This is a genomic window from Streptomyces lanatus (genome assembly GCF_014655715.1).
GTDB lineage: Bacteria > Actinomycetota > Actinomycetes > Streptomycetales > Streptomycetaceae > Streptomyces > Streptomyces lanatus.
Genome location: NZ_BNBM01000015.1, coordinates 111649 through 169149, shown reverse-complemented (window position 1 = coordinate 169149; position 57501 = coordinate 111649). Strand labels below are relative to the sequence as shown.

The window sequence follows — 57501 nt, the reverse complement described above, 5'->3', positions numbered from 1 at the left end:
CGGACCAGGCGCCGGTCCACGGCGACGGCGACCGGCCCGGCGGGTCCCGCCGCGAACCGGCGCGCGATCCACAGCGGCACGCCCTCGGCCCGCGCCCGGGCCGCCAGCGCCGCCACCTGCTCGGGCCCACCGCACTGCCGTACCGCCAACTCCCCGAGCCGGCGCGCGAACTCGGCGGCCTGCCGCACCTTCACCGGCGTGGCGGTGCCGGTGACGCGGGTCACCGGGACGACCCCGGCCCCCTCCGGCAGCCGCTGGAGCGGGCGCTCCGCGCCGCCGGCCCCGAGCCAGCACCCGCGCTGGAACGCCTCGGCCATGGCGGCGAGGTTCAGCTCGCCGAGCGGCGTGACCCTGCCGCCGCGCCGCAGCCGGTCCTCGGTCAACTCGACGGTCCGCGCCAGCGGATTCCGCGAACGCTCGCCATAGAGCACCTGGTTCACAACGTCCCCCCATGTGTACGTGGCTCAGCAGAGCACACCCTCACAGACCCGCGGACGAGCCGTACGGTTTCAGGCGGCGGGCCGTGGGTCCGGATTCCGGCGCCGTAGCACCCTGCCCACGATCCCCAGCAAGCCCGCCACCACCCCGAAGACCAGCCCGGACACCAGGACGCCCGGGAACAGGGCCGACCAGAAGTCGGGGCCGAAGAGCGGGACCAGTTCGTCCTCGCGGACAGGGTCCGTCACCGGGTACGGGGCGTCGGCCGTGGTCGGCTCGTCCGAGCGCTCGGTCTTGTCGAGGACGGTGATCAGAGCGGCGAGGCGGCTGCCCATGAGGTGGTCGTCGGCCTGCTCGGCACTCGCGTCACCGACCGTGATGGCATCCGGGATGTCGTAGGCGAGGCTGGAACTGTCCAGCCGCAGGCCGTGGTTGAAGACCTCGATCGAGCCGTGCAGGGGGTCAGCCACGACATAGACCCCGGCCTGGCCCAGCTTGTCGTGGACCGCCGCGGCGAACGCCTCTTCATCGCCCCCGGACTCGTCGTCCGTCAGCTGCGGGACGAGCGAGACGAAGACCGGGCCGCCGCCCTGAGAGCGGGCGAACGCGCCGATGCGGTCATGGAGCCGGTCCAGCTGGGCCGCGTCCAGCACTCGCGGGCTCTCCGGGTCCGCGTACACCGGGTCCTTCGCGAGGCCTTCCGCCACCCGGTCGAGGCGGGCGTTGAGGTCGATCGCCCTGGGCCGGGGCGACCAGCTCGACCGGGTCTGGTCGTAGACGAGGGGGGCGATGACGGCGATCGCGACGGCGGAGGCGAGGGCCAGCACCGCGACGGTCCAGCGGAAGACGGGGCCCGACTTCGGCACCTGGATCTCCTTGGCCTTCTTGCCCTTCTTGCCTTTCTTGGTCCCCTTGCCCTTGCCCCCCTTGGGCTGCGAGGAGAGGCGGTGCCACCAGCGCCGTACATACGGAACCAGCATCAGGATCAGCAGCGGTACGCCCGCCAGCAGGAAGCCCGTGAAGGACGACTGTTCGCTGCGGCCGGTCTCGTCGATGTACATGTCCGATGGCTCGGCGCCGTCGTCGTACTTCGCGCGTGCCGCATCCGCCCGCGCCGCCGCCTTCTTCCCGCCCTGCGCGATGACCTCGGTGAAACGCTCGAAGCGGCGCAGCGGGCCCGCGTCGTAGGGGACTTCGTAGAGGGCGACCGTCGAGGCGTCGTCTGCCGGGACGTCGACCCCGTACGCCACGGCGTCCGTCACCATCGACTCGTCGAGGAGCACATACAGCCCGTCCCGGCCGAGCCGCTCATGGACCGCGTCGAGCAGACCCGGCTCCGCGCCGCTCAGGGTCGGCAGGACGAGGACGTATGTCGGTACGCCGGTGCGCTCGGCCGCCTCGGCGAAGGCGGGGGCCGTGGACCGCGGTATCTCGCGGGGGAGTTGGTCGGTGATGTGGACCGGGTTCGCGCGGAGGCGGTCGGCGAGATGGGCGGCCTGGAGGGTGACGGGGTCGGTGGCCGCCTGCGCGGGGGTGACGCCGATGACGGTCGTGAACAGGGCGGCCAGGGCAAAGAGGGCGAGGAACGCGCGTGTGCGGAGTGTGCGCACGGCGCCCGGTATGTGCTGGATTCCGCCTGTGTCGCCGTATGCGCTGACCGTGGTCACTGACGCCCTTCCCCCGTTTCCCGCCTGCGGTTATCCGCGGCACTCTACTGGGCGCCGCGGAGACGCCACGGATCATAGGATCCCTGTGGGTTCAACAGATCCTCATATCCCTTCCGCTCCCTCCACACCCGACCTCAGGACGCCCGCCATGGCGCGACACCGCACTTCAGGACCGATGGGTGGTACCGCGTGAGTACCGCTTGGCTGGTGCTGGTCGCCGTGTGCTGGGGCGCGGTGGCGGGGGCGCTGCTGCCTCGGGCGGCCTACCGGTTCTCCGTCCCGCCGGGGGAGGCGTGGCGGGAGCGGTGTCCCGGCGGGCACCCGGTGCGGGGGTGGATCGGGCGGGCCCGGTGCCGGGAGTGTGCGGACACGAGGGCGTACGGGCCCGGCGCGGCCCGCCTGGCCACCGCCACCGCCGCCGTCTGCGCCACCCTCGCCGCCGCCACCGACACCCGGCCCGAACTGGGGGTCTGGCTGCTCCTTGCGCCCGCCGGGGTGCTGCTCACGGTCGTCGACCTCCGGGTGCGGCGACTGCCTGACGCCCTGACGCTGCCGTTCGCTCTGGTCTCCCTCGTGCTGCTCGGCCTGGTCGCGCTGGTGCCCGAGCACGCCGGTGACTGGCCGACCGCCCTGTGGGCCGCCCTCGCGCTCGGCGCCCTGTACTTCGTGCTGTGGCTCATCAACCCCGGCGGCATGGGCTTCGGCGATGTGAAGCTGGCGCTCGGCATCGGTGCCGTGCTCGGCTGGTACGGCTGGGCCACCGTCATGCTGGGCACCTTCGCCGGGTTCCTGCTCGGCGGGCTCTACGGCGGTGCCCTCGTCGTGGCGGGGAAGGCGGGGCGCGGGACGGCGATCGCGTTCGGGCCGTTCATGATCGCGGGGGCCTGGGCCGGGCTGCTGATCGGCGCGGGCGCGGCCTGACCTCGGGCGCCCCGGACCCCTGGCGTAGGCTGGTCGAGTCCGTCCGATGCCTGTACGAAAGGGACGCCCCGGTGACCGAGAAGGCCGACCTGCAGTCTGTGCTAGACCGTGCCGCAGCGGGCGGGCGGATCACCCCGGAGGAAGCGCTCGACCTGTACCGCGACGCCCCGCTGCACGCGCTGGGCGCCGCCGCCGACGCCGTACGCCGCCGCAGGTACGCGGGTACCGAGCACATCGCGACGTACATCATCGAGCGCAACATCAACTACACGAACGTCTGTGTGACGGCGTGCAAGTTCTGCGCCTTCTACGCGCCGCCGAAGGACACGAAGAACGGCTGGACCCGCGACCTCGACGACATCCTGCGGCGCTGCGCCGAGACCATCGAGCTCGGCGGTACGCAGATCATGTTCCAGGGCGGGCACCACCCGGACTACGGCGTGGAGTACTACGAGAAGCACTTCAAGGCCATCAAGGACGCGTACCCGCAGCTCGTCATCCACTCCCTCGGTGCCTCCGAGGTCGAGCACATGGCGCGGATCTCCAAGGTCTCGGTCGAGGAGGCCATCACCCGGATCCACGCGGCCGGTCTCGACTCCTTCGCCGGTGCCGGTGCCGAGCTGCTGCCCGAGCGGCCGCGCAAGGCCATCGCCCCGCTGAAGGAGAGCGGCGAGCGCTGGCTGGAGATCATGGAGACCGCGCACGGGCTGGGCGTGGAGTCCACCTCCACCATGCTGATGGGCACCGGTGAGACCAACGCCGAGCGCATCGAGCATCTGCGGATGATCCGTGAGGTGCAGGACCGGACGGGCGGCTTCCGGGCCTTCATCCCGTACCTGTACCAGCCGATGAACAACCACCTCAAGGGCCGTACACAGGCCACGATCTTCGAGTATCTGCGGATGATCGCGATCTCCCGGCTCTTCATGGACAACATCGCCCACATCCAGGGCTCCTGGCTGACCACCGGCCAGGACGCCGGCCAGCTGACGCTGCACTACGGCGCCGACGACCTCGGCTCGGTCATGCTGGAGGAGAACGTCGTCTCGGCGGCCGGTGCCAGGCACCGCTCCAACCTCCAGGAAATGATCGACATGATCCGTACGGCGGGGCGGGTCCCGGCGCAGCGTGCCACGACGTACGAGCACCTGGTCGTGCACGACGACCCGGCGAACGACCCCGTCGACGCGCGGGTCATGTCGCACATCTCGTCCACGGCGATCGAGGGCGGCACCGCCCACCCCGAGCTGAAGATCCTCGCCTCCAACTGACCCGCCCGTGCTGACGATTCACGCCGATTCCAGGGACCACGCGCTCCTCGTCGAGGGCGACTGGATCGCCGACTCCGGGCAGTTGGCGGATCTGGTCGCCGCGCATCCGCGGGCGCGGGTGCGTCAGTGGCCGGGCATCCTGACGCCGGGGCTGATCAATATCCACGGCACCGAGCTGCTGGAGGAGGCCTACCACCCCGATCCGCGCGAGGCCGCCGAACTGGGCACCGAGCCGCTGATGGGGGACGCCCTCGCCGCGCTCCACATGGACGACGCCCGCTGGGGCGCGAGCGCCCGGCGCGGGGTGCAGCGCATGCTGGCGTACGGCACGGTCCGGGCGGCCTGCGAGGAACTGCGCAACCGCGCGGTGCGGGACGCCGTGCGACGCACCGGTCTGGCGGTCATGGGCCGCATCGGGCGCCCCGACGGCGTGCCCTCCCTCGACCCCTGTGCCTCCGGCCGGCCCGTGGTGTTCCCGCCGCCGCGCGAGCGCGGGTGCGCCGCCCGCTTCGCCGTGTTCGACGTGCGGGACGAGGCGGAACTGGCGGAGCGCGGCGCGGGGACGTGTGTGGCGACGGTGGTGGACGGGCGGCTGGTCTACCGGCGACGGTGACGACGGCCGCCGGCGACCGGGCTCAGGGGATGTCGACGTCGGTGCGCAGCGAGTGGTGGTCCGAGTACGGGGTCGGATGGACAGTGTGGCGGAGCGGGGTGATTCCGCGCAGGAAGACGTAGTCGAACTTGCTCTGCCAGTCCGTGGTCACCTCGCAGCTGCCGGTGGAGTCGGGACGGCACTCGGGGTCCGTGTCCGTGGCCAGCGTCCACATGCGGGTCAGTTCGGAGGCGTACGGCACCGCGTTGAAGTCGCCGAGGACGATCGCGCGGTCCTCGCGGGCGACGACCTTGGAGAGCACGTCGATCTGGGCCGCCCGCACCGACTCCTGGCGGCGGTGGGCGAGGTGGGTGTTGAAGACCCGCACAGACCGGCCGTCCACCTCGGTGGTGACCGCCATATAGCCACGGTCCTCCGAGCCGCCGTCGGGATATTCCACGGCGACATGGTCGGTCATCGGTGCCGCCGAGAGGATCGCCTGACCGTACTCACCGGGGTTCCACGGCAGGCCTCCGCAGCGGCCCCAATTGCGCAGTACCGTCCCGTACTCGACGTGGTAGACGAGCCCGTGGAGGTTCTCCAGGTGGTCCCGGATCGCCTCGACGTCCCGGACGCACGCTTCCTGCATGCCGATGACCTGGGGCGCGTATGCGGCGATCTCCGCCGCCCGGTCGGTGTTGGCCGTGTCGCACGGGTTGCAGATGTTCCACGTCATGACCCGGTTCGGCACGATGTCACGGGCGGCCTCGACGGGCGGTGACCCGCCGAAGAGGCCGCCGTTCGGCGCGCTGGGACCGACGAGCACCATGCAGGCCACGACCACGGCGGCCCCGAGCAACCGCGTGCCTCTTCCGAGCACCATCGCCTCCTCACAGTGGATGCACAGGGCATCCGACGTCTTCTCGCACGAGGTTAGGAGACGGACCCGAAATTACGCCGAAAAAGCCTCCGCGAACGCACCGGCCTCCTGATCCACCCCGCTGCAATTGGTCAGCGCGTCATCCGAGGACGAATCGTCCCCGCACGGCTGGTCCCGGAAGGACGCCCACATGGACACCCATCCGATTCCCTTCTCCTCGGCGAACTCCCGCACCTGCGCCGCGTCATCGAGCGAGAACGTCTCGCCGTCGATGTCGTTCACCCCGAGCATCGACGTCAGCGCCATCGCTTTCCACGCGGTCGCGTCGGAAGTGCCGAAGATCTCCTTCAGCTGACTGTGGGCGGCTTTCGCCGATGTCAGCGCGTAATCCCCCATGTCGCCGGTGTACGACTCGCCGTAATTCATCGTCATGATGTTCACGGTGGAGACCTGGACGTCGTGCTGGTTGGCGGACTCCAGCAGCGCCACACCGGCGTCGTCCAGGCCGGACGGCATCACCGGCAGCGTGAAGGACACCTCCAGGTCGCCGCGCTCCTGCTGCAGCAGGGCTATCGCCTGCGAACGCAGGTCCACCGAGTCGGAGTCGGTCAGCTCGTCGCCCTCGATGTCGAAGTCGGCCTGTGCGGAACCGGCCGCGTCCAGGGCCTTTCCGTAGGCCTCCGCCAGCTCGGACGCGCTGTCGCAACTCGCCGCCAGCTCCTTGCCGGAGGCGCCGCCGAAGGAGACGCGGACCGTGGCGCCGCCCTGAGTCAGCTCGGCGATACGGGACTTCACGGCCGAGTCGGACAGGGTGTTGGTGCCGTTCCACTTCGGTGTGCAGTCGCTGCCGTCCGCGATCACGAAGGCCAGGTTGTACGTCGCCGGGGAGCCGGCGGAGTCGAGGTCGGAGGCCTCGGTGACGCTGACGTAGGGGGCGTACGCCGTGCCGGCGGAGGACGTGCCCGACGCGGAGGGCGTGCCCGTCTCCTTCGGCGCGGGGGCGGGGTCGGCCGTACCGCCGGACCCCGCCGAGCATCCCGTGGCCAGCACGAGCAGGCAGACGAGTCCGGTCGCCGATTTCCCTGAGTACGTATGCATGCCGGCAAACCTCTCATCCTTTCCCGGCCCCCGCGGAAAACTCTCAGGCGAAGGACAGACTCAGGCGTTTCTCATATGCGTCTCACATACAGCCCGAGTTCGGGGCACATAAAGGTTCCCTAACGTCCGGGGAATGCAATCCGAGACCACCATCGACAACCGGTCCGACGCGCGGGGCCGCCGCCGCAGGCGCGGCAGGGCCGCCGCCGACGGGCCGGTGTTCGTTGACAACTCCGGACGCCGCTCCAAGCTGCTCAGGCGCCTCGGCCTCCTCCTCGGCGTCGCCTGCCTCGGCTACGCGGTGGTGCTGGGCATGGCCTTCATGGGCTTCGGCACCTCGCTGACCCCGTCCCAGCTGCTGCCCTTCGCGAACGGTCAGGGCGGCCCCGGCCCCGGCAACCAGCCCCAGGGCGGCCGCGGCAACCCGGTCGCCCCGCCCAGCGGCAGCCCGTCGGCGCCGCCCTCGGGCGCCCCCGCCCCGTCCGCGTCCGCCGACACGTCCGCCAACTGACCGGAGCGCAGCCCCACTCATGACCACGACGACGCCCTCACGTCGCCGCCGCCGCGCCCCCACCCGCATCGAGCGGGTGGCCGGCAAGGCCGCGGCCCTGCAAAAACCCCGGGTGATCCTCGCCGGGCTGCTGCTGCTCGCGCTGACCAGCGTCATGCTGCTCGACGGCTATCTGCGCGCCGAGGTCGGCGGCGACCAGCGGGTGCGCACCGGGGCCAGCTCCGGCAAGGTGCCCGACAAGGTCCTCGACGGCGGGCCGATCCTCACCTTCCGGGGCGGTCAGGCCACCACCGTCTCCGTACCGGACAAGACGATCGCGCTCACCTTCGACGACGGCCCGAATCCCACCTGGACGCCGCAGGTCCTGGCGATCCTGAAGAAGTACGACATCCCCGCCACCTTCTTCGTGGTCGGCTCGATGGTCTCGCGCTATCCGTCGATCGTCGGGGACATGGTCGAGCAGGGCAACGAGGTGGGCATCCACACCTTCACCCACGTCGACCTCTCCTACCAGAGCGACGCCCGCGTCAACCGCGAGATGCAGCAGACCCAGCTCGCGCTGGCGGGCGCGGCCGGCATCACCACGACGCTGTTCCGGGCGCCGTACTCGTCGGAGACCGACGCCATCGACAACTACAGCTGGCCCGTCTACAAGAAGCTCGGCGAGGAGGGCTACACCAGCGTCTTCGTCGACACCGACAGCGACGACTGGAAGCGGCCGGGCGTCTCGAAGATCATCAGGTGGGCCACTCCGGAGGATGGGGAGGGCGCGTCCGTCCTCTTCCATGACGCGGGCGGCGAGCGGTCGCAGACGATCAAGGCGCTGCCTACGTACATCGAGAAGATGAAGGCGAAGGGGTACACCTTCACGACGATCAGCGGGGCGCTTCAGAAGGAGGAGGCGGCGAGCGGCCGTGTGCAGCAGGGCCAGGGGGGTGGGCCCGGCGGGCAGGCCGGTGTGGGTGGTGCGGGGGCCGGGGCCTCGAACCTCCAGGCCGCTCACCGTGAGGCCACCGGTGCGACCCTCTACGAGGGCAAGGCCCTGATCGGGGCGGTGGCCGTCGCCGAATGGGCGGTTCCGGTGCTGTCGGTCGGCCTCATGGTCGTCGGCGTCGCCGTCATGGGCCGCTTCGGCATGATGCTGATCCTCGCCCGGCGCCACTACCGGCAGCGCAACAGACGCCGCTTCAGCTGGGGAGCGCCGGTGTACCGACCGGTGAGCGTGATCGTCCCGGCGTACAACGAGAAGGAGTGCATCGCCAACACCCTCGAATCGCTGGCGAAGAGCACGCACCCCATCGAGATCATCGTGGTCGACGACGGCTCCACGGACGGCACCTCCGAGATCGCCCGGAACGCGGCCATGGAACTCGGCATGACCAACGTCCGCGTCATCCGCCAGGAGAACGCCGGCAAACCCGCCGCGCTTAACAACGGTGTGCGCAGCGCCAGTTACGACATCGTCGTGATGATGGACGGCGACACCGTCTTCGAGCCGGACACCGTACGGCAGCTCGTGCAGCCCTTCGCCGACCCCGGGGTCGGCGCGGTCGCCGGCAACGCCAAGGTCGGCAACCGCAACACGGTCATCGGCGCCTGGCAGCACATCGAGTACGTGATGGGCTTCAACCTCGACCGGCGCATGTACGACCTGCTGCGCTGCATGCCGACGATCCCCGGCGCGATCGGCGCGTTCCGGCGGGAAGCGGTGTTGCAGGTCGGGGGCATGAGCGAGGACACCCTCGCTGAGGACACCGACATCACCATCGCGATGCACCGCGCGGGCTGGCGGGTCGTCTACCAGGAGCACGCGCGCGCGTGGACCGAGGCCCCCGGCTCGCTCAAACAGCTGTGGTCACAGCGCTACCGGTGGTCGTACGGCACCATGCAGGCGCTGTGGAAGCACCGCAAGTCGCTCACGGACAAGGGCCCTTCGGGGCGCTTCGGCCGGGTCGGCATGCCGCTGGTGGTGATCTTCCAGATCGTCACGCCGGTCTTCGCGCCGCTCATCGATGTCTTCACCGTCTACTCGATGATCTTCGTCGACTTCACGGCCGCCCTGCTGGCCTGGCTCGCGGTGCTGGCGGTGCAGCTGCTGTGCGCGGCGTACGCCTTCCGGCTGGACCGAGAGAAGTACCGCTATCTGCTGATGATGCCGCTCCAGCAGCTCGCCTACCGCCAGATGATGTACCTCGTCCTGATCCACTCCTGCATCACCGCGATGACGGGCGGCCGGCTGCGCTGGCAGAAGCTGAAGCGCACGGGCGAGGTCGGGACACCGGCGGGGGTGGGCTGATGAGCTGGGAGCAGCAGCCGTATGCGCAGCAGGGGTACGGTCAGGAGTACGGGTACTCGGACTACGCCCAGCAGCCGTATCCGCCGGAGTACGCCGGGTACGGCGAGTACGCGGCGTCCGGGCAGGTGACGGGGCAGGCGACCGCACCACCCCCCGCAGCCGCCGAGGCGGAGGAGGAGAAGCCTCCGCCTCGGCTCCCGGGGCCGAGGTCCAGAAGCTCGCGGGCCGGGAGCCGCGACCGCTACTTCGACACCCTCCGTGCCGTCGCCCTCATCCGCGTCGTCACCTACCACACCTTCGGCTGGGCCTGGGCGGGCATGGTGCTCCCCTCGATGGGGATCATGTTCGCCCTGGCCGGCACGCTCATGGCGAAGTCCCTGGAACGCCCCGCGCTGAAGGTGGTGCGCGGCAGGCTGCGCCGGCTGCTGCCGCCGTTCTGGTTCTGGGGCTTCTGCGTGGTCGTGGCGATGCTGATCCACGACTGGATGCCGGGCTGGCAGATCGTCTACTGGATCGTGCCGCTGGGCGACCCGCCGGGCAACGCGTGGGCCGAGCAGGCCTGGGAGATCCTCTGGTATCTGCGGACGTATCTGTGGTTCGTCCTGTTGTCACCGCTGCTGCTGCGGGTGTTCCGCCTGGCCCCGGTGGCGGTGCTGCTGCTCTCGCTGGTCCCGATCGTCGTCTTCCACTTCGTCTGGGAGCCCCCGGACGACCGGCTCGGCAGCGCGCTGACCGACCTGGCCACCTTCCTGTTCTGCTGGCTCCTCGGCTTCGCGCACCGCGACGGGGTGCTGGCCCGGCTGAAGCCGTTCGCCGTGGCCGTCCTGTCGCTCGCCGCGATCGGCTTCGGCGGCTGGTACGCCTTTACCCACCAGGCCGAGACGGGCTCGTACGACCTGGACGACATCCCGCTCGCGCAGGCCTTCTGGTCGGCGGGGTATGTGACGCTGCTGATGTGGGCGAAGTCGTACTTCGGGATCGACTTCGCCTGGCTGACCCGCTTCCGCCGCACCGACCGTCTCGTCACGATCTTCAACGCCCGCGCCGTGACGATCTACCTCTGGCACGAGATCGCCCTGATCCTCGCCGTCCCGCTGATCGACCGGTTCTGGAACGTGCCCGCGTTCGAGACGTATCTGCCGCTGGAGAGCCAGTGGTTCATGTTCGGCATCGGCTGGATCCTGATCGCCGCTTTCGTGCTGCTCTGCGGGTGGGTGGAGGACATGGCCGGGAAGAAGAAGCCCAAGCTCGTTCCATGAACGCGTGCTGCAAGAATGAGCACGTGACCCGCGCCTCCCTGAACAAGCAGCCGCACGAAGTCGCCTCGATGTTCGACGACGTGGCGGAACGGTACGACCTGACCAATGACGTGCTGTCGCTCGGCCAGGACCGTGTGTGGCGCAAGGAGGTGGCGAAGGCGGTCGACGCCCGCCCCGCGCAGAAGGTCCTCGACCTGGCGGCCGGCACGGCCACCTCGTCCCTGCCCTTCGCGCGGACCGGCGCGTACGTCGTCCCCTGCGACTTCTCCCTCGGCATGCTCCAGGTCGGCAAGAAGAAGCACCCTTGGCTGCCGCTCACGGCGGGCGACGCGACGAAGCTGCCGTTCCGGGACGACACCTTCGACGCGGTCACCATCTCCTTCGGGCTGCGCAATGTGCAGGACTTCGACGCCGCGCTGCGTGAGATGCACCGGGTGACGAAGCCCGGCGGCCGGGTCGTGATCTGCGAGTTCTCCCACCCGACCTGGGCGCCCTTCCGCACGGTCTACACCGAGTACCTGATGCGCGCCCTGCCGCCGGTCGCGCGCACGGTGTCCTCCAACCCCGACGCCTACGTCTATCTCGCCGAGTCCATCCGCGCCTGGCCCGACCAGCCGGCCCTGGCGGCGCGGCTGCGCGAGGCGGGCTGGTCGAAGGTGGCGTGGCGGAATCTGACGGGCGGCGTCGTGGCCCTGCACCGGGGCTTCAAGCAGAGCTGACCACGGGGTAGGTGTCTTCCCCGGGCTCGTCGAGCTCGCGTTGCAGTCCGCCCGAGGGTGGTCGCGGTATGCGTGGCTCGCGTATGCCTCCGCCGCCCTCTCCCTCGCCGAAGTCGAACCAGATGTAGACCATCGAGTCCCGCGGCACCTCGGCTCCGGGCTGGGGGTACTGGCGCACGACGTAGTCGACGACGGTGAGGTGGAAGTCCGGCCGGTCCGGCGCGTTGAGGTTCAGGCCGTGCGACTTCGCTGCCTCGCGCGCGTCCATGGCCATCAGTCCGACGAGTCTCGGAACCCGCACCTCGGGCTTTTTGGGTGTTATACGCACAGATGTCACCCCCAGCGGTACTGGAAGGGTAACCGCCCGGGGGTAGCGTCCGGAAGCGCCAAGTGCCTTTCTGTAACAGTCGATTACTCAGGGTAATGAATTCGGAATGGCGGACCTCCGGTTTCAGAGTTCGAGCCGGTAGCAGTGCCCCTGCTGCCGGGCATCCGGTGTCGTGAACACCTCGGCCAGCTCCATCCCCAGCCGCCGCGTCACCGCGATCGACCTCTCGTTGCGGGCGTCTACCATCGCCACCACGCTCGTCACCCCGGCCGCCCGCACCCGCTCCAGCGTCAGCAGCGCGGCGGCGGTGACATACCCCTGCCCCCAGAACTCCCGCCCGAGCCGCCAGCCGATCTCCATCTCTCCGGTGGGACCCCACTCCCGCTCCCACGGCTGCGCGCCCGTGAAGCCGATGACCTGGTCGCGTTCGTCGAGCATCGTCCACAGGCAGAAACCCCGCTCGGCGTCGTGTCGGCGCTGGCGAGCGGTGAGCTCCTCGTAGACGGACAGCTCCGCGGCCCTGCCGCCGTGGAACTCCATGACATCCGGGTGGGCGAAGACCCGGTGCCAGGCCACCGCGTCCTCGTCGGTGGGTACACGCAGTCGTACTACGGGGAGAGCTCGGTTCACAGGGCAGCCCTTCAGCCGGGTGATCAATGCCGCTGAATAGACTGCCCATGTCCCGTGCCGGTCGGCACACAGATTTCGAACTTGGGGAGATCCCGCCGTGACCGAGCCCCTCTCCGAAAACACCGCCGATGTCATCGTCGTCGGCGCGGGGCCGGCTGGCTCCACGACGGCCTACCACCTGGCCAAGTCCGGCCTCGATGTACTCCTGCTGGAGAAGACCGAGTTCCCGCGGGAGAAGGTCTGCGGCGACGGCCTCACCCCGCGAGCCACGAAACAGCTCGTGGCCATGGGCATCGACATCTCCGAGGAGGCCGGCTGGCTGCGCAACAAGGGCCTGCGCATCATCGGCGGCGGCGTCCGCCTCCAGCTGGACTGGCCGGATCTCGCCTCCTTCCCCGACTACGGCCTCGTCCGCAAGCGCGACGACTTCGACGAGCAACTCGCCCGCCAGGCCCAGAAGGCCGGCGCCCGGCTCTACGAGCGCTGCAACGTCGGCGCCCCGATCATCGACGACCGCACCGGCCGGATCACCGGCGTCCACGCCAAGCTCGGCGAGGAGAAGCGCGAGGTCACCTTCCACGCGCCCCTGGTGGTGGCCGCCGACGGCAACTCGACGCGGCTGTCGCTGGCGATGGGCCTGCACCGTCGTGAGGACCGCCCGATGGGCGTCGCCGTACGGACGTACTTCGAGTCGCCGCGCCACGACGACGACTACCTGGAGTCCTGGCTGGAACTCTGGGACCGCCGCGGCCCCGAGGACCGGCTGCTGCCCGGCTACGGCTGGATCTTCGGCATGGGCGACGGCACCTCGAACGTCGGCCTGGGCGTCCTCAACACCTCCGACTCCTTCAAGGAACTGGACTGGCGTGAGGTCCTGAAGGCCTGGTGCGCCTCCATGCCGGAGGACTGGGGCTACACGCCGGAGAACATGACCGGCCCGATCCGCGGCGCCGCCCTGCCCATGGCCTTCAACCGCCAGCCCCACTACACGCGCGGGCTGCTGCTCGTCGGTGACGCCGGCGGGCTGGTGAACCCCTTCAACGGCGAGGGCATCGCCTACGCCATGGAGTCCGGCCAGATCGCCGCCGACGTCATCGTCCAGGCCCACGCCCGCCCGACGCCCGCGAGCCGCGAACTCGCCCTCCAGCGCTACCCGCGCGTCCTGAAGGACACCTACGGCGGCTACTACACGCTGGGCCGCGCCTTCGTGAAGCTCATCGGCAACCCGAAGGTCATGAAGATCGCGACCCAGCGCGGTCTGACCCACCCGCTGCTGATGAAGTTCACCCTGAAGATGCTCGCGAACCTCACGGACCCGACCGGCGGCGACGCGATGGACCGCATCATCAACGGGCTGAGCAAGGTGGCGCCGAAGGCGTGAAGACCTGAGCACTCGGGGAGAGTTGGGCTCTTTGGGTGCTTTGAGGTGGTCGAGGCCGGTGGTGTTTGCGGGAATGTGACCCCGCTGTGATGAATCTGTGGACAACGCGGCGGCGTCGGCGCAGGTCGAAGGGGGTGTGCCCGCTCGGGCACCCTCCCATCGACGAGAGAGCACTCGATGACCCTCCAGTCAGTACGGCGGACCTGGCGGCTCAGATCCGTGGGGCTGCTGGCCGCCACGGGGCTGGCCGCCGTCGGTCTCGCGGGCACCGCCCATGCCGTGGACGCGCCGCTGCCCGTGACGATCACCGGTCAGAACCGGGTCGACCTGTCGCTCGACTCCGACAATGGAGACGCCACGGAGCCGCAGGTCCAGCTGCGACTGAACGTCCCGGGTGAGGAGTTCGAGGGCGACGGCGAGATCCCGACCGTGTTCAACGGCGACTACAAGATCCGTATCGACGCCTCCGCGCTCGCGGGCGTCGCCTCCGTGAAGCTGCCCTGCGACGCCGACGGCCTGGTCGCGGTCTGCGACGGCTCCGAGCTGTACGCCGGTCAGACGTACAACCGCGTCGGCGACATCCGGGTCGATGTGGGCGACGACAGCGCGGCCGGCGACTTCGGCACCATCAAGGTCACCGGCGAGGGTGAGGGGCTGGACTTCACGCCGCTCGACATCGACGTGCTGGTGGGCGGCGCCGAGTTCGTCAACCGCGAGCTGTCGCTGCCGAAGGGCCTCGAGGCCGGCGACACCTATGCGGCGCCCGTGGGCCTGCGCAACAAGGGCGCCATGGACTCCGAGGGCGCCGTGCTGCGCTTCCACGGCTCCCGCGGCCTGTCCTTCCCCGACTCGTACGGCAACTGCGCCTACGACGAGGTGACCACCGGACCCCTGCTGGACCAGGGCACGGAGGCGATCTGCACCTTCTCCGACACCATCAAGGCGGGGACGGCGTACGCGCTGACCGGGCCGCTGAAGGTGAAGACCGCCGACTTCGCGCTGTACGACATCTTCAACTACGGCTTCTCCGCGGTCAGCCCGACCGAGGCGAAGAGCCTGCTCGAGTCCGGAAACTACCGGCCCGGCACCGGCCCGGACCTGAAGCTGAAGGAGGTCCCCGGCGCGAACCCGGCGGACTACACCCGCTACGCCGAGCTGGACCTGCCCGCGACGAACAAGTACGACCTGGAGCTGGCCGGCGCCTCCCTCAAGGGCGCGGCGGGCGACACCGTCACGGCGAAGCTCGGCTTCCGCAACAACGGTCCGGCCTGGATCAGCGCCCTGCGCTCCGGCGGCGAGCCGATCGGCTTCACGGTGGAGATCCCCGAGGGGGCGAAGGTCACCAAGGCTCCCGAGTCCTGCATGGCGACGGAGATCGCCGAGGGCACCAAGGGCTACCTCTGCTTCGTGGACACCCCGCTCCTGGAGGACGCGAAGCTGAGCTTCCCGTTCGACCTGCGCATCGACCGGGTCGTGCAGAACGCCAAGGCGAAGGTGGCGCTGCCCGACTGGGACAACCCGTCCGAGTCCGACAAGTCCAACGACTCGGCCTGGATCGTGCTCAACGGCACCGGCGGGTCGGCGGACGGCGGTACCGGCTCGTCCGACGGGGGCACCTCGAACGGCGGCACGACGGGCGGCGGTTCCTCCGCCGGCACGGACGGCGGCTCCGGCTCCTCCACCGGCGGCGGCACGGGCGGTGACATCTCCGGCGGTGACACGGGAACCGACACCGACGGCGGCCTGGCCCTCACCGGTGCCGGCGGTGTGACGCTGATCGCCGGGGGCGCGGTCCTCGCGCTCGGCCTGGGGACGGTCCTGGTGCTGTACCTGCGCCGCCGGGCGGCGCAGGGTGGCGGCATCGCCGCCTGACGTAACCTCGCGCGCTGTCGGGTGCCGCTCCCTCTGGAGCGGCACCCGACATGTGTTTCAGCCCGGCGGCGGGATCAGCCGCTGAGGGCAGCGGCCCTGGCGGCCCGGCGCGCGAACACCTCCTCCCGCCGGTCCGCCACCTGCCGCAGCGCGTCCTTGCGTTCCCGCTTGGAGAGCCGGTCGATGTAGACCTGCCCGCCGCAGTGATCGGACTCGTGCGCCAGGCACCGGGCGAAGTACCCCGTGCCCTCGATCACGATCGGCTCGCCGTCCTTGTCGAACCCGCGCACCACGGCCCGGTCCGGACGCGGTACGTCCATGACGGCACCGGGCACCGACAGGCACCCCTCGCTGTCGTCCAGCAGTCTCCGGTGCGCCGCGTCGAGCGGCTCCAGCACCGGATTGGCGATATGCCCGACATGCCGGACCCCGTCGTCGTCCGGGCAGTCGTACACGAACAGCCGCAGATTCACCCCGACTTGGTTCGCCGCGAGCCCCGCCCCTTCGGCGACGTACATCGTCAGGAACATGTCGTCGATGAGCGCGGCGAGGTCGGGCCCGAACTCCGTCACGTCCCGGCACGGCTTGTGCAACACCTCCTCGCCGACCTCGGTGATCCTGCGCACCGACCCGCGCCGGGCCTCGGGCGCGAGCGGCGGATACGACTCGACGGGCCTGCCCTGAACGAACACGCTCGGCATGGCTGTGCCTCCTTGTATTTGTGAGGATGCTGAGGTGGCCGGGAATCGGACTTCCTACCTTCGAAGCCCCTCCCTACCCTCCGGGATCCATGACAACAGAACACATACGGGAGCCCCAGGAGAAGACAGGTCACACACCGTCCGGCCACTCCCGCAGACGCTTCCTCGCCGGTGCCGGGTCAGTGGCGGGCGCCGTCGCCTTATGGCCCGCCGGCAGCGCGAAGGCAGCCGGTGCCAGACGGGTCGCCGTCCTCGGCGGCGGAGTCTCCGGCCTGAGCGCCGCCCAGGAACTCGCCGAACGCGGCTACGTCGTCACCGTCTACGAGTACTACGACGCCCTCGGCGGCAAGGCCCGCTCGATGCCCGTCCCCGGAACAGCCGCCGGCGGCCGCGCCGACCTCCCCGCCGAGCACGGCTTCCGCTTCTTCCCCGGCTTCTACCGGAACCTGCCGGACACGATGCGCCGCATCCCGGTCCCCGGCAACGCGCACGGCGTCCACGACAACCTCGTCAGCGGCACCGAGGCCCTTTTCGCCCGCTCCGGCGGCCGGCCCGACCTGCACTTCCCGCTGCGCCGCGCGACCACGCCGCCCGGCCCCGGCGATCTCACCCTCGGCTGGATCCGCGACCAGCTCCTGTCGGTCCTCGACCTCGGCACCCGCCTGCCCGCCCACGAGGTCGCGTACTTCGCCGACCGCCTCCTCGTCCACCTCACCAGCTGCGACGCCCGCCGCGAGGAGCACTGGGAGAAGGTGGCCTGGTGGGACTTCATACGCGCCGAGGAGATGAGCGAGGAGTACCGGACGGTCCTAGGCATCGGCCAGACCCGCAACCTGGTCGCCACGCGCGCGGAGGTGGCGTCCACCCGGACCGTGGGGCGCGTCATCATCGAGGCCCTGCTCCTGTGGGGCCTGCTTGGCCGAGGCATGGACGGCGACGCCGACATCGACCGCGTCCTGAACGCCCCAACCAGTGAGGCGTGGATCGACCCCTGGGAGGCCCACCTGCGCTCCCTCGGTGTCCAGTTCGTCCTCGGCACCCAGGTCCACGAGGTCCGCTACGACGGCGGCCGGGTGACCGGCGTCCGCATCTCGGCCCGCGACGGCGGCGACGAACGCACCGTGACCGCCGACCACTACGTCTCCGCGCTCCCCGTCGAGCACGCCCGTCTGACGTGGGGCCCTGCGCTGCGCGCGGCCGACCCGCAGCTCGCACGCTGCGACGCGCTCCAGGCGGACTGGATGACCGGCGTGATGTTCTACCTGCGCACACCCACCCCGGTCGTGCACGGCCACATCAACTGCCTCGACTCACCCTGGTCGGTGACCGCCGTCGGCCAGGCCCAGTTCTGGGCCGGACGGGACTTCCCGCGCGACTACGGCGACGGCCGTGCCCACGACTGTCTCTCCGCCATCATCTCGGAGTGGGACAAGCCGGGCATCCTGTATGGCAAGACGGCCAAGGAGTGCACCAAGGAGGAGGTCGTCGCCGAACTCTGGGCCCAGCTGAAGGACGGCCTGAACGACGCCGGCAAGACCACGCTCCGGGACGAGGACCGCCTCGGCTGGTTCATGGACCCCGCGGTGACGGGTCTGGGCGGCCCCGAGCCGCGCAACCGCGAACAGCTCCTCATCCATCCCACAGGCACGCTCTACAACCGCCCCACGGCCCGCACAAAGGTCCCGAACTTCTTCCTCGCGGGTGACTACGTCCGCACCGACGTCGACCTCGCGACGATGGAGGGCGCCAACGAGTCGGCACGCCTGGCGGTCAACGCGCTCCTGGACGCGGACAATTCGGGCGCCGAGCGCTGTGAGATCTGGGAACTGTACCGGCCCCCGGAGCTGGAGCCGCTCAAGCGGGTCGACGAGGTGCGCTACAAGCTGGGCCTGCCCAACACCTTCGACCTGGGCTGAGCCGTAAGGGTCTTCGGGCGAGACGTCGTGCTCGAACGAGGCGTAAGGGCCGCTGCCCCCGAGCGGCTGCGGCCCTTACGACGATCCCTACCGGCTCAGAGGACGCGCACCGCGCCCGACGCCGGGTACCCGGACAGGTCCTGGATGACGACGCCCTTGGAGGGGTTGGCCGCGTCCAGGTACTGGCCGTTACCGATGTAGACACCCACATGGTAGGCGGAGCCCTTGCCGCCCCAGTAGAGGATGTCGCCGACCTGGATGTCGGAGAGCGGAATGTCGGTGCCGGCCATCGACTGGTCCTGCGAGACCCGCGGCAGGTCGACGCCGACCTGCTTGAACGCGGCCTGGACCAGGCTGGAGCAGTCCCACGCGTTGGGGCCGGTGGCACCCATGACGTAGGCGTCGCCCACCTGCGCCTGGAGGAAGGCGATGACCGTCCCGACGCTGCCGCTCGCGGGAGCGGCCACGTCCGTGCTCGTGGACGCGGAGGCGGACAGGGTGGTGCGCTCGGCGCTGCGGGAGGCGGCCTCCTCGGCGGCGGCCCTGCGGGCCTCCTCGGCCTTCTTCTTCGCCTCGGCCTTCTTCTTGGCCTCCGCGAGGTCCTTCTTGGCTTCCTTGGCGGCCGCGGCGGCGGCCGCGTCACGCTGGGCGTCGAGCTCGTAGTTCGCCGCCGCCAGCTGTGTGGCGTCGGCGGACTGGGCGAGCTGGTCCGCCAGGTCACCCGTGAGGGTGGGCAGTTCGAGGGTCTGCGTCACCGGCTCGGCGGCGTTCGCCGTGGCCGCCGCGCCAGCCGCTGCCATGCTGAGGACGCCACCGGCAACTCCGGCACGCATCGCGATGGTCGTCGTCGCGGTGCGGCGGGGCTTCCGGTGGCTGCGTATGTGAGCGGTGTGGGACATGAGAACAACGGGTATCAGGGGCTCCTCCATACCTTCAAGAAACGTGGGCTGCGCCACAGTTGTTCAATCGGCGGCCCGAAATTCGCCCGCGTCACCCTTTATTGACGCCGTAACGGACATTGCGGGCGCTCGTTTCCTGCCCGTGATCACGGGCTTTCATCATTAAGTCCGAATTGCTCTTCGCCTACCACCTGTTGGGACCGGTGGCCAAGCCCGGTTCTCAGAGGTCTCTCATCGATGTGGCGGAGGTCACGCAACGGTTACGAGTCCGTGCGCGTCCGGTGCGCGATTCGCGACCGCCACCGCTCGTGAACGCGTGCACGCGTCCACATCCGCCCCGACTCTCCCCCTGATGTGTGAACGAGGTCCTCTACCAAGACCCCCGGTCCAGCACCAATTTGCATGCAAGAGAACTCTCTTGATATGGAGACGCCCCCTCCGAGCTGCGCCGACGAGCGAAAATGTCACCTCTGGTGATCACTCGGACGCTTCTTGTACGAAGATCACCGCTCATCCGTGTTCATGATCCTTCGTCAGGTGGTGGAGATCACAAAGCTTGTGTAATACCCCGTGTCGCAGATCACAGAGCGGCGGGCATAAGATGCGAGGCAGTTGGGCTTGTGACCTGCTTCACATGTTCTCGATCTTCGCCGGGACGAGCGGGGCTCGTGGGACCGGTGGGGCGGCTGTGAGCCCAGTGCAACCGCCAGCAGTCAGTGCCGACTGAGAGGAGCGAGGAGCGGTGAACGCTTATGCGCCCATCCTCGTACTGGGAGCCCTCGGGGCAGGCTTTGCGATCTTCTCCGTGGTCATGGCCACGCTGATCGGTCCGAAGCGGTACAACCGGGCCAAGCTCGAGGCCTACGAGTGCGGCATCGAGCCGACCCCCACGCCGGCCGGCGGCGGGCGCTTCCCGATCAAGTACTACCTGACGGCGATGCTCTTCATCATCTTCGATATCGAGATCGTCTTCCTCTACCCCTGGGCCGTCACCTTCGACTCCCTGGGGATTTTCGGGCTCGTGGAGATGCTGCTCTTCGTGCTCACCGTCTTCGTCGCGTACGCGTACGTATGGCGGCGCGGCGGCCTGGAATGGGACTGAGGGGCTTTTAACGACATGGGACTCGAAGAAAAGCTGCCGAGCGGATTCCTGCTGACCACCGTCGAGCAGGCCGCGGGCTGGGTGCGCAAGGCGTCCGTCTTCCCGGCCACCTTCGGCCTCGCCTGCTGTGCCATCGAGATGATGACCACCGGCGCCGGCCGCTACGACCTGGCGCGCTTCGGCATGGAGGTCTTCCGCGGATCCCCGCGCCAGGCCGACCTGATGATCGTCGCCGGCCGGGTCAGCCAGAAGATGGCGCCGGTGCTCCGGCAGGTCTATGACCAGATGCCGAACCCCAAGTGGGTGATCTCCATGGGGGTCTGCGCCTCCTCGGGCGGCATGTTCAACAACTACGCGATCGTGCAGGGCGTCGACCACATCGTCCCGGTCGACATCTATCTGCCGGGCTGCCCGCCACGGCCCGAGATGCTGATGGACGCCATCCTCAAGCTCCACCAGAAGATCCAGTCCTCCAAGCTCGGTGTGAACGCCGAAGAGGCGGCCCGTGAGGCGGAGGAAGCGGCGCTCAAGGCCCTGCCCACGATCGAGATGAAGGGGCTGCTGCGGTGAGCGACGCGAACGGCACCAACGGGGCGAACGGGTCCAACGGGGTCAACCCCGAGAAGGACCTCTCCGCCTCCAACCTCCCGGGCCAGCGCGGCCAGGGCGGCGAGGAGATCCGCGTCCAGCGCGGGATGTTCGGCGCCAACAACGGCGGCGACACCTCCGGCTACGGCGGCCTCGTCCGCTCGGTCCGCCTCCCGGGCCCCGCGAGCCGCCCCTACGGAGGCTGGTTCGACGAAGTCGCCGACGAACTCGAAGGCGCCCTGGAGGAACAGGGACTCCTGCCCGACAACGCCATCGAGAAGACGGTCGTCGACCGGGACGAGATCACCTTCCACATCGAACGCGAGCACCTGCTCCGTGTCGCCCGCACCCTGCGCGACGACCCGGCCCTGCGCTTCGAGCTGTGCACCGGTGTCAGCGGCGTCCACTACCTGCAGGACAAGGGCCGCGAGCTGCACGCCGTCTACCACCTGCGCTCGATCACCCACAACCGGCTGATCCGCCTCGAGGTCAGCGCCCCCGACAGCGACCCGCACATCCCGTCGCTGGTCTCCGTCTATCCCACCAACGACTGGCACGAGCGCGAGACCTACGACTTCTTCGGCATCGTGTTCGACGGTCACCCGGCCCTGACGCGGATCATGATGCCAGACGACTGGCAGGGCCACCCGCAGCGCAAGGACTACCCCCTCGGCGGCATCCCCGTCGAGTACAAGGGCGCCCAGATCCCGGCTCCGGACCAGCGGAGGTCGTACTCGTGAGCACGCAGTCAGCATCCGCCCGTGAGACCACCGAGGGCACCGTATATACGGTCACCGGTGGCGACTGGGACGAGGTCGTCCAGGCCGCGGCCCGCGCCGACGACGAGCGCATCGTCCTCAACATGGGCCCCCAGCACCCCTCCACCCACGGAGTGCTCCGCCTGATCCTGGAGATCGACGGCGAGACGGTCACCGAGGCCCGCTGCGGCATCGGCTACCTCCACACCGGCATCGAGAAGAACCTCGAGTACCGGACCTGGACGCAGGGCACCACGTTCGTGACGCGCATGGACTACCTGACGTCCTTCTTCAACGAGACCGCCTACTGTCTCGCCGTCGAGAAGCTCCTCGGCATCGAGGACCAGATCACCGAGCGCGCCAAGATCATCCGGGTGCTCCTGATGGAGCTGAACCGGCTCTCCTCCCACCTGGTGTGCATCGCCACCGGCGGCATGGAGCTCGGCGCCACCACGATCATGATCTACGGATTCCGCGATCGTGAAATGATTCTCGACATCTACGAGCTGGTCACCGGCCTGCGCATGAACCACGCGTACATCCGGCCCGGCGGACTCGCCCAGGACCTGCCGCCCGGCGCGGTGGACCACATCCGCGAGTTCGTGAAGAAGATGAAGAAGAACCTCCCGGAGTACGACAAGCTCGCCACCGGGAACCCCATCTTCAAGGCCCGCATGCAGGACGTCGGCTATCTCGACCTGGCCGGTTGCATGGCCCTCGGCGCGACGGGCCCGATCCTGCGCTCCACCGGTCTCCCGCACGACCTGCGCAAGACGCAGCCGTACTGCGACTACGAGACCTACGACTTCGAGATCCCGACCGCCGACACCTGCGACTCCTACGGGCGCTTCCTGATCCGCCTGGAGGAGATGCGCCAGTCGCTCGGGATCGTCGAGCAGTGCCTGGACCGGCTCCAGCCCGGCCCGGTCATGGTCGCCGACAAGAAGATCGCCTGGCCCGCCCAGCTCGCCCTGGGTCCCGACGGGCTCGGCAACTCCCTCGACCACATCAAGAAGATCATGGGCACCTCCATGGAGGCCCTGATCCACCACTTCAAGCTGGTCACCGAGGGCTTCCGCGTTCCGCCGGGACAGGCGTACGCGGCTGTCGAGTCACCCAAGGGCGAACTCGGCGTGCACGCTGTGTCCGACGGCGGCACCCGTCCCTTCCGGGTCCACTTCCGCGACCCGTCCTTCACCAACCTGCAGGCCATGGCGGCGATGTGCGAGGGCGGCCAGGTCGCCGACGTCATCGTCGCCGTCGCGTCCATCGACCCCGTGATGGGAGGCGTCGACCGGTGACCACCTCTTCTTCCGAGCGGGGCGTCAGCCTGGGCATGCCCGAACTGCCCGCGCCCGCCTACCCGGACGACGTCCGGGCCCGGCTGGAGACCGACGCGCGCGAGATCATCGCCCGATACCCGGACTCCCGCTCCGCGCTCCTGCCGTTGCTGCACCTCGTGCAGTCGGAGGAGGGCCATGTCACGCGCACCGGGATGCAGTTCTGCGCGGACGTACTGGAGCTGACCACGGCCGAGGTCACCGCGGTCGCGACCTTCTACACCATGTACCGGCGCAGGCCGAGCGGTGACTACCAGGTCGGTGTCTGCACCAACACCCTCTGCGCGGTGATGGGCGGCGACGCGATCTTCGAGGAGCTCCAGGAGCACCTGGGCGTCGGCAACGGCGAGACCACCGCTGACGGCAAGGTCACCCTGGAGCACATCGAGTGCAACGCGGCCTGCGACTTCGCGCCGGTGGTGATGGTCAACTGGGAGTTCTTCGACAACCAGACCCCGGGCAGCGCCAAGCGCCTGGTCGACGACCTGCGCGAGGGCAGGCCGGTGGAGCCGACGCGCGGGGCTCGGCTGTGCACCTTCAAGGAGACCGCGCGGATCCTGGCCGGCTTCCCCGACGAGCGGCCCGGGGCCGTCGAGGAGAGCGGCGGTGCGGGACCGGCGTCGCTGGTGGGCCTCCGCCTGGCCAAGGGAGAGGTCGCACCCGCGCGCGTGGTCCATCCGCGCGATGGCGGCCCGCACGACGAGCCGCAGGGCAAGGCAGTGCACGACCCGTCGCCGGCTGAACACCTCAGCTCGCACGACGCGCCGCAGGAATCGTCCGCGTCCGACCCAGCCCACCCGGCAGGGCCTGTCGCCGAGGAGGGGGAGTGATGACGTTGGCACCAGAGCTGAAGGAAAACAGCCCCGAGAAGCTGCTCGCACCCGTGCTGTCGGCCTTCTGGGACGAGGACAGGTCCTGGACGCTGGACGTCTACCGAAGGCACGAGGGGTACGAGGGGCTGCGCAAGGCACTCGCCATGTCGCCGGACGACCTGATCGCGTACGTCAAGGACTCCGGTCTGCGTGGACGCGGCGGCGCGGGATTCCCGACGGGAATGAAATGGCAGTTCATTCCCCAGGGTGATGGAAAACCGCACTATCTAGTTGTCAACGCCGACGAATCGGAGCCCGGGACGTGCAAGGACATCCCGCTCCTGTTCGCGAACCCGCATAGCCTCATCGAGGGCATTGTCATCGCGTGTTATGCCATCAGGTCTTCGCATGCCTTCATCTATCTGCGTGGTGAAGTCGTCCCCGTTCTGCGGCGGTTGCACGAGGCCGTGCGCGAGGCCTACGCGGCGGGCTTCCTCGGCGAGAACATCCTGGGCAGCGGACTCGACCTCGAACTCACCGTGCACGCCGGCGCCGGCGCGTACATCTGCGGTGAGGAGACCGCGCTGCTCGACTCGCTCGAAGGCCGCCGTGGACAACCGCGGCTTCGTCCCCCCTTCCCTGCGGTGGCAGGTCTCTACGCCTGCCCGACTGTTGTGAACAACGTCGAGTCGATCGCGTCGGTTCCCGCGATTCTGCATCGGGGCAAAGAATGGTTCCGCTCGATGGGCAGCGAGAAGTCCCCGGGCTTCACGCTCTACTCGCTCAGCGGCCATGTCGCCAGCCCCGGCCAGTACGAGGCCCCGCTCGGCATCACCCTGCGCCAGCTCCTCGAGATGAGCGGCGGCATGCGCCCCGGCCATCGCCTGAAGTTCTGGACGCCGGGCGGCTCCTCCACACCGATGTTCACCGACGAGCACCTCGACGTCCCCCTCGACTACGAGGGCGTGGGCGCCGCCGGTTCCATGCTCGGCACCAAGGCCCTGCAGTGCTTCGACGAGACGACCTGCGTCGTACGCGCCGTCACCCGCTGGACCGAGTTCTACGCCCACGAGTCCTGCGGCAAGTGCACGCCCTGCCGTGAAGGCACGTACTGGCTCGTGCAGTTGCTGCGCGACATCGAGGCCGGCAAGGGCGTCATGAGCGACCTCGACAAGCTGAACGACATCGCCGACAACATCAACGGCAAGTCCTTCTGCGCCCTCGGCGACGGCGCCGCCTCGCCGATCTTCTCCTCGCTGAAGTACTTCCGCGAGGAGTACGAGCAGCACATCACGGGCCGTGGCTGCCCCTTCGACCCGGCCAAGTCGACGGCCTGGGCCGATCACCGCACGGAGGTGAACGCATGACCGTGACCACCAATGCTCCCTCGGGAGGGGGAGGGGCGGCGGTCCCGCCGGAAGATCTCGTCTCGCTGACGATCGACGGCGTCGAGATCAGCGTGCCGAAGGGCACCCTGGTCATCCGCGCCGCCGAGCAGCTCGGCATCGAGATCCCCCGCTTCTGCGACCACCCCCTCCTCGACCCGGCCGGCGCCTGCCGCCAGTGCATCGTCGAGGTCGAGGGCCAGCGCAAGCCGATGGCGTCCTGCACGATCACGTGCACGGACGGCATGGTCGTCAAGACGCACCTCACCTCGCCGGTCGCCGAGAAGGCGCAGCACGGTGTGATGGAGCTGCTCCTCATCAACCACCCGCTGGACTGCCCGGTCTGCGACAAGGGCGGTGAGTGCCCGCTGCAGAACCAGGCCATGTCGCACGGCCAGTCCGAGTCCCGCTTCGAGGGCAGGAAGCGGACGTTCGAGAAGCCCGTCCCGATCTCCACACAGGTACTGCTCGACCGAGAGCGGTGCGTGCTGTGCGCGCGCTGCACCCGGTTCTCCAACCAGGTCGCGGGCGACCCGATGATCGAGCTCCTGGAGCGGGGCGCGCTCCAGCAGGTCGGCACCGGTGAGGGCGACCCCTTCGAGTCGTACTTCTCCGGCAACACCATCCAGATCTGCCCGGTCGGCGCGCTCACCTCGGCGGCGTACCGGTTCCGCTCCCGCCCCTTCGACCTCGTGTCGTCCCCGAGCGTCTGCGAGCACTGCTCCGGCGGCTGCGCCACCCGCACCGACCACCGGCGCGGCAAGGTCATGCGCCGCCTCGCGGCCAACGACCCCGAGGTCAACGAGGAGTGGATCTGCGACAAGGGCCGGTTCGGCTTCCGCTACGCCCAGCAGCGCGACCGGCTCCAGACGCCGCTGGTGCGCAACGCGGAGGGTGACCTCGAACCGGCTTCCTGGCCGGAGGCGCTGCAGATCGCCGCGCAGGGCCTGCTCGCCTCGCGCGGCCGCACCGGTGTGCTGACCGGCGGCCGGCTCACCGTCGAGGACGCCTACGCGTACAGCAAGTTCGCGCGCGTGGCGCTCGACACCAACGACATCGACTTCCGCGCGCGCGTGCACAGCGGCGAGGAGGCCGACTTCCTGGCGGCCCGGGTCGCGGGCCGCGGCCGTGACCTCGACGGTACGGGCGGCTCGTACGCCTCTCTGGAGAAGGCACCGGCCGTCCTGCTGGCCGGGTTCGAGGCCGAGGAGGAGGCACCCGGGATCTTCCTGAGGCTGCGCAAGGCATGGCGCAAGCACGGCCAGAAGGTCTTCTCGCTCGCCACGCACGCGACACGCGGCCTGGAGAAGGCGGGCGGCACGCTGCTACCGGCCGCTCCTGGTACCGAGACCGAGTGGCTGGACGCGCTCGCGGGCGGCGTCGGCCTGGACGAGGCCGGCACGCGGGCGTCCGAGGCGTTGCGCACCGAGGGCTCGGTGATCGTCGTCGGCGAGCGGTTGGCCGCCGTCGAGGGCGGGCTCACCGCCGCCGTACGGGCCGCGACCGCGACCGGCGCCGAACTGGTGTGGATCCCGCGCCGGGCCGGTGAGCGCGGTGCCGTAGAGGCGGGCGCGCTGCCGTCGCTGCTGCCTGGCGGACGACCGGCGACCGACCCACGCGCGCGTGAGGAGGTCGCCGCCGTCTGGGGGCTGGCCGAACTCCCGCTGCGCTACGGCCGCGACACCGGCCAGATCGTCGAGGCCGCCGCGACCGGCGAACTCCAGGCCCTGCTGGTCGCGGGCGTAGAGGTCGCCGACCTGCCCGACCCGGCACGCGCGCGTGAGGCGCTCGGCGAGGTCGGCTTCGTGGTGTCGCTGGAACTGCGGCCCGGTGAGGTGACCGAGCTCGCCGACGTCGTGCTGCCGGTCGCCGCGGTCGCCGAGAAGGCCGGCACCTTCCTCAACTGGGAAGGCAGGGTGCGCTTCTTCGAGGCCGCGCTCAAGCCCGACCAGATGACGCGCCGCCTGGCGCCGACCGACGCGCGCGCCCTGCAGATGCTGGCCGACGCCATGGACGTACACCTGGGCCTGCCCGATCTGCGCACCACGCGCGCGGAGATCGACCGGCTTGGGCCCTGGGACGGAACGAGGGCCACCGAGCCCTTCCAGACCGCCGCCCCGTCGCCGCGGCCCGCCGCCGGCGAGGCCGTCCTCGCCGGGCACCGGCTGCTGCTCGACCAGGGCCGTCTCCAGGAGGGCGACGAGGCGCTGGCCGGGACCCGGCACGCCGCCCACGCGCGCGTGTCGGCCGCCACGGCCGCCGAGGCCGGAGTGAAGGACGGCGACGTCCTTGCCGTGACCGGCCCCGCCGGAACCGTCGAACTGCCGCTGCAGATCACGGAGATGCCCGACCGGGTGGTGTGGCTCCCGCTGAACTCGGCGGGTGGCGGCGTCGCCTCCGACACCGGGGCGCTGCCCGGCGCACTCGTCCGCATCGGCCCGGCGACCCTCGCGTCCGAGGCCCCCGAGGAGGTGGAGGCATGAGCCCTTTCCTCGCCGCTGAAGACCTCTCGATGTTCGGCCGCGACCCCTGGTGGCTGGTCGTCATCAAGGCGGTGTTCTGCTTCGCCTTCCTGATGGTGACCGTGCTGTTCTCCATCGTGTGGGAGCGCAAGGTCGTCGCCTGGATGCAGCTGCGCATCGGGCCCAACCGGCACGGCCCCTGGGGCATGCTCCAGTCGCTCGCCGACGGCATCAAGCTGATGCTGAAGGAAGACGTCATCGTCAAACGCGCGGACAAGGTGGTCTACGTCCTCGCACCGATCGTCGCGGCCATCCCGGCCTTCATGGCGATCGCGGTGATCCCCTTCGGCCCGGCCGGCAACGAGATCTCGATCTTCGGCCACCGCACCACGATGCAGCTCACCGACCTGCCGATCGCGATGCTCTACATCCTCGCGGTCGCCTCGGTCGGCATCTACGGCATCGTGCTCGCGGGTTGGAGTTCTGGATCCACCTATCCGCTGCTCGGTGGCCTGCGTTCCTGCGCGCAGATGATCTCCTATGAGATCGCGATGGGCGCCGCCTTCGCCTCGGTGTTCCTCTACTCCGGTTCGATGTCGACCTCGGCGATCGTCGAGGCGCAGCAGGACCGCTGGTACATCGTGCTGCTGCCGGTGTCCTTCCTGATCTACATCGTGACCATGGTCGGTGAGACCAACCGCGCCCCCTTCGACATGCCCGAGTCCGAGGGCGACCTGGTGGGCGGCTTCAACACCGAGTACTCGTCCATCAAGTTCGCGATGTTCATGCTCGCCGAGTACGTGAACATGGTGACGGTCTCGGCCGTGTCGGTGACGCTCTTCCTGGGCGGCTGGCGGGCCCCGTATCCGGTCAGCACCTTCTGGGAGGGCGCCAACCACGGCTGGTGGCCGCTGCTCTGGTTCGTGATCAAGGTCCAGCTGCTGCTGTTCTTCTTCATCTGGCTGCGCGGCACGCTCCCGCGCGTGCGCTACGACCAGCTGATGAAGCTCGGCTGGAAGGTCCTCATCCCGGTCTCCGTCGTCTGGCTGATGCTCGTCGCGACCGTGCGGACCCTGCGCAACGAGAACTACGACTTCGCCGACATCGCCCTCTACGTCGGCGGCGGCGTCCTCGCGCTGCTCCTGCTCTCCTTCATCGCCGACATGTTCCGCGAGAAGGCCAAGGGAGCCGAGGCGGCCGCCGAGGAACCCACCGGCTTCGACGCGATGGCGGGCGGATTCCCCGTACCGCCGCTGCCGGGACAGGAGTTGCCGCCGGTGCCGCGTCGCCGCTCGCACCGTGAGCGGGAGCTGATTGTCAGTGGTGGGCCCGATACTCAGAGTGATGGATCTCTGGGTGGATCTACGGATGGAAAGGAGGCGTCCGATGGCTGAGGAGCCCAAGGAGACCAAGCCCGGTTTCCTGAACCCCGTGGCCGGCTTCGGCGTGACCTTCAAGGCCATGTTCAAGAAGCGGCTGACCGAGCAGTACCCGGAGCAGCAGAAGACCACCGCTCCGCGCTTCCACGGACGGCACCAGCTCAACCGCCATCCGGACGGCCTGGAGAAGTGCGTCGGCTGCGAGCTGTGCGCCTGGGCCTGCCCCGCCGACGCCATCTATGTGGAGGGCGCCGACAACACCGAAGAGGAGCGCTACTCGCCTGGCGAGCGGTACGGGCGCGTGTACCAGATCAACTACGCCCGCTGCATCCTCTGCGGCCTGTGCATCGAGGCGTGCCCCACGCGCGCGCTCACGATGACCAATGAGTTCGAGCTGGCGGACTCCAGCCGCGCCAACCTCATCTACACCAAGGAGCAGCTGCTCGCCGGTCTCGAGGACGGCATGGTCGACACGCCCCACGCCATCTACCCGGGGACCGACGAGCAGGACTACTACCGGGGTCTGGTGACCGAGGCCGCTCCCGGTACGGAGCCCCAGGTCGCCGTCTCCAAGGGCGAGAAGCCTGAAGACGAGGAGGTGGACGCATGAGCGCGCAGCTCGCCGCCTACTCCACCTCCACCGGCGAGGCCTTCCAGTTCTGGGTCCTGGGCACCGTCGCCGTGATCGGCGCCCTGTGCACCGTATTCATGAAGAAGGCCGTGCACAGCGCCCTCTGCCTGGCCGGGACCATGATCATCCTGGCCGTCTTCTACCTCGCCAACGGCGCCTACTTCCTGGGCATCGTGCAGATCGTCGTCTACACCGGCGCGATCATGATGCTGTTCCTGTTCGTGGTGATGCTGGTCGGCGTCACGGCCGCGGACTCCCTGAAGGAGACCATCAAGGGCCAGCGCTGGCTGGCCCTTCTCTGCGGGCTCGGCTTCGGCATCCTGCTGATCGGCGGCATCGGGAACGCCTCCATCACGGAGTTCAACGGCCTCGCCCAGGCGAACGCGAACGGCAATGTGGAGGGCCTCGCCGCTCTCATCTTCACCAAGTACGTCTTCGCCTTCGAGATCACCGGCGCCCTGCTGATCACGGCCGCCATCGGCGCCATGGTGCTCACGCACCGCGAGCGCACCGAGCGCGCCAAGACCCAGCGCGAGCTGTCCGAGGAGCGCATCCGGGAGGGCAAGCACATCCCGCCGCTGCCGGCCCCCGGCGTCTACGCCCGGCACAACGCCGTGGACATCGCGGGCCTGCTGCCCGACGGCACCCCCTCCGACCTCACCGTCAGCAAGACGCTGCGTGAGCGCGGTCAGATCCGTGACGTGTCCACCGAGGCGCTCAACGACCTGAAGGCGCTGGAGCAGCGGGCGGAGGAGCGGCTGGAACGCACCGCGATCGAGCCGTCGACCTTCAAGCGGCCAGAGGAGGCGTCGAAGTGAACCCGGTCAACTACCTCTATCTCGCGGCCCTGTTGTTCTCGATCGGCGCCACCGGCGTACTGATCAGACGCAACGCGATCGTCGTGTTCATGTGCATCGAGCTCATGCTCAACGCCTGCAACCTGACGCTCGTCGCCTTCTCCCGGATGCACGGCAATCTCGACGGCCAGATCATCGCCTTCTTCACGATGGTCGTCGCCGCCGCGGAGGTCGTCGTCGGGCTGGCGATCATCGTGTCGCTGTTCCGTTCCCGCCACTCGGCCTCGGTCGACGACGCCAGCCTGATGAAGCTCTGAGGGGTCGGAAGAAAACGTGGAGAACCTGATTGCGCTGCTGATCGCGGCGCCCCTGCTCGGAGCGGCCGTACTGCTGTGCGGCGGCCGGCGTCTGGACGCCGTCGGCCAGTGGATCGGCACGCTCCTGTCGTTCGCCTCCTTCGCCTTCGGCGTGGTCCTCTTCGCCGACCTGCTGGGCAAGGACCCCGAACAGCGGACCCTCACCCAGCACCTGTTCAGCTGGATCCAGGTCGAGAGCTTCCAGGCGGACGTCGCCTTCCGCCTCGACCAGCTGTCGATGACGTTCGTGCTGCTGATCACCGGCGTCGGCTCGCTGATCCACCTGTACTCGGTCGGGTACATGGAGCACGACGAGCGGCGCCGCCGCTTCTTCGGCTATCTGAACCTGTTCCTCGCGGCGATGCTGCTGCTCGTCCTCGCCGACAACTACCTGCTGCTGTACGTCGGCTGGGAGGGCGTCGGTCTCGCCTCGTACCTGCTGATCGGCTTCTGGCAGCACAAGCCCAGCGCCGCCACCGCCGCGAAGAAGGCCTTCCTGGTCAACCGCGTCGGCGACATGGGCCTGTCCATCGCGATCATGCTGATGTTCCTGTGGTTCGGCACCTTCGCCTTCGGGCCGCTGCTCGGCGGCGAGGGAGAGCCCGGCATGGTCGGGGACGCGAGCGAGGGCAAACTCACCGCGATCGGCCTGATGCTGCTGCTCGCCGCCTGCGGCAAGTCCGCCCAGGTACCGCTGCAGTCCTGGCTCGGGGACGCGATGGAGGGCCCGACCCCGGTCTCGGCCCTCATCCACGCCGCGACGATGGTGACCGCGGGTGTCTACCTGATCGTCCGCTCCGGCGCCATCTTCAACGCGGCGCCCGACGCACAGTTGGTCGTCACGATCGTCGGCGCCGTCACGCTCCTCTTCGGTGCCATCGTCGGTTGCGCGAAGGACGACATCAAGAAGGCGCTCGCCGGATCGACCATGTCGCAGATCGGCTACATGGTCCTCGCCGCCGGCCTCGGCCCGATCGGCTACGTCTTCGCGATCATGCACCTGGTGACGCACGGCTTCTTCAAGGCCGGGCTGTTCCTCGGCGCAGGCTCGGTCATGCACGGCATGAACGACGAGGTCGACATGCGCAAGTACGGCGGCCTGCGCAAGTACATGCCGGTCACCTTTGTGACGTTCGGCCTCGGCTACCTCGCGATCATCGGCTTCCCAGGTCTGTCCGGCTTCTTCTCCAAGGACAAGATCATCGAGGCGGCGTTCGCCAAGGGCGGCACCGAGGGCTGGATCCTCGGCGGCTGCGCGCTGCTGGGCGCCGCGATCACCGCGTTCTACATGACGCGCGTGATGCTGATGACCTTCTTCGGCGAGAAGCGCTGGCAGCCGGACGAGAACGGCAACGAACCGCACCCGCACGAGTCGCCCAAGGTCATGACGATCCCCATGATCGTGCTGGCCGTCGGGTCGGTGGCAGCAGGCTTCCTGTTCAACTGGCAGAGCAGCTTCATCCACTGGCTGGAGCCCATCACCGGTCACGACCACGGCCACGCGCCGCTCAGTGCGGGAGTCATCACCGGCGCCACCGTCGCCTGCATGGTCATCGGCGTCGCCATCGCCTATGGCCAGTACGGCCGCCGCCCGGTCCCGGCCGTCGCCCCGCGCGGGTCGGTGCTCACCCGGGCCGCCCGGCGCGACCTGTACCAGGACGACTTCAACCACGTCGTCCTCGTCCGTGGCGGCGAGCACCTCACGCGGTCCCTGGTGTACGTCGACCACACCCTGGTCGACGGCGTCGTCAACGGCACGGCGGCCTCGGTCGGCGGCCTGTCCGGACGGATGCGCAGGCTCCAGAACGGCTTCGTGCGGTCGTACGCGGTCTCGATGTTCGGAGGTGTGGCGATCCTCATCGCCGCGACCCTGCTGATGAGGGCGGTCTGATACCGATGTCCTTTCCTCTGCTGACAGCCACGGCGGTGCTCCCGGCGATCGGGGCGATCGCCACGGCCGCCGTACCGGCCGCGCAGCGCACCGCCGCCAAATGGCTGGCGCTGCTCGTCTCGCTCGGCACACTCGCCCTCGCGATCACCGTCCTGGTCCGCTTCGACCCGGACGGCGACCGTTATCAGCTCACCGAATCGCACTCCTGGATCGCGGAGTTCGGGGTCCGCTACGAACTCGGCGTGGACGGCATCGCGGTCGCGCTGATCGCGCTGACGGCGCTGCTGATCCCGTTCATCATCCTCGCGGGCTGGCACGACGCCGACCCGCTGGAGACCGGCAGCAAGCGGTGGCGGCCCACCCAGGGCTTCTTCGCCCTGATCCTGGCCGTCGAGGCGATGGTGATCATCTCCTTCGAGGCCACCGACGTCTTCCTCTTCTACATCTTCTTCGAAGCCATGCTCATCCCGATGTACTTCCTCATCGGCGGCTTCGGGGACCGTGCCCATGAGCACGGCGAGAAGGCGGCGTCGACGCAACGGTCGTACGCCGCGGTGAAGTTCCTGCTCTACAACCTGGTCGGCGGTCTGATCATGCTGGCCGCGGTGATCGGCCTGTATGTGGTCGCCGGGAACTTCAGCCTCCAGGCGATCGCCGAGGCCCGTGCCAACGGCACGCTGGACATGGCGACCAACACCGAACGCTGGCTGTTCCTCGGCTTCTTCTTCGCCTTCGCGGTGAAGGCGCCGCTGTGGCCGCTGCACACCTGGCTGCCGAACGCGATGGGGGAGGCCACCGCTCCGGTCGCCGTCCTCATCACCGCGGTCGTCGACAAGGTGGGCACCTTCGCGATGCTCCGCTTCTGCCTCCAGCTGTTCCCGGAGGCCAGCAAGTGGGCGACGCCCGCGATCCTCGTCCTGGCGCTGATCAGCATCGTCTACGGGGCGCTGCTCGCGGTCGGCCAGCGGGACATGAAGCGCCTGATCGCGTACGCGTCGATCTCGCACTTCGGATTCATCATCATGGGCATCTTCGCGATGACCAGCCAGGGCCAGTCCGGCGCGACGCTGTACATGGTCAACCACGGGATCTCGACGGCCGCGTTGATGCTCGTGGCCGGCTTCCTGATCTCCCGGCGCGGCTCGCGGCTCATCGCCGACTACGGCGGTGTGCAGAAGGTCGCCCCGGTGCTCGCCGGCACCTTCCTGATCGGTGGCCTCGCGACGCTGTCGCTGCCGGGACTGGCGCCGTTCGTCAGTGAGTTCCTGGTCCTGGTCGGCACGTTCACGCGCTACCCGGTGATCGGCATCATCGCCACCTTCGGCATCGTGCTCGCCGCGCTCTATGTCCTCGTCCTCTACCAGCGGACGATGACGGGTCCGGTGAAGCCGGAGGTCTCCGCGATGCCCGACCTCAGGGTGCGTGAACTCGTGGTCGTCGCCCCGCTGATCGCACTGCTGATCTTCCTGGGCGTCTACCCGAAGCCCATCACGGACATCGTCAACCCGGCGGTCCAGCAGACCATGTCCGACGTCCATAAGAAGGATCCTCAGCCCGAGGTGGAGGCGGCCAAGTGAGCACATCAGCCGTCCACAGCCTGTGGACAAACGCGGCCGACCCGATCTTGAAGATCGACACGCCGAAGATCGAGTACGGGCAGCTGTCGCCCACCTTGATCGTTGTCGGTGCGGCGATCGTCGGCGTGCTGATCGAGGCGGTCGTGCCGCGCAAGGCGCGCTACTACGCCCAGGTGTTCGTCTCCGTCGTGGCGCTCGTCGCCGCCTTCGCCGCGGTCGTGGCGCTGGCAGCCGGCGGATACGCCACGACCAAGTCGGGCATCGCCGCGATGGGCGCGATCGCCGTCGACGGACCCGCTCTGTTCCTCCAGGGCACGATCCTGCTGGCGGGCCTGGTCGGCCTCTTCACGTTCGCCGAACGGCGGCTCGATCCGGAGGCGCACGGCAACCGGGTCGACTCCTTCGCCGCGCAGGCCGCGTCCGTGCCGGGCAGCGACAGCGAGAAGGCTGCGGTGAAGGCCGGGTTCACCACCACCGAGGTGTTCCCGCTGCTGCTGTTCGCCATCGCGGGCATGCTGATCTTCCCGGCGGCCAACGATCTGCTGACGCTGTTCATCGCCCTGGAAGTCCTCTCGCTCCCGCTGTACCTGATGTGCGCGCTGGCCCGGCGCAAGCGGCTGATGTCGCAGGAGGCCGCGGTCAAGTACTTCCTGCTGGGAGCCTTCGCCTCCGCGTTCACCCTGTTCGGCATCGCCCTGCTGTACGGGTACGCGGGTTCCGTGTCGTACGCGACGATCGCGCAGGTCGTCGACGGCACGGTGCCGGACGTCAGCCCGGCGCTCGCGGACACGATGGGCAACGACGCGCTGCTGCTCGTCGGCGCCGCGATGATCGTGATGGGCCTGCTGTTCAAGGTCGGCGCTGTGCCGTTCCACATGTGGACACCGGACGTCTACCAGGGCGCCCCGACGCCGGTCACCGGCTTCATGGCGGCGGCGACGAAGGTGGCCGCGTTCGGTGCGCTGCTGCGCATCCTGTACGTCGTGCTGCCTGGCCTTCGCTGGGACTGGCGGCCGGTCATGTGGGGCGTCGCGATCGTCACCATGCTGGGCGGTGCGATCGTCGCGATCACGCAGACCGACATCAAGCGGCTGCTGGCGTACTCGTCGATCGCGCACGCGGGATTCATCCTCGCGGGTGTCATCGCGACCACGCCGGACGGGGTGTCGTCCGTCCTCTTCTACCTGGCCGCGTACTCGTTCGTGACGATCGGGGCGTTCGCCGTGGTCACGCTGGTGCGCGATGCCGGTGGCGAGGCGACGCACCTGTCCAAGTGGGCCGGTCTGGGCCGCCGTTCGCCGCTGGTCGCGGCGGTGTTCGCGGTGTTCCTGCTGGCCTTCGCGGGCATTCCGCTGACCTCCGGCTTCGCCGGGAAGTTCGCCGTGTTCAAGGCGGCGGCGGAGGGCGGGGCCGGCCCGCTGGTGGTGGTCGGTGTGATCTCGTCCGCGATCGCGGCGTTCTTCTACATCCGCGTCATCGTCCTGATGTTCTTCAGCGAGCCGAAGCCGGAGGGGCCGACGGTCGCCGTGCCGTCGCCGCTGACGATGACGGCGATCGGGGTGGGCGTGGCGGTCACGCTGGTGCTGGGTGTGGCGCCGCAGTACTTCCTGGATCTGGCGAATCAGGCGGGAGTGTTCGTGCGCTGACGCGACGCTCGTCCGCTCGGCAGCGGCCCGGTTTCCCTCGGAGGGAGGCCGGGCCGCTGTCATGCGGCGGATGAGCCTGTGGATAACTCCGGCGCTGTCGGTCCTGGCCCCTATCGTGGAGGCAGTGGTCGAGGGACGACGTACGGGGGACATGGCGATGGGTGCGACGGGTGGGATCAGGGAGATGCCAGCGGTGACCGAGACGGCGCAGACCGGCGGCAGTGAGGCGCTGGCCGCGCTGCACCGGGTCTTCGGATACGAAGCCTTCCGGGGTGAGCAGGAAGCCGTCATCGAGCATGTGGTGGCGGGCGGCGATGCCGTCGTGCTCATGCCGACCGGTGGTGGAAAGTCGCTGTGCTACCAGATTCCGTCCCTGGTCAGACCGGGTACGGGCATCGTCGTCTCCCCCCTCATCGCGCTGATGCAGGACCAGGTGGACGCGCTGCGGGCGGCGGGTGTGCGTGCCGGGTTCGTCAATTCCACGCAGGACTTCGACGAGCGTCGGATCGTGGAGGCGGAGTTCCTGGCCGGTGAGCTGGATCTGCTCTATCTCGCGCCGGAGCGGCTGCGGCTCGATTCCACGTTGGATCTGCTGTCGCGCGGCAAGATCGCCGTGTTCGCGATCGACGAGGCGCACTGTGTGTCGCAGTGGGGCCATGACTTCCGGCCCGACTACCTCGCCCTGTCGCTGCTCGGCGAGCGCTGGCCGGACGTGCCGAGGATCGCGCTCACGGCGACGGCCACCCGTGCGACGCACCAGGAGATCACCCAGCGGCTCGGTATGCCGACGGCCCGGCATTTCGTGGCGAGCTTCGACCGGCCCAACATCCAGTACCGCATCGTGCCCAAGGCGGACCCGAAGAAGCAGCTGCTGAGCTTCCTGAGGGACGAGCACGCGGGCGACGCGGGCATCGTGTACTGCCTGTCCCGCAAGTCCGTGGAGGCCACGGCCGAGTTCCTGACCCGCAACGGCGTCGAGGCGGTGCCGTACCACGCGGGGCTGGACGCGGGCACGCGCGCGGCGCACCAGTCCCGGTTCCTGCGGGAGGAGGGCCTGGTCGTCGTGGCGACCATCGCCTTCGGGATGGGCATCGACAAGCCGGATGTGCGCTTCGTCGCCCACCTCGATCTGCCCAAGTCGGTCGAGGGCTACTACCAGGAGACCGGCCGCGCGGGACGTGACGGTCTGCCCTCCACGGCCTGGATGGCCTACGGACTCAACGACGTCATACAGCAGCGCAAGCTGATCCAGTCGGGCGAGGGCGACGAGGCGTTCCGGCGCCGGGCCGCCTCCCATCTGGACTCGATGCTGGCGCTGTGCGAGACCGCCCAGTGCCGGCGCGGTCAGCTGCTCGCCTACTTCGGCCAGGACCCCGATCCGGTGGGCTGCGGCAACTGCGACACCTGTCTGACACCGCCGGAGACCATGGATGGCACCGTCGCGGCACAGAAGGTGCTGTCGACCGTGGTGCGGCTCCAGCGGGAGCGCGGGCAGAAGTTCGGCGCGCTGCAGATCGTCGACATCCTGCTGGGCAAGCGCACGGGCAAGGTGATCCAGTTCGACCACGATCAGCTGTCCGTGTTCGGCATCGGCGAGGAGCTGAGCGAGGGCGAATGGCGGGGCGTCATCCGGCAGTTGCTGGCGCAGGGCCTGCTCGCGGTCGAGGGGGAGTACGGCACGCTCGTGCTGACCGAGGCCAGCGGGTCGGTGCTGCGGCGCGAGCGGGAGGTGCCGCTGCGCAAGGAGCCGAAGAAGCCGGCGACCTCACGGTCGGGGTCCGCGGGCTCCGGGCGCGGGGAGCGCAAGGCCAAGGCCGCGGTGGCCGAGCTGCCGGAGGAGCTGGCGCCGGCCTTCGAGGCACTGCGGGCGTGGCGTGCCGAGCAGGCTCGGGAGCAGGGGGTTCCGGCGTATGTGATCTTCCATGACGCGACGTTGCGGGAGATCTTGACGGTGTGGCCCGCGTCCGTGCGGGAGCTCGGGGGCGTCAGCGGGGTCGGGGAGAAGAAGCTGGCCACCTACGGGGAGGGCGTGCTCGAAGTGCTGGCCTCGGTGCGGGGCGGGGCCGATGCCGGGGCGGCGGGCGACGCGGCTCCCGGGGCCGATCAGGGGGCGGACGACTGGCCCGAGATGGAGGCGGAGCCGGAGCCGGAGGACTGGGCCTAGGGCCGGGGGGGCTACGGCGCCGGGACGAGGCTTCTCAGCTCAGCGGACCCGGTCCGGCGGTCACGTCAGGGCCGTCAGTCCGGGGGCGAAGGTGATCAGCAGGGGGAGCAGCGGCACCAGTGTGGCCAGTGTCGTCGTGAGGGCGCGGCGGCGGCGGTCCAGGCGTGGTGGCGGCTGGAGGAGGCGGTTGACGCGTTCGCCCAGGAGGCGGTGGGTGGAGGCGCAGGACAGGACGCCTCGGTGCTGGTTGAGCTCGATCAGGGCCAGGGCCGTCGTCAGGTGACCGCAGCGGCGGGAGGCCGTGTCGTCGGCGGCGAGTTCGACCAGGCGGTGGGTCTGGTCGCAGAAATGGGCGAACAACGGGATGCGGGGGAATCCGGTGGCAAGCGCGGTGGACAGGTGCAGCAGCCAGTCGTGGCGGGCACGGGCATGGCCACGCTCATGGGTGAGGACGGCGTCGAGCTGGTGGTCGGTCAGGCGGTGCAGGGCGCCCGTGGTGACGATCAGCTGCGAAGGGTTGCCCGGCATCCACCAGGCGTCCGGGTACTCGTCCTCCAGCACCAGCAGCGGGCCGCGCCCCGAGCCCAGGCCCGCCGGCAGATCGGGGGCGCGTTCGCGCAGGTGGGCCCTGGCCTGGCCGCGCCGCCGGCGCGCCTCGGAGAGCTCGCGGGCCAGCATCGCGGTCGTCCAGGCGGCACCGCAGGCCAGCAGCAGGGTGAGGGCGGCCGCCCAGGCGGGCGTGGCCGAGAGGTCGTACGCCTCCGTCACCGACGGCGGAGCCGGGGCGAAGAGCTGGGCGCGTACCGTGCCGAAGACGGCGGCGGTGCCCAGGGCCAGCGCCGTCAGGCAGCACAGCAGGACGGTGGCGACCAGGCACTGCCAGACCCAGAGCGCGACCACGGGTTCCCGTTCCGCCCAGGTGGCCCGGGTCAGCGCGCGGGGGACGGGCAGGGCGGCCGTCAGGGCGACGATGCTCAGCAGGAGCAGGCAGACGGTCATGCCATGGTCTCCGGATCCTGGACAGGGCGGGTGCGGGAGTGGCCGTACGGGGCGGTGGGACGCGAACGCCGGTTGGGGCGCGCTTCCCACCGCCAGCCAGTATGACGGTGACGGCCGGATGAGTCAGGGGGAAAGACTCGCCGAATGCCCTGTCGTGGCCGACCTTCTACGCGACTTTCCACGTGACCACGCACGTGGCCCTCGATTTGCCCGGAAACCGCGGCGCATCGCGAACCACCCCGGGAAAGCCGCCAGTTGGCCGGAATCCCGGTGTCACCCGGCCACGATCCGCCCCGTGACCTCGCCCAGTCCGACCCGTACGCCGCCGGGACCCGGTGCCCAGGCGGACAGCGTCACCACATCGCCGTTCTCCAGGAACGTCCGCTTGCCGTCGGGGAGTTCAAGGGCGTCCCGGCCGTTCCAGGTCAGCTCCAGCAGTGAGCCGCGCTCGCGTTCCGTGGGACCGCTGACCGTGCCGGAGCCATACAGATCGCCGGTGCGCAGGGAGGCGCCGTTCACCGTCATATGGGCGAGTTGCTGGGCGGCGGTCCAGTACATGGTGGAGAAGGGCGGCTCGGAGGCCACGTGGCCGTTGACGGCGACCGAGATACGCAGGTCGTAGCCGCCGGGTTCGGTCTCGGAGCCGGAGTCGTCCAGGTACGGCAGCAGGGGGTGCGTGCGCTGCGGCGGTGCCACCCGTGCCTCCTCCAGGGCGTCCAGCGGGGTGATCCACGCCGACACCGACGTGGTGAAGGACTTGCCGAGGAACGGGCCGAGGGGGACGTACTCCCAGGCCTGGATGTCGCGTGCCGACCAGTCGTTGAGCAGGCAGAGCCCGAAAACGTGCTCGCGATAGTCGCCCAGCGCCACCGGCTCGCCCATCCGCGAAGGCGTCCCGACGACGAAGCCGACCTCGGCCTCGATGTCCAGGCGGACCGACGGGCCGAAGACCGGTGCCGGGTCCGTGGGGGCCTTGCGCTGGCCCGACGGGCGTACGACGTCCGTGCCCGACACCACGACCGTGCCGGAGCGGCCGTGGTAACCGATGGGCAGGTGCTTCCAGTTGGGGGTGAGGGAGTCCGCGGCGTCGGGGCGGAAGATCTGGCCGACGTTCCGGGCGTGGTTCTCCGAGGCGTAGAAGTCGACGTAGTCGGCGACCTCGAAGGGGAGGTGCAGCGTCACCGAGGACAGGGGGTGCAGGAGGTCACGGACGGCCTCCTGGTGCGCCGGCACCGTCACCCAGGCCGTCAGCGCGCGCCGGACGTCCGACCAGGTGGTGCGGCCCGCGGCGAGCAGGGGGTTCAGAGAGTCCTGGGCGAGCAGTGGGGCGTACGGCGAGCCGAGCGCGTAGGCCGCCTTGCCCGCGTCGAGGACGTGGTCGCCGAGCCGGACGCCGACCCGTCGTGCGGAGTCCGCGCCGGGAAGGGAGAAGACGCCGTACGGAAGGTTGTGCGTGCCGAAGGGGTCGCCCTCGGGGAGATCGAAGGGGGGCATGGGGTGCTGCCTCACTCTCATCCGCTCCGTATGCCATGTGGTCGGGCCACACGTTACGGGTGAGTCGCCGGTCTTGGGCAGTGCGGAGCCCGAGTGGCCGAGTACGGCGAATCACCAGGTCGGCGAGGGTGGGGTGGGACCGGCGATGGTGACATCACGGCGGGAGAGTCCCCTAGCCCCGCGTGGCGGTGAAATCACAACAAGTGAAAGGAAGTTGTACGCGTGGAGTCAGAAGCGGAACCGGAACAGGTGTCAACAGATGTGAACACAGCAGCCGTCCGGTTCGGGTCGAGTCGATGGGGCGTCCTGTCCGTATTCTCTGATCATGGCCCCACCCATCGCATATTCACTCATCGCCACTGACCTGGACGGGACCCTGCTCCGCGGTGACGACACGCTCTCCGACCGGACCCTCGACGCGCTCGCGCGGGTGGCGGCGGCCGGTGCCCAGCACCTCGTCGTGACGGGCCGGCCGGCGCCCAGAGTGCGGCCGTTGCTCGACGACCTGGGCAGCACGGGGCTCGCGGTGTGCGGACAGGGCGCGCAGTTGTACGACGCCGGCGCGGACCGTCTGCTGTGGTCGGTCACGCTGGACCAGGAGCTGGCGGAGACCGCCCTCGGCAAGATCGAGGCCGAGGTGGGGGAGGTGTACGCGGCCGTCGACCAGGACGGTGTCGACGGGCTCACGCTCATCGAGCCCGGGTATCGGATGCCGCACCCCACGCTGCCCGCCGTGCGCGTGATGCGCCGCGACGACCTGTGGGGCGAGCCGATCAGCAAGGTGCTGCTGCGCCATCCCAGCCTTTCCGACGACGAGTTGGCGGCGACGGCGCGTTCGGTGGTCGGTTCCCTCGCGACGGTCACCATGTCGGGGCCCGGCACCGTCGAACTCCAGCCATGCGGTATCACCAAGGCGACCGGTCTCGCGCTCGCCGCCGAGCATCTCGGGCTCGGTCCGCGCGAGACCATCGCCTTCGGTGACATGCCCAATGACATCCCGATGTTCGACTGGGCCGCCCGAAGTGTGGCGATGGCCAACGCGCATCCCGAACTCAAGGCGATCGCCGACGAGGTCACCCTCTCGAACGAGGACGACGGCATCGCCGTCGTCCTCGAGAGACTGTTCACGGGCAGTCTGGTTGATTCCGCCCAATAGATTCAATAGGTGCTATTTGGGTGGATATGGGCCATAGGTGGGTCGGAGATGGGCCGGAGATCTGCCTAGTACGGGCCGTTCACGTTGTCGATCGAGCCGTAACGCGCGGCCGCGTAGTTGCACGCGGCCACGATGTTCGCGACCGGGTCGAAGGGGTCGTACACCGTCCCCGGCACGTGGTACGTCGCGAAGGTGGGGTCGATGACCTGGAGGAGGCCCTTGGAGGGGGTGCCCGCGGCGGCGTTGGAGTCCCAGTTGTTCATGGCCAGCGGGTTGCCGGAGGACTCGCGCATGATGTTGCGTTGAATGCCCTCGTACGACCCGGGGATTCCGTTCTGCGCCATGATGTCCAGCGCGTTGCGGATCCAGCCGTCGAGGTTGTTCGGGAAGGACTTCACGGAGGCCTGGGTGGCCTTGGCGACGCCGGACTTCTTGGCGGGCGCGGAGGCCTTGTCGGCGGTGCTCGCCTTCTTCGTCGCCCGGACCTCCAGGTCGAGGCCCGGGTGGATCAGCCGCGGGTCGTCGCCGATGGCCTTGCGGTTGTCCTTGTAGAGCTGCTTCCAGCCGCCCTGGGCGTCGTAGCGGTCGGCGATGCCGTAGAGGGTGTCGCCCTTCTTGGTGGTGTACGTGATGGATCCGGACTTGACCGCGGTGGGCTCCGCGGCGCTCGCGGTCGTCGCGCTCAGAAGGGGGAGGGCGAGTGCGGCGGTGCCGGTGCTGGCGATGGCGACGCGGCGGGTGAGCGGGTTGGTGCGGGGGCGGCGGTGCTTGCCTCGGGACATGGCGCTGTTCCTCTCCGGCGCCTGCGAGGTGAGCTGTCGGGTTCGGGCGGGAGATGCCCGGCCGCGCCGTCCTGCGACGGCGCGCCTTCACCCCAAGCCGGTCCGGCGTGCCATCAAGGCAGCGTTCGGTCCGGCGACTTACCTGGGTCCCCCGCTCCTGCCGCGCGTGTGTGAGTTACGTCGGGGATGACTCGGGCGGCGGCAGGATTAGGCGTCCGCCCGACGAGCGGGAACGTATGCGAGAGCACATGTCCGGAACAAGTGCCGTGGGCCGCTGACGTGCCGGTTGACCATGGTCTGAGGCGAATGGGGCGCTTGATCCTTTGCTGTTGCCAAGCCTCAACTCGCGTTCGGCGCAAGGGGAGAAGGGGGTGTGTCCGATCGGTTCCCTGATCGGGCGTAAGTGACCCAATTCACTGGCGATCACAAGAGTGGCAATTCGGGCAATGACTCCAACTCGCCTTTAACTGGCTGTCCGTGGAGTCCGTTTTTCCCGTGTCAGATGGAAATGAGCCTCTTCGTCGCGGGGTGGAACCTCTCATGTGCCGCACGTCGTTGTCATTGCGGTCGCTCATCGAGCGGATCGTGGCGATCTGGAGGGCGCGCATGAGTGGGATCCCCGTCCGGGCGACGGGCCGGGCGCATCGCGTGGCGCGGCCGGTGCGGCACGGGCGTCACGGCGGGCCGGGTGGTGGGCCCGGTCATGGCGGACCCGGTGGCGGCGTAGCGGTCGCGGGCGGCCAGATGGGTGACGGGGGTGGCCGGCTGCCCGGCTCGACACTCGGGCTCGATGGCGACTCCGGTTCGGGAAATAGACCGGCACTTCCCTATAAGGCGATACTTATCCGGCCTTATCAGGTGATCAAAAAAATACCGGTCGTGATCCGATACAGCCCGTGGTGGACGGGTGGGCGGCATCGGTGATCGAAACGTGACCGGATACGCTGACTTGAGTGATGGCAGCGACCTATCGACAAACCGTGTAACCGCCAGTAGACACCAGCAGACAGGAGACCCCTCGTGACCGTCGTCGGGCCGTTCGGGCTGAGCGTGCGGGACCAGGCTCTGGAAGCCGATGTCCAGGCCGGAATGGCGGCTGTCGAGGAGGGATTGCTCGAAGCCACCAAGAGTGAGGTCCCCTTCATCACCGAGGCTGCCCAGCATCTGGTGCGGGCGGGTGGGAAGCGGTTCCGGCCGCTGCTCGTGATGCTCACGGCGCAGTTCGGGGACCCGTACGCGCCGGGGGTCGTCCCGTCGGCGGTGGTGGTCGAGCTCACCCATCTGGCGACGCTGTACCACGACGATGTGATGGACGTGGCGGCCGTACGGCGAGGTGTCGAGAGCGCGAACACCCGCTGGGGGAACTCGGTTGCCGTACTGACCGGCGACTTCCTCTTCGCCCGGGCCTCGCACATACTGGCCGACCTCGGGCCCGAGGCGGTGCGGGTGCAGGCCGAGGCGTTCGAGCGGCTGGTCACCGGGCAGATCCTGGAGACCGCGGGCCCGCAGGACGGGCGGGATCCCGTCGAGCACTACCTGGATGTGCTCAGCGGGAAGACCGGGTCGCTGGTGGCGGTGTCGTGCCGGTTCGGGGCGATGATGTCGGGCGCCGACGAGACGGTCGTCGATGTGCTGACCCAGTACGGGGAGCGGCTCGGGGTCGCCTTCCAGCTGGCGGACGACGTCCTGGACATCGCGAGCGACTCCCATGAGTCCGGGAAGACGCCGGGGACGGACCTGCGGGAAGGCATTCCGACGCTGCCCGTGCTGCGGTTGCGCGAGCGGGCCGAGCGGCTGGGGCTCGCGGAGGACATCGCGCTGTGCGAGCTGCTGGACTCCGATCTGAGTGACGACGCGCGGCTCGCGGAAGCGGTGGCTCAGCTCCGGGTGCATCCGGCGCTGGAGCAGGCCCGGCGGGACACCGTGCGGTATGCGGAGGATGCGCGGGCCGCGCTCGCACCGCTGCCGGACATGGACGCCAAGGCCGCGCTGATGGAGCTGTGCGACGCGGTGGTGCATCGGGCCGGTTAGGCGCCGGGCGACCTGAGACGGTCACACCCACCTTTGTGACGCAGCTCACAAGCCTGGACTGAGTCCAAACTAAGATCCCCTCCGTATTCATGCCCAGAAGCTGACGCAGGGGGCGTCGGCTGCATTACGGGGAGAAAACAGAATCATGGGTATGAAGACGACGTTCTCCAAGCGCCGTAAGAGCCTGATCGTCACCGCTGTCGCGGTGGCCGCCGCCGGTGGTGTCGCCGCCGCGGTGATTCCCGCCTTCGCCGCAGGAGGGGACCGCGCCGACCACGCGGGTCACGCCGGGGGCGACACACAGGGGATCGTGAGCCAGAGCGGTGCCCTCAGCGGCGGCACCGGGGGCACCGTCCTCGCCGCAAGTCTTCGCGGTGCGAACGAGGTGCCCGTCGAGGGCGGACCCGCGGTCGGCGACAAGGACGGTGCCGCCCTGCAGTTCGTGAAGGTCAAGGGCGACAAGGTCTCCGTCGCCGTCACCTGGCGCGGCACCGGCAAGCCGACCGCCCTCCACATCCACCAGGGCGCCAAGGGCACCAACGGCGGCATCAAGGTCGACTTCGGCGGCCTCCTAGGCAAGAGCAAGGGCAGCGGCCACAGCGTCACCGGCAGCGTCAAGGTGAAGGACCCCGCTCTGCTCAACGCCCTGAAGACCGACCCGAGTTCGTTCTACGCCAACCTCCACACCGCCGAGTTCCCGGGCGGTGCGGTGCGAGGCCAGCTCCACAAGGTCACCGTCGCCGAGTTCGACTTCCGGGACGCGCTCGACAACTTCCAGGCGTCCGTCATCAAGGGCAAGCAGATCTACGAGTGCAAGCCGGCCGAGGGCGGCGGGTACGCCTTCGCCCAGCGGGACGTCAGCGCCGTGCTGGGCGGACGTATCGCGCACTCCTTCGTGGCGCCCAACTCCGGTACGCCGCAGTGGATCGCGCGGGACGGCAGCGCCGTGACCGGCTCCGTCATCTCCAAGACCCCGAACGGCGACAAGAACATTCCCGAGCTCGACCTGAAGGCCACTCGGTCCGGCAAGCACCACGGCCTGCTCGCCGACACCGCCGAGATCCTGCGGCTCAACACCGTCGGCGGCGTGGCCCCGGCCGGGTCCTGCACGCCCGGCGCGATCGTCGGAGTGCCGTACCAGGCCGACTACGTGTTCCTCAACGGCTGATCCTCGGCTGATCCACGGCTCGGCACGGCGCACACCGGCGGCGTCTTCCCGCATCGACCCCTACGGGTCGGGGGAGGCGCCGCCGCTCCGTGTCATACCGCAGGTGTACGCGGAGTTGGCTCCGAAGGTTGACGAATCTCGCTGGCCGATTTGGTCAGATGGAGACCACGAGAACACCACTCCTCACCGATTCGGGTGAGAATGGCGGCTACGGGGTGGGCGAGTGCGGGGTCTTAGGACTCGCGGGCGAGGAAAGAGACGAACGGCCGCCGCCGACGACGGAGGTAAGGCACACATGGCACCGTACGAATCCGAGGACAGCACGACCGCAGGGGAGGCCGACGACCTGCGCGCGGGCCGTCGCAAGGCCGCGCGGTACGTCGTTCCGGTCGCGGTCGTGGGCATCGCGGCGGCGACCATCGGGCTCGTCCCGGCGATCGCCGACTCCGGCGACCCCGACCTGCCGGACATCACCGCGCAGCAACTCATCGAGAAGATCGCGAAGTCGGACGTGCAGCAGCTGTCCGGCACCTTCAAGATCACCACGGATCTGGGACTGCCCGACCTGGGCGGTCTCGAGTCGAGCCTCGCCTCCGGCGCCATGCCGTCGGGGTCGGGTGACGGATCGTCCGCCGACCCGTCGGCCAAGCTCACCGAGCTGGCGTCCGGCACACACACGCTGCGCCTCGCCGTCGACGGCGAGAACAAGCAGAAGCTCTCCCTCCTGGAGAACGCCTCCGAGTACAGCCTCATCCACAACGGCAAAGACATCTGGGGCTACGACAGCAAGTCGAACGAGGTCTTCCACGCCACCGGCGACGAGGCGAAGGCCGAGAAGGGCAAGCCCGAAGAGGTTCCGGCCACGCCTAAGGACTTCGCCGAGGAAGCCCTCAAGTCGGTCGACGACACCACGGCCGTCCGTGTCGACGGCACGGCACAGGTCGCGGGCCGGGACGCCTACCGGCTGCTCATCAAGCCGAAGCAGTCCGGGACCACGGTCGGCGCGATCACCGTGGCCGTGGACGCCGAGACCGGTATGCCGCTGAAGTTCACGCTGACACCGTCCAGTGGCGGCGCGGCCGTGATCGACGCGGGCTTCACCCAGGTCAGCTTCGCCAAGCCTTCCGCCTCGACCTTCGACTTCACCCCGCCCAAGGGTGCGAAGGTCACCGAGGAGGGCGCGATGGAGGGCGCCGCCGGGGAGCACGGCTCGGGCTCGGCGAAGTCCGAGGACGAGTTCCGCAAGGAGTTCGAGAAGGAGCTCGGCGGGGCGAAGCCCGAGGGCGGGTCGGGCAAGGCCGCCGAGGGCGGTCCCGAGGTCATAGGCGAGGGCTGGAACTCCGTGGCCGTCTTCGACACCGGCGGCGAGGGCATGCCCTCCGGCTCCGAGGTCGGCGGCGACATGGGCGGCTTCCTCGACTCCCTGGGCGACAAGGTCACCGGCAAGTTCGGTTCGGGCACGGTCTTCAAGACCCGCCTGATCAACGCCCTGATGACGGACGACGGCAAGGTCTACGTGGGCGCCGTCGACAAGGACGCCCTCGTGAAGGCGGCCAACTCCGCGAAGTAACCCGTAGCCGACCGCCGCACCGCACGCACCCGTACGACGAACCGAGGAGCCCGAGAAGCCGATGGAGGAACCGCCCACTGGGGGGACCGACGAGGTCACTCGGGCCGATCGGGGCGTGGCGGACGACGCCGGGGTGGCCGCACAGGCCGCCCCGGCCACCCCCGTCACCCCGACCGCCCACTCCGGGCACGTCGGTGGTGATGACGGCACGGTGATCGCGACCCATGCGCTCACCAAGCGCTACCGCGGTGGGCAGCTCGCTGTGGACGGGCTTGAGCTGAGCGTCCCGGCGGGCAGCGTCTTCGGGTTCCTCGGGCCGAACGGCTCGGGCAAGACCACCACCATCCGCATGTTGATGGGGCTGATCGAGCCCACCTCCGGCACCGCGCGCGTGCTCGGCCGGCCCATGCCCAAGGCTGCGCGCGCCGTCCTGCCGCATGTCGGTGCGCTCATCGAGGGCCCCGCCCTGTACGGCTTCCTCTCCGGCCGCGACAACCTCCTCCGCTACGACGCCGCCGACCCGACCGCCGATCCACGCACCCGGCGCACCCGCGTCGCCGCCGCGCTGGACCGGGTGGGCCTGGCGGCCGCCTCTGGCAAGAAGGCCAAGGCGTACTCGCTCGGCATGAAGCAGCGGCTGGGACTCGCGGCCGCGCTGCTCCAGCCGCGCAGACTGCTGGTGCTCGACGAGCCGACCAACGGTCTCGATCCGCAGGGCATGCGCGAGATCCGGTCCCTGATCCGGGAGTTGGCCTCCGACGGCACGACCGTCTTCCTCTCCTCCCACCTCCTCGACGAGATCGAGCAGGTCTGCACACACGCGGCGGTGATGGCCCAGGGCCGGCTGATCACCCAGGGCGCGGTGGCGGAGCTGGCGGCGGGGACGCGCGGTCGGCTGATCGTGACCACGCCCGACACCGTGGACGCGGCGCGGGTGCTGAAGGAGCAGGGTGCCGGGGATGTCGTCATCACCGAGGACCGGGTGACCGCGGAGCCTCCGGAGCGTGATCTCGCGGACGTCAACGTGGCGTTGGTGACCGCCGGAGTCCGGGTCCGGGGCTTCGGTGTCGAACGGGCCTCTCTGGAGGACGCGTTCGTGGCACTTACGGGGGAGGGGTTCGATGTCGCGGGCTGAGGTCATCCAGCAGGGGGGCGGCCAAATCGGAGGTGGCATCGCGCGGGCCCGGAAGCCCAGCCCCTTGTGGACCTTCGGCCTCTTTCGCAGCGAGCTGCTCACCACCTTCCGGCGCTGGCGCACCCTGGCGCTGCTCGCGGTGCTCGCCGCCGTGCCGATCCTGGTCGGGATCGCCGTGAAGATCGAGACCGGCGACGGCTCGGGTGGCGGCGGTGGCCCGCAGGGTGGCGGTCCCGCGTTCATCTCGCAGATCACCAACAACGGCCTGTTCCTGGTCTTCACCGCGCTGGCCGCGACACTCCCGTTCTTCCTGCCGATGGCGATCGGCGTCATCGCGGGCGACGCGATAGCCGGCGAGGCCAACTCCGGCACCCTGCGCTATCTCCTGGTCGCCCCCGCCGGACGCACCCGCCTGCTCCTCACCAAGTACGCGACCACGATGACCTTCTGCCTGGTCGCCACTCTGGTCGTCGCGGTCTCGGCGCTCACGGTCGGCGCGCTGCTCTTCCCGCTGGGCGATCTGACGACCATCTCCGGCACCCGGATCAGCTTCGCGGAAGGGCTGGGCAGAGCCCTGCTGATCGCCCTGGTCGTCGCCGCGTCACTCATCGGGGTGGCGGCGCTCGGTCTGTTCGTGTCGACGCTGACCAACAGCGGCATCGCGGCGATGGCGACGACGGTGGGCCTGCTGATCACCGTCCAGATCCTCGACCAGATACCCCAGCTCCACGCGCTCCAGCCGTACTTCTTCTCCCACTACTGGCTGTCCTTCGCCGACCTCATGCGCGAACCCGTCTACTGGGACGACCTGATCAAGAACCTCGGCATCCAGGGCCTCTACGCGGCCGTGTTCGGCTCGGCGGCATGGGCGAGGTTCACGGCGAAGGACATCACGGCGTAGGGCAACAGGGCCGCAAGGCCACCGTGCCGTCGGCGTCAGGCCGCCTCGTACGGGAAGCGCGCGAGCGGGGCATCCTGCTCGAAGAATGTCTTCGCCCTGGTCAGGGCCTCGCAGTCGGCCAGTACATCGCCGGGCTTGCTGCCGTTGCCCAGCAGGACCCCGCCGAAGCGCATCCCGAGGTACGCGGCGGAGTTGCTGAGCGTCCCGACCAGCGGGTCGGCGACCTCCTGCTCCTCGTGCGCGAGCGCGGTGACGCCCCACAGGGTGCGCCCGGCCATGGTCGCCTTGAAGTCGGCACCCGGGGTGCGCAGCCAGCCCGACCAGTGGTCGAGGTAGCGCTTGACGTGGGCGGACACCGAGTACCAGTACAGCGGCGAGGCGATCACGACGTCCGTGGCCGCGAGGGTGGCGTCCAGCAGCAGGGCGACGTTCCCCTGCGTCGGGCGCACATGGTCGCTGTCGTGCCGGAGGTCCTCGAAGTCGGGCAGCGGATGCTCGGCCAGGTCGATCCACCGCTGTTCGATGTCCTCGGGCAGCTGCTCGGCGGCTCTGCGGGCGAGCAGTTCGGTGTTGCCGTCGGGTCGGCTGCTGCCGAGGACGAACAGGAAGCGGCGGGTGGTCATGGATCCCCCAACAGTCGACCGTCACCGGGTGAGCCGAATGGATCGGCGTACGGCAACTAACCACGTGTGCCGGGCCCGATATTCCGCTCCGCCGCCGCGGCCACGGTGAGCAGCAGCGACTCCTCGCCGTGCGCCGCCACCAACTGCAGCCCGACCGGGCAGCCGTCCGGCCCGAAGCCCGCCGGGATGCTGATCGCCGGATGCCCGCTCAGATTGAACGCCCAGGTGAGCGCAGTGGAGTAGCGGTCGCCGGGCCCGTCGTGGCCGTGCGGTGGGGTGGGTGCGGTCGGCGTCAGCAGCAGTCGGGCATCGGCGAAGAGGGCGGCCAGGCGGTCGTCGTTCGTGGCCCGGATGCGGTGGACCGCGGGAGTGGGTTCCGCGTCCGGGGCCGCCCGCAGGGCCAGCCAGGCCGGGGCCGGATCGTCGAGGCGGAGCGGGGCGCGTGGACGCACGGACCGGATCACGCCGGCCTCGGCGAGCCGTGCCGCGGCGGCGTGGGCGACGGCGACGACGTCCGGGTCGGGGGAGTCGAAGCCGAGATCGGGGGACCATACGGCGGCAGGGGGGTCGTAGGGGGCGATGGGCTCACGGTCGCCGTCCGCGTCCGATGCCGTCCCGTCCCCGGCCACCACCCTCCAGTACGCCGCCGCGTCCGCCGCGCACCGAGTGAGCACGCCCGGCGCCATGAGCCCGGTGCGGTCGGTCGTGGGCAACCGTCCATTGCCCACCTTCAGCCCGACGACCCCGCACCACGCGGCGGGAATGCGCACCGAGCCGGCCCCGTCGTTCCCGGTCGCCAGCGGCACCAGGCCCGCCGCCACGGCCGCCGCGGAACCGGCCGAGGAGCCGCCCGGCGTGCGGTCGTGGCGCCAGGGGTTGACCGTGCGGCCGTGTCGGCCGAGTCCCCAGGTCTGCCAGACGGTTCCCGGTCCCGGCACGGACGTCGCCCCCACCGGCACGCATCCCGCCGCGAGCAGGGGGCCCGCGGTGCGCAGCCCTCGCCGACCCTTGACCCCGATCGGCACCCCGGCCAGCGGCAGCCGCTCGCCCGCGCCGACCCGCGCGTCCACGTCGGCGGCCCGCCGCAGGGCCTCCTCCGTCCACACCTCGATGAAGGCGGACAGGGTGGGGTCCGTTCGCTCGATCCGGTCGAGGGCCGCCGCGACGACATCGACGGCGCGGAGGGTCCGGGCGCGTACGGCTGCGGCGATGTCCGCTGCCGAGGGTGTGAGGGGGGCGGGTGTGGTGGTCATGGGGTGATTGTCCGGGGGCCCGCCGTCCCGCTCAGCGAACGAGCCCCGTCAGCCGTGCCAGCGCCGCCGTCTCCTTGGGCGGCCGGCCGGTCAGATCGCCGAGCCGCCAGGCCGGCACCCATGGCACGCGGTACACGTCGATCACCGACTCGATGACCTTGGCGCGCTCGGCGAGCGGTCGCGGCAGGCGGCCCGGGGCGTCCGCGACCAGGACCACGGCGTCGAGATCGAGGCCGTGCGGCGCCTCCCCGCGCCGGAAGACCTCCAGGGCGCCCAGCGCCGCGGCCAGCCCCGCCGCATGAGTGCGGGCCACCAGCAGTACCGACGGTGGATCGGCGGGGCCGGGCCAGTCGCGTCCGCAGTCGTGGCCGCCGTAGACCGAGGCGAGGGTGGAGACCCCGGCCCCGCCGTGCACGCCGACCCAGGAGAAACGCCGGGGTGTGGCGGCGGCCGGGGAGGGCGGCGGCGGTTCCTCCGGAAGGGCGACCGGCCCGCGGATCCAGATCTCCGGGCCCGGCTGCGGCGGCCCCTGCTGTACGTGCATGTCAGTCCGCATGCCCGCACTCCTCCCTCGTCACGCCATCGATCTTCGAGCCAGGCATGAGAACGCTGTGACGTGGCACAAGGTCCTGGAACGAGTCTGTGACGTCACGGTGACGTCCGCACCGCGCGCGGCCGGAGAGACTCGAGAGTACGGGTACGACGTATCTGACCTGTACTACCTGTACCACCTGTATGACTTGCACGACTTGCACGACCTGTACGACCGGGACCTGGACGCCGGGAAGCGGAACCAGTTCCCCGACGCATGCGAGTGAGGGAAGCGATGCCTCGACTGAGCCGCGCGAAGAAGCGGGAACAGAAACATGCCGCCGCCGCGGCCCCCGTGACCGCGCCGATCGACGTGCACGTCCCCGTCGCCGGCCCGGGCGCGGGCGGCGCCTCGATCGGCGGCGTCCCCGTCGCCGCGGCCCCCGGCGAGGAGATCCAGCAGGTCGTCCTGACCCACCTCCAGCGCATCGCCCTCGCCAGCGGCCACGCCGTGCACGCCATGGTCCACGACGAGCGCATCGGCTATGTCGTACCGCTCCTGGTGGAGCAGGACGGATCCAGCCGCTTCACCGCCGACCCCGTACGGACTCCGACGGAGCGGCCCGCCCCGCCCGCGCTCCCGGCCGCGCCCGCCCCCGCACAGGACACGCCGCCCTATCGGGACAGGCCCACCCATGTTTTGCGCCCGCTGCCCGGCCCGGCGGCGGAGCCATCGGCCACCTTCCAGCTGCGCGCGCTGCCCGAGCCGGTGCGGGACGTGCCGCCGGGCACGGTCGCGCCGCCGCTGGGGGAGTTCGGCCCACCGCCCGTCATGGACTCGGCGCCGGAGCCGACGGACGTACCGGAGGACGCCGTACCGCGGGATGCCGTACCGGAGGATGCCGTACCGCAATCCGACCCCCCGCCCCCCGCCGAGCCCACCCCTTTCCCCACCGACCCCACCCCCTTCCCCACCGACCCGATCCCCCTCTCCGCCCCGGCCCCGATCCCCGTCCCCGGCCCCGTCCCGGCCCTCGCGCGGGTCTCCGACGCGGTCCCGGTGTCTGATCCCGACCTCGGTCCCGACCTCGATCCCGACTCCAAGCCCACCCCGCCCCGTGGCTTCGACGCGGTGGCGGAAGCCGTCCTGGGCGACCCCTCGCCCACCGCCACTGCGGACGCGTCCCCCTTCGCGGAGTCGAGCGGGCGGATCAACGAGGCCGTGACGGCGGGACGGACGGCGGAGGCGGCGGAGCTCGCGGAGCGGACCGTGGCGGAGGCGTCGGCCGTGCTGGGGCCGGAGCATCCCGAGGTGCTCAGGATCCGCGAACTCACCGCGTACATCGCCTATTTGGCGGGCGAACCGGAGCGCGCCTTCGCCCTCTCCCTGGACGTGGCGCGCAGGCACCACCGGGCCCGGGACGGGGAGGCGGCGTACGGCAGTCTCCATGGCGCGGCCACGGCCTGGCGTGCCGTGCGGGATCCGGCGCTGGGTCTGCAGCTGGGCCGGGAACTGCTCGGGCTGTGGGGCGAGCTCATGGCGGAGGGCGGTCCGGCCGCCGAGGAGGTCGAGGAGCTGGAGTCGGCCCGTGCGCGCATGGACCGTCTCGCCACCCGAGCCGCCAAGTCGGCCGAACCGCCCGGCAAGTGACTCAGAGGGTCACTCCGACAGCTCCCACACCGCGTATGCGACGGCGTCGCTGTTGCGGTCGAGGGCGGTGTCGTTGATGTTGGACGTGGTGTCGCAGGACGAGTGGTAGCAGCGGTCGAAGGACTGCCCGGCCGTGCCGCCCCACTTGGTGACCTGTGCCGCGGTCTTGGTGCGGCTCGCGCCCGTGAACAGGCCGCCCACCGGCACGCCGGCGCTCTTGAACGGCGCGTGGTCGGAGCGGCCGTCGCCCTCGGTCTCGATCTCGGTCGCGACGCCGAGACCGGCGTAGTAGTCCTTGAAGGTCTTCTCGATCGCCGGGTCGTCGTCGTAGACGAAGTAGCCGGGGTTGGGTGAGCCGATCATGTCGAAGTTCAGATAGCCGCTGATCTTCGAGCGGTCGGTGGAGGAGAGGTTGTTGACGTAGTAGCGGGAGCCGACCAGGCCCAGCTCCTCCGCGCCCCACCAGGCGAACCGCAGATGCTTGGTGGGCTTGTAGGCGGCTCGCGACACGGCGAGCGCGGTCTCCAGGACCGCCGCCGAGCCGGAGCCGTTGTCGTTGATGCCGGCGCCGGAGGAGACGCTGTCGAGGTGGGAGCCGGCCATGACGATCTGATTGGCGTCGCCGCCGGGCCAGTCGGCGATCAGGTTGTAGCCGGTGCGGCCGGAGGACGTGAACTGCTGGATGCTCGTGGTGAACCCGGCGGCGTCCAGCTTGGCCTTCACATAGTCGAGGGAGGCCTTGTAGCCGGGGCGGCCGTGGGCGCGGTTGCCGCCGTTGGCGGTGGCGATGGACTGGAGTTGGGTGAGGTGGGCCTTGACGTTCGCCACGGGGATGTCGGGTGCGGCGGCGGCCTCGACGTCGGCCTTGGTCGCCGCGCCGGCTATGGAACCGCTGGTCAGGAGCATGGCGGCGGCGACTGCCGCGGCCGCGGGCACACTCCAGGAGACGGGGAGCTTCATGTGGGGGGCTCCGAATTCCAGGGGAAACCTGTGGGGTGGCCACAGGAGTTCCACAGTGAATGGGGTGCCTGGATGGTGGAGCTGTGCCTGACTCTCCGTCAAGAGCGCTATTCGGACTCAGGGTTCGGATAGGGATAACCCTGCGTCGTGTCTGTCACTGCACGCAGAATTCGTTCCCTTCCGGGTCGGCCATGACGGTCCATTCCCCGCCCGGCTCCTTCACCTGCCGCAGCACGCTCGCCCCCAGTCCCTCCAGCCGCCCGACCTCGCTCTGGCGCTCCCCGGCGGCGGCGTGCACATCGAGGTGGAGCCGGTTCTTGACGGTCTTCTCCTCCGGCACCCGCTGGAACAGCAGTCGCCGCCCCAGCCCCGTGCCACTGTCCTTGTCGTACGGGTCGTCCGGATGCCGTACGGCCACCAGGTCCCGGAAGGCCAGGCGGGCGTGGAACTCCACGACGGCCTCCTTCGGTACGGCGCCGAGTTCCAGGAGCCGTTCGATGAGGGCGTTGTTGTCCTCGACCTCGTAGTGCAGCGCGGCGGCCCAGAAGGTGGCCTGGGACTGGGGGTTGGCGCAGTCGATGACGAGCTTCCAGTGGAGGGGGGTGGGGCGGGATTCGGCTGGCTGTGTCATGGGACCACTCAAGAGGGTGGGGGAGCGGGCCGCAATCAGAAAACGCCGGTTCCGGTTCCGGTTTTTCCCGCCCGTCCGGTGTCTGAGGACGAGTCCGTTCAGGCCGAAAGCGGGGGCGGGGGCTGGGGGCGGCAGCCCTCAGCTCATACGTCCACTGCGGCAGACGCCGGCTTCTCCGCACTCGGCACGCTTATCGCCGCCACCCTGCTCCTCCGCGCGGAGCGCCACGCGTCCGCCGTGAGCAGCGTCAACGCCAGCCACACCAGCGCGAACCCGGCCCACCGCTCGGCCGGCATCGCCTCATGGAAGTACACGACCCCGATCAGGAACTGGAAGACCGGCGCCAGGTACTGCAGCAGCCCCAGCGTCGACAGCGGCACGCGGATCGCCGCCGCGCCGAAGCAGACCAGCGGCAGCGCGGTCACGGCGCCGGCGGCCGCGAGCAGTGCCGCGTGCCCGACCCCTTCCGTGGTGAACGTCGACTTCCCCTGTGCCGTCAGCCACGCCAGATACCCGACCGCGGGCAGGAACTGGATCGCGGTCTCCGCGGCCAGCGACTCCACACCGCCGAGGTTGACCTTCTTCTTCACGAGCCCGTAGGTGGCGAAGGAGAAGGCGAGGACGAGGGAGATCCACGGCGGCCGGCCGTAGCCGACGGTCAGTACGATCACGGCGGTGAGGCCGACGCCGACCGCCGCCCACTGCACGGGCCGCAGCCGTTCCTTCAGGAGCAGCACGCCCATGGCGATGGTGACGAGCGGATTGATGAAGTACCCGAGCGAGGCCTCGACGACATGGCCCGAGTTCACGGACCAGATGTAGACGCCCCAGTTGACGGTGATCACGGCCGAGGCCACGGCCACCAGCGCCAGCCGCCGCGGCTGCCGGAGCAGCTCACCCGCCCAGGCCCAGCGCCGTACGACGAGCAGTGCGGCCGTCACGAAGACGAGGGACCAGGCCATCCGATGGGCGAGGATCTCGACCGATCCGGCGGGTTCCAGCAGCGGCCAGAACAGCGGGAACAGCCCCCAGATCCCGTACGCCGCGAAGCCGTTCAGCAGACCTATGTGCCGCTCGCCCCTGGACTTCCCGGTCACGGCCCCTCCTTCACACCCTCACCCGGCCGCGTCCCTACGTCGGCCCGCACGAAGGTAACGCCGAAAGCCCCCGCGTGTCATGCCCGTATCGCCATACGGTCATGACACGCGGGGGTGGGTGCCCGGAGGTGCTCTCGGGTCAGCCCTTCAGTGCGGCCGAGATCGCCTCGGAGATCGGCGTCGTGGGGCGGCCGGCCAGACGGGACAGGTCCCCGCTGTCCACGACCAGCTCACCCTTCTCCACGGAGGCGTCCACGCCGGCGAGGATCGCGGCCACGGGCTCCGGCAGTCCGGCGCCGGTCAGGATGCCGGTGAAGGCCTCGACGGAGACGGGGTTCTCGGCGATCTCCTTGCCGGTCTGCCGGCTCAGCTCGGTGGCGTACTCGGCGAAGCTCCAGGCGACGTCGCCGCCCAGTTCGTACGTCTGGTTCTCGTGCCCCTCGCCGGTCAGTACGGCGACGGCGGCGGCCGCGTAGTCGGCGCGCGAGGCGGAGGAGACGCGGCCCGCGCCGGAGGCGTGGGTGACGGCGCTGTACTGAAGGACCGGGGCGAGGTTCTCGGTGTAGTTCTCGTGGTACCAGCCGTTGCGCAGCAGCGTGTAGGGCAGGCCGGACTCCAGCAGTGCCTTCTCGGTGCCTCGGTGGTCGTCGGCGAGCGCGGCCGTGAGGGTGCCGGGGGCGCTGGTGTAGGCGAGCAGGGCGACACCGGCGGCCTTGGCGGCGTCGATGACGGCCTTGTGCTGGCCGACGCGGTCGTTGCCGACCTCGCTGCCGGATATGAGCAGCACCTTGTCGCCGGCCGCGAAGAGCCCGGCGAAGGTCTCGGGGGCGCTGTAGTCGGCCACGGCGAGCTTCACGCCGCGTTCGGCCAGGTCGGCGGCCTTCTCGGGGGTGCGGACGACGGCGGTCACCTGGTCCGCCGGGACCTTCTCCAGTAGCTGCTCCACGACGTGGCGGCCCAGGTTTCCGGTGGCTCCGGTGACGACGATGCTCATGATCAGAACTCCTTGTGGGGTGCGATGGCACTAACCCTAGGAGGTGCGCTAACTATGCGAAAGTACCCACTTTGAAGTAAGGTACTGGCATGGCAGTAAGTGATGTGGTGAGCAGCGTGACGGGACCGACGGGCAAGTACGACACCGGTGAGCAGATGTGCCCGCACCGGATGGTGCTGGAGCATGTCACCAGCCGCTGGGGCGTCCTCGTGCTGATCGAGCTCCTGGAACGCCCGTATCGCTTCAGCGAACTGCGCC

The 57501-nt window shown here is 69.7% G+C and carries 52 protein-coding genes and 1 riboswitch (2 of these 53 cut by a window edge); of the genes, 34 read left to right on the top strand and 18 right to left on the bottom strand.

The genetic code is table 11. The features are described from left to right. Both IE325_RS32800 and IE325_RS32795 read right to left on the bottom strand, forming a co-directional pair. Positions 1–440: the beginning of a hypothetical protein gene (locus tag IE325_RS32800; RefSeq protein ID WP_190073743.1), read on the bottom strand. It extends 622 nt beyond the left edge of the window; 440 of the gene's 1062 nt are visible here — the first part of the coding sequence; its start codon is at positions 438–440; its stop codon lies beyond the left edge, outside the window. 69 nt (positions 441–509) lie between these two features. Next, positions 510–2105, bottom strand: coding sequence for a hypothetical protein (locus IE325_RS32795; protein WP_229912165.1), 1596 nt, complete (start codon positions 2103–2105; stop codon positions 510–512). A 189-nt stretch (positions 2106–2294) separates the two neighbouring features. Between IE325_RS32795 and IE325_RS32790 the strand changes: the two genes are divergently transcribed. From IE325_RS32790 to IE325_RS32780, 3 genes are all read left to right on the top strand, one after another. After that, positions 2295–3026, top strand: coding sequence for a prepilin peptidase (locus IE325_RS32790; protein ID WP_190073742.1), 732 nt, complete (start codon positions 2295–2297; stop codon positions 3024–3026). A gap of 71 nt (positions 3027–3097) precedes the next feature. Next, a complete protein-coding gene (gene mqnC, locus IE325_RS32785; RefSeq protein WP_190073741.1) occupies positions 3098–4297 on the top strand; it encodes a cyclic dehypoxanthinyl futalosine synthase in 1200 nt (399 codons plus the stop codon). 7 nt (positions 4298–4304) lie between these two features. Beyond that, a complete protein-coding gene (locus IE325_RS32780; RefSeq protein WP_190073740.1) occupies positions 4305–4910 on the top strand; it encodes an imidazolonepropionase-like domain-containing protein in 606 nt (201 codons plus the stop codon). Positions 4911–4932: 22 nt separating this feature from the next. Here IE325_RS32780 and IE325_RS32775 read toward each other — a convergent pair whose 3' ends face one another. Then, entirely contained in the window at positions 4933–5772 is an 840-nt protein-coding gene (locus tag IE325_RS32775) for an endonuclease/exonuclease/phosphatase family protein (RefSeq protein WP_190073739.1), read from the bottom strand. A 69-nt stretch (positions 5773–5841) separates the two neighbouring features. Then, entirely contained in the window at positions 5842–6867 is a 1026-nt protein-coding gene (locus IE325_RS32770) for a chitinase (protein WP_190073738.1), read from the bottom strand. Between the two features lie 133 nt (positions 6868–7000). Here IE325_RS32770 and IE325_RS32765 point away from each other — a divergent pair, with 133 nt between their 5' ends. From IE325_RS32765 to IE325_RS32750, 4 genes are read left to right on the top strand one after another with little or no spacing between them, the layout of a single operon-like run. Beyond that, positions 7001–7378 (top strand): hypothetical protein, encoded by a 378-nt coding sequence (locus tag IE325_RS32765; RefSeq protein WP_190073737.1) that lies wholly within the window; start codon positions 7001–7003, stop codon positions 7376–7378. 19 nt (positions 7379–7397) lie between these two features. Further along, entirely contained in the window at positions 7398–9674 is a 2277-nt protein-coding gene (locus IE325_RS32760; protein ID WP_190073736.1) for a bifunctional polysaccharide deacetylase/glycosyltransferase family 2 protein, read from the top strand. Continuing rightward, complete coding sequence (locus IE325_RS32755) at positions 9674–10933, top strand: acyltransferase family protein (RefSeq protein WP_190073735.1); 1260 nt, start codon at positions 9674–9676, stop codon at positions 10931–10933. The genes IE325_RS32760 and IE325_RS32755 overlap by 1 nt, the downstream gene beginning before the upstream one ends. A 23-nt stretch (positions 10934–10956) precedes the next feature. Further along, positions 10957–11652, top strand: coding sequence for a demethylmenaquinone methyltransferase (locus IE325_RS32750; protein ID WP_190073734.1), 696 nt, complete (start codon positions 10957–10959; stop codon positions 11650–11652). Here the strand turns inward: IE325_RS32750 and IE325_RS32745 are convergent. Both IE325_RS32745 and IE325_RS32740 read right to left on the bottom strand, forming a co-directional pair. Further along, complete coding sequence (locus IE325_RS32745; RefSeq protein ID WP_190073733.1) at positions 11639–11953, bottom strand: PASTA domain-containing protein; 315 nt, start codon at positions 11951–11953, stop codon at positions 11639–11641. The genes IE325_RS32750 and IE325_RS32745 overlap by 14 nt on opposite strands. 150 nt (positions 11954–12103) lie before the next feature. Next, positions 12104–12610, bottom strand: coding sequence for a GNAT family N-acetyltransferase (locus IE325_RS32740; protein WP_229912163.1), 507 nt, complete (start codon positions 12608–12610; stop codon positions 12104–12106). Between the two features lie 97 nt (positions 12611–12707). Here IE325_RS32740 and IE325_RS32735 point away from each other — a divergent pair, with 97 nt between their 5' ends. Together IE325_RS32735 and IE325_RS32730 are read left to right on the top strand one after the other, a co-directional pair. After that, entirely contained in the window at positions 12708–13991 is a 1284-nt protein-coding gene (locus IE325_RS32735; RefSeq protein ID WP_190073731.1) for a geranylgeranyl reductase family protein, read from the top strand. A gap of 177 nt (positions 13992–14168) precedes the next feature. Further along, positions 14169–15863 (top strand): hypothetical protein, encoded by a 1695-nt coding sequence (locus tag IE325_RS32730; protein ID WP_190073730.1) that lies wholly within the window; start codon positions 14169–14171, stop codon positions 15861–15863. Between the two features lie 74 nt (positions 15864–15937). On the opposite strand, the gene def is transcribed toward IE325_RS32730, so the two are convergent. Beyond that, positions 15938–16564 carry a peptide deformylase gene (gene def / locus IE325_RS32725; protein WP_190073729.1) on the bottom strand — a complete coding sequence of 209 codons (627 nt, stop codon included), beginning with the start codon at positions 16562–16564 and terminating at the stop codon, positions 15938–15940. A gap of 89 nt (positions 16565–16653) precedes the next feature. On the opposite strand from def, the gene IE325_RS32720 reads away from it, so the two are divergent. After that, positions 16654–18480, top strand: coding sequence for a hydroxysqualene dehydroxylase (locus IE325_RS32720; RefSeq protein ID WP_190073728.1), 1827 nt, complete (start codon positions 16654–16656; stop codon positions 18478–18480). A gap of 95 nt (positions 18481–18575) precedes the next feature. On the opposite strand, the gene IE325_RS32715 is transcribed toward IE325_RS32720, so the two are convergent. Continuing rightward, a complete protein-coding gene (locus IE325_RS32715) occupies positions 18576–19409 on the bottom strand; it encodes a C40 family peptidase (RefSeq protein ID WP_190073727.1) in 834 nt (277 codons plus the stop codon). A gap of 712 nt (positions 19410–20121) precedes the next feature. On the opposite strand from IE325_RS32715, the gene IE325_RS32710 reads away from it, so the two are divergent. The 15 genes from IE325_RS32710 (at position 20122) to recQ (ending at position 38267) form a co-directional block, all read left to right on the top strand. Further along, a complete protein-coding gene (locus tag IE325_RS32710) occupies positions 20122–20481 on the top strand; it encodes an NADH-quinone oxidoreductase subunit A (RefSeq protein ID WP_030950624.1) in 360 nt (119 codons plus the stop codon). Positions 20482–20496: 15 nt separating this feature from the next. Continuing rightward, positions 20497–21051 carry a NuoB/complex I 20 kDa subunit family protein gene (locus IE325_RS32705; protein WP_007383964.1) on the top strand — a complete coding sequence of 185 codons (555 nt, stop codon included), beginning with the start codon at positions 20497–20499 and terminating at the stop codon, positions 21049–21051. Continuing rightward, positions 21048–21809 carry an NADH-quinone oxidoreductase subunit C gene (locus tag IE325_RS32700; RefSeq protein ID WP_190073726.1) on the top strand — a complete coding sequence of 254 codons (762 nt, stop codon included), beginning with the start codon at positions 21048–21050 and terminating at the stop codon, positions 21807–21809. Before IE325_RS32705 ends, IE325_RS32700 begins: the two co-directional genes overlap by 4 nt. Next, positions 21806–23128, top strand: a complete 1323-nt coding sequence (locus IE325_RS32695; RefSeq protein WP_190073725.1) for an NADH-quinone oxidoreductase subunit D — start codon at positions 21806–21808, stop codon at positions 23126–23128. The genes IE325_RS32700 and IE325_RS32695 overlap by 4 nt, the downstream gene beginning before the upstream one ends. Further along, positions 23125–23997, top strand: a complete 873-nt coding sequence (gene nuoE / locus IE325_RS32690; RefSeq protein WP_190073724.1) for an NADH-quinone oxidoreductase subunit NuoE — start codon at positions 23125–23127, stop codon at positions 23995–23997. The genes IE325_RS32695 and nuoE overlap by 4 nt, the downstream gene beginning before the upstream one ends. Next, on the top strand, positions 23997–25346 hold the full coding sequence (nuoF, locus tag IE325_RS32685) for an NADH-quinone oxidoreductase subunit NuoF (RefSeq protein WP_373315256.1): 1350 nt from the start codon (positions 23997–23999) through the stop codon (positions 25344–25346). Before nuoE ends, nuoF begins: the two co-directional genes overlap by 1 nt. Then, positions 25343–27847 carry an NADH-quinone oxidoreductase subunit G gene (locus tag IE325_RS32680; protein WP_190073722.1) on the top strand — a complete coding sequence of 835 codons (2505 nt, stop codon included), beginning with the start codon at positions 25343–25345 and terminating at the stop codon, positions 27845–27847. The genes nuoF and IE325_RS32680 overlap by 4 nt, the downstream gene beginning before the upstream one ends. Then, positions 27844–29220, top strand: a complete 1377-nt coding sequence (gene nuoH / locus IE325_RS32675) for an NADH-quinone oxidoreductase subunit NuoH (RefSeq protein WP_190073721.1) — start codon at positions 27844–27846, stop codon at positions 29218–29220. The genes IE325_RS32680 and nuoH overlap by 4 nt, the downstream gene beginning before the upstream one ends. Beyond that, on the top strand, positions 29213–29815 hold the full coding sequence (gene nuoI / locus IE325_RS32670) for an NADH-quinone oxidoreductase subunit NuoI (RefSeq protein ID WP_190073720.1): 603 nt from the start codon (positions 29213–29215) through the stop codon (positions 29813–29815). The genes nuoH and nuoI overlap by 8 nt, the downstream gene beginning before the upstream one ends. Next, positions 29812–30654, top strand: coding sequence for an NADH-quinone oxidoreductase subunit J (locus tag IE325_RS32665; RefSeq protein WP_190073719.1), 843 nt, complete (start codon positions 29812–29814; stop codon positions 30652–30654). Before nuoI ends, IE325_RS32665 begins: the two co-directional genes overlap by 4 nt. After that, a complete protein-coding gene (nuoK, locus tag IE325_RS32660) occupies positions 30651–30950 on the top strand; it encodes an NADH-quinone oxidoreductase subunit NuoK (protein WP_190073718.1) in 300 nt (99 codons plus the stop codon). The genes IE325_RS32665 and nuoK overlap by 4 nt, the downstream gene beginning before the upstream one ends. 16 nt (positions 30951–30966) lie before the next feature. Continuing rightward, entirely contained in the window at positions 30967–32880 is a 1914-nt protein-coding gene (gene nuoL / locus IE325_RS32655; RefSeq protein ID WP_190073717.1) for an NADH-quinone oxidoreductase subunit L, read from the top strand. A gap of 5 nt (positions 32881–32885) precedes the next feature. Then, positions 32886–34457, top strand: a complete 1572-nt coding sequence (locus tag IE325_RS32650) for an NADH-quinone oxidoreductase subunit M (protein ID WP_190073716.1) — start codon at positions 32886–32888, stop codon at positions 34455–34457. Next, positions 34454–36103 (top strand): NADH-quinone oxidoreductase subunit NuoN, encoded by a 1650-nt coding sequence (gene nuoN / locus IE325_RS32645; RefSeq protein ID WP_190073715.1) that lies wholly within the window; start codon positions 34454–34456, stop codon positions 36101–36103. Before IE325_RS32650 ends, nuoN begins: the two co-directional genes overlap by 4 nt. A 157-nt stretch (positions 36104–36260) precedes the next feature. Beyond that, a complete protein-coding gene (gene recQ / locus IE325_RS32640) occupies positions 36261–38267 on the top strand; it encodes a DNA helicase RecQ (RefSeq protein WP_190073831.1) in 2007 nt (668 codons plus the stop codon). A gap of 60 nt (positions 38268–38327) precedes the next feature. Here recQ and IE325_RS32635 read toward each other — a convergent pair whose 3' ends face one another. Together IE325_RS32635 and fahA are read right to left on the bottom strand one after the other, a co-directional pair. After that, positions 38328–39266 carry a M56 family metallopeptidase gene (locus IE325_RS32635; RefSeq protein ID WP_190073714.1) on the bottom strand — a complete coding sequence of 313 codons (939 nt, stop codon included), beginning with the start codon at positions 39264–39266 and terminating at the stop codon, positions 38328–38330. 273 nt (positions 39267–39539) lie between these two features. Beyond that, a complete protein-coding gene (gene fahA / locus IE325_RS32630) occupies positions 39540–40760 on the bottom strand; it encodes a fumarylacetoacetase (protein WP_190073713.1) in 1221 nt (406 codons plus the stop codon). Between the two features lie 325 nt (positions 40761–41085). Here fahA and IE325_RS32625 point away from each other — a divergent pair, with 325 nt between their 5' ends. Next, positions 41086–41916, top strand: coding sequence for an HAD family hydrolase (locus tag IE325_RS32625; RefSeq protein WP_190073712.1), 831 nt, complete (start codon positions 41086–41088; stop codon positions 41914–41916). A 65-nt stretch (positions 41917–41981) separates the two neighbouring features. On the opposite strand, the gene IE325_RS32620 is transcribed toward IE325_RS32625, so the two are convergent. Beyond that, positions 41982–42698, bottom strand: coding sequence for a transglycosylase SLT domain-containing protein (locus tag IE325_RS32620; protein ID WP_190073711.1), 717 nt, complete (start codon positions 42696–42698; stop codon positions 41982–41984). A gap of 5 nt (positions 42699–42703) precedes the next feature. Further along, a riboswitch (cyclic di-AMP (ydaO/yuaA leader) is annotated at positions 42704–42891 on the bottom strand. An 827-nt stretch (positions 42892–43718) separates the two neighbouring features. Here IE325_RS32620 and IE325_RS32615 point away from each other — a divergent pair. The 5 genes from IE325_RS32615 to IE325_RS32595 all read left to right on the top strand — a co-directional run bounded on the left by IE325_RS32615 (position 43719) and on the right by IE325_RS32595 (position 49503). Then, positions 43719–44729, top strand: a complete 1011-nt coding sequence (locus IE325_RS32615) for a polyprenyl synthetase family protein (protein WP_190073710.1) — start codon at positions 43719–43721, stop codon at positions 44727–44729. 151 nt (positions 44730–44880) lie between these two features. Next, entirely contained in the window at positions 44881–45897 is a 1017-nt protein-coding gene (locus IE325_RS32610) for a CHRD domain-containing protein (protein WP_229912160.1), read from the top strand. Positions 45898–46192: 295 nt separating this feature from the next. Next, complete coding sequence (locus IE325_RS32605; protein ID WP_190073708.1) at positions 46193–47467, top strand: LolA family protein; 1275 nt, start codon at positions 46193–46195, stop codon at positions 47465–47467. A 61-nt stretch (positions 47468–47528) separates the two neighbouring features. Then, a complete protein-coding gene (locus tag IE325_RS32600) occupies positions 47529–48602 on the top strand; it encodes an ABC transporter ATP-binding protein (protein WP_229912158.1) in 1074 nt (357 codons plus the stop codon). Next, positions 48589–49503 carry an ABC transporter permease gene (locus IE325_RS32595; protein ID WP_229912153.1) on the top strand — a complete coding sequence of 305 codons (915 nt, stop codon included), beginning with the start codon at positions 48589–48591 and terminating at the stop codon, positions 49501–49503. Before IE325_RS32600 ends, IE325_RS32595 begins: the two co-directional genes overlap by 14 nt. Before the next feature lie 35 nt (positions 49504–49538). Here the strand turns inward: IE325_RS32595 and IE325_RS32590 are convergent, their stop codons facing one another. From IE325_RS32590 to IE325_RS32580, 3 genes are read right to left on the bottom strand one after another with little or no spacing between them, the layout of a single operon-like run. Then, complete coding sequence (locus IE325_RS32590; protein ID WP_190073707.1) at positions 49539–50126, bottom strand: flavodoxin family protein; 588 nt, start codon at positions 50124–50126, stop codon at positions 49539–49541. Positions 50127–50182: 56 nt separating this feature from the next. Then, the gene (locus IE325_RS32585) at positions 50183–51379 is read right to left on the bottom strand and encodes an amidase (RefSeq protein WP_190073706.1); all 1197 of its coding nucleotides are present in this window, start codon (positions 51377–51379) and stop codon (positions 50183–50185) included. A gap of 31 nt (positions 51380–51410) precedes the next feature. Then, positions 51411–51935 carry a DUF6668 family protein gene (locus IE325_RS32580; protein ID WP_190073705.1) on the bottom strand — a complete coding sequence of 175 codons (525 nt, stop codon included), beginning with the start codon at positions 51933–51935 and terminating at the stop codon, positions 51411–51413. Between the two features lie 55 nt (positions 51936–51990). Between IE325_RS32580 and IE325_RS32575 the strand changes: the two genes are divergently transcribed. Together IE325_RS32575 and IE325_RS32570 are read left to right on the top strand one after the other, a co-directional pair. Continuing rightward, a complete protein-coding gene (locus tag IE325_RS32575) occupies positions 51991–52197 on the top strand; it encodes a hypothetical protein (RefSeq protein ID WP_190073704.1) in 207 nt (68 codons plus the stop codon). A gap of 8 nt (positions 52198–52205) precedes the next feature. After that, on the top strand, positions 52206–53561 hold the full coding sequence (locus tag IE325_RS32570) for a tetratricopeptide repeat protein (RefSeq protein WP_190073703.1): 1356 nt from the start codon (positions 52206–52208) through the stop codon (positions 53559–53561). A gap of 9 nt (positions 53562–53570) precedes the next feature. Here the strand turns inward: IE325_RS32570 and IE325_RS32565 are convergent, their stop codons facing one another. The 4 genes from IE325_RS32565 to IE325_RS32550 form a co-directional block, all read right to left on the bottom strand. Further along, positions 53571–54521, bottom strand: a complete 951-nt coding sequence (locus IE325_RS32565) for a M28 family metallopeptidase (protein WP_190073702.1) — start codon at positions 54519–54521, stop codon at positions 53571–53573. Positions 54522–54675: 154 nt separating this feature from the next. Further along, the gene (locus IE325_RS32560) at positions 54676–55152 is read right to left on the bottom strand and encodes a VOC family protein (RefSeq protein ID WP_190073701.1); all 477 of its coding nucleotides are present in this window, start codon (positions 55150–55152) and stop codon (positions 54676–54678) included. A 143-nt stretch (positions 55153–55295) separates the two neighbouring features. Continuing rightward, the gene (rarD, locus tag IE325_RS32555) at positions 55296–56249 is read right to left on the bottom strand and encodes an EamA family transporter RarD (protein WP_190073700.1); all 954 of its coding nucleotides are present in this window, start codon (positions 56247–56249) and stop codon (positions 55296–55298) included. A gap of 139 nt (positions 56250–56388) precedes the next feature. Next, positions 56389–57243, bottom strand: coding sequence for an SDR family oxidoreductase (locus IE325_RS32550; protein WP_190073699.1), 855 nt, complete (start codon positions 57241–57243; stop codon positions 56389–56391). 89 nt (positions 57244–57332) lie between these two features. Between IE325_RS32550 and IE325_RS32545 the strand changes: the two genes are divergently transcribed. Continuing rightward, positions 57333–57501, top strand: the start of a protein-coding gene (locus IE325_RS32545) for a winged helix-turn-helix transcriptional regulator (protein ID WP_190073698.1). The gene runs 239 nt beyond the window's last position; 169 of the gene's 408 nt are visible here — the first part of the coding sequence; its start codon is at positions 57333–57335; its stop codon lies off the right edge, out of view.

Coding starts and splice junctions, on each gene's coding strand:
- IE325_RS32625 (WP_190073712.1), top strand. CDS start 41,086: ATGGCCCCACCCATCGCATATTCACTCATCGCCACTGACCTGGACGGG.
- IE325_RS32760 (WP_190073736.1), top strand. CDS start 7,398: ATGACCACGACGACGCCCTCACGTCGCCGCCGCCGCGCCCCCACCCGC.
- IE325_RS32730 (WP_190073730.1), top strand. CDS start 14,169: ATGACCCTCCAGTCAGTACGGCGGACCTGGCGGCTCAGATCCGTGGGG.
- IE325_RS32665 (WP_190073719.1), top strand. CDS start 29,812: ATGAGCGCGCAGCTCGCCGCCTACTCCACCTCCACCGGCGAGGCCTTC.
- nuoI (WP_190073720.1), top strand. CDS start 29,213: ATGGCTGAGGAGCCCAAGGAGACCAAGCCCGGTTTCCTGAACCCCGTG.
- IE325_RS32570 (WP_190073703.1), top strand. CDS start 52,206: ATGCCTCGACTGAGCCGCGCGAAGAAGCGGGAACAGAAACATGCCGCC.
- IE325_RS32680 (WP_190073722.1), top strand. CDS start 25,343: ATGACCGTGACCACCAATGCTCCCTCGGGAGGGGGAGGGGCGGCGGTC.
- IE325_RS32585 (WP_190073706.1), bottom strand. CDS start 51,379: ATGACCACCACACCCGCCCCCCTCACACCCTCGGCAGCGGACATCGCC.
- IE325_RS32595 (WP_229912153.1), top strand. CDS start 48,589: ATGTCGCGGGCTGAGGTCATCCAGCAGGGGGGCGGCCAAATCGGAGGT.
- IE325_RS32715 (WP_190073727.1), bottom strand. CDS start 19,409: ATGGAGGAGCCCCTGATACCCGTTGTTCTCATGTCCCACACCGCTCAC.
- recQ (WP_190073831.1), top strand. CDS start 36,261: ATGGGTGCGACGGGTGGGATCAGGGAGATGCCAGCGGTGACCGAGACG.
- IE325_RS32755 (WP_190073735.1), top strand. CDS start 9,674: ATGAGCTGGGAGCAGCAGCCGTATGCGCAGCAGGGGTACGGTCAGGAG.
- nuoF (WP_373315256.1), top strand. CDS start 23,997: ATGACGTTGGCACCAGAGCTGAAGGAAAACAGCCCCGAGAAGCTGCTC.
- IE325_RS32565 (WP_190073702.1), bottom strand. CDS start 54,521: ATGAAGCTCCCCGTCTCCTGGAGTGTGCCCGCGGCCGCGGCAGTCGCC.
- IE325_RS32765 (WP_190073737.1), top strand. CDS start 7,001: ATGCAATCCGAGACCACCATCGACAACCGGTCCGACGCGCGGGGCCGC.
- IE325_RS32560 (WP_190073701.1), bottom strand. CDS start 55,152: ATGACACAGCCAGCCGAATCCCGCCCCACCCCCCTCCACTGGAAGCTC.
- IE325_RS32605 (WP_190073708.1), top strand. CDS start 46,193: ATGGCACCGTACGAATCCGAGGACAGCACGACCGCAGGGGAGGCCGAC.
- IE325_RS32550 (WP_190073699.1), bottom strand. CDS start 57,243: ATGAGCATCGTCGTCACCGGAGCCACCGGAAACCTGGGCCGCCACGTC.
- IE325_RS32580 (WP_190073705.1), bottom strand. CDS start 51,935: ATGCGGACTGACATGCACGTACAGCAGGGGCCGCCGCAGCCGGGCCCG.
- IE325_RS32610 (WP_229912160.1), top strand. CDS start 44,881: ATGAAGACGACGTTCTCCAAGCGCCGTAAGAGCCTGATCGTCACCGCT.
- IE325_RS32590 (WP_190073707.1), bottom strand. CDS start 50,126: ATGACCACCCGCCGCTTCCTGTTCGTCCTCGGCAGCAGCCGACCCGAC.
- IE325_RS32650 (WP_190073716.1), top strand. CDS start 32,886: ATGTCCTTTCCTCTGCTGACAGCCACGGCGGTGCTCCCGGCGATCGGG.
- nuoH (WP_190073721.1), top strand. CDS start 27,844: ATGAGCCCTTTCCTCGCCGCTGAAGACCTCTCGATGTTCGGCCGCGAC.
- IE325_RS32775 (WP_190073739.1), bottom strand. CDS start 5,772: ATGGTGCTCGGAAGAGGCACGCGGTTGCTCGGGGCCGCCGTGGTCGTG.
- IE325_RS32635 (WP_190073714.1), bottom strand. CDS start 39,266: ATGACCGTCTGCCTGCTCCTGCTGAGCATCGTCGCCCTGACGGCCGCC.
- IE325_RS32770 (WP_190073738.1), bottom strand. CDS start 6,867: ATGCATACGTACTCAGGGAAATCGGCGACCGGACTCGTCTGCCTGCTC.
- IE325_RS32705 (WP_007383964.1), top strand. CDS start 20,497: ATGGGACTCGAAGAAAAGCTGCCGAGCGGATTCCTGCTGACCACCGTC.
- IE325_RS32720 (WP_190073728.1), top strand. CDS start 16,654: ATGACAACAGAACACATACGGGAGCCCCAGGAGAAGACAGGTCACACA.
- IE325_RS32600 (WP_229912158.1), top strand. CDS start 47,529: ATGGAGGAACCGCCCACTGGGGGGACCGACGAGGTCACTCGGGCCGAT.
- IE325_RS32620 (WP_190073711.1), bottom strand. CDS start 42,698: ATGTCCCGAGGCAAGCACCGCCGCCCCCGCACCAACCCGCTCACCCGC.
- fahA (WP_190073713.1), bottom strand. CDS start 40,760: ATGCCCCCCTTCGATCTCCCCGAGGGCGACCCCTTCGGCACGCACAAC.
- def (WP_190073729.1), bottom strand. CDS start 16,564: ATGCCGAGCGTGTTCGTTCAGGGCAGGCCCGTCGAGTCGTATCCGCCG.